Below are 54,311 nucleotides of genomic sequence, written 5' to 3' on the forward strand. Positions count from 1 at the left end.
AGCGAAGCGCTGGGCGTCCAGATCCATGAGCCGCCTGGCTTCGACCATTCGGACTTCGAAGACCTCGCCGCCCTCGTGCAGGCCCTGGACGTGACAGTCGGACCGCCGGCGGCCGCGACCCATCTGGCGGGAGCCTGCGGCGCCCGGGTCTGGATCCTTTGTCCGCATGGCGCCTGGCAGACGCTCGGGTCCGGCGCCTATCCCTGGTTTCCGCGCGCCGAGCTCTTCCAGGCCGCCCCTGGCCCCGACTGGTCGACCGCGCTGGCCCGCCTGGAGGCCGCCATGGGGACGCTGGCGGCAGGCCACGAACAGGTCTAACCCTTTAGCCCGGCCGTCCGCCCGCGGCGGATGCAGGAGCCTCTGCCGGATGAACGCCCAGTCCGACCGCGACGAGCTGCGCAGCGCAGCGAAGATCGATCTGGCCGCCGTCGAGCTCGACTACGAAGGCTTTCGAGCCTTGGCCGCCAACCCCAACCTCTCGCCGCACGAGAAGATCGGCTTTCCCGATACCTACCGCGAAGGCTTCGAGCCGGCGATCCTCGCGGACATCTGCGCCAAACTGCCGGCGCTCACCGAGGCCGAGGGGCTCACCGTCGTGGACATCGGCCCTGGCTGCGCCGCCCTGCCCCGGATGATCGTCGACCTGTGCCGGGACCGACGCCACCGCCTCGTCCTGGTGGACAGTCCCGAGATGCTGGCCCAGCTGCCCGACGTGGACGGCGTGACCGTGAAGCAGCCCGGTCTGTTCCCGAGGAACGCCGCCGAGGTCCGCGCCGCGGCCGCCGCGCCGGTCGACGCGCTGATTTGCTACAGCGTGCTGCACTACATCTACGTGGACTCGAACCTCTTCGACTTCGTCGACGCCACGGTCGGGCTGCTGGCCGCGGGCGGCCGGGCCCTCGTGGGCGACATCCCCAATGTCTCCAAGCGCCGCCGTTTCTTCGCCACCGAGACCGGCCAGGCGTTCCATCGCCGGTTCACGGGCTCGTCCGAACCCTATCGCGTGGACTGGGGCGAGCCGTCCCCGGGAAAGATCGACGACGGGGTCCTCTCCGGCCTGATGCAACGCGCCCAGGGCGCGGGCTGCGACGCCTATCTGCTGCCCCAGCCGCCCGGCCTGCCCATGGCCAACCGGCGCGACGACCTGCTGATCGTGAAACCCTGAGACGTCCGCGATGACCGACAAGCCCCTGATCATCATCGGCAACGGCGAGATCGCGGAAATGGCGCACCAGTACTTCGCCTACGACAGTCCCCACGAGGTGGCGGCGTTCGCCATAGGCGCCGAGTATCTGAAGGAGGCCACCCTCGCCGGCCTGCCGGTCGTGCCGCTGGAAGAGATCGCCGCGTCGCACCCGCCCGACCGCTACGACGCCTTCGTGGCCATAGGCGACGGTCAGCTCAATCGCATCCGCCGGCGCCAGTTCGACGCCATGAAGGCCCTGGGCTACCGGCTGGCCAGCTATGTCAGTTCCAAGGCGTTCGTCTGGCGCAACGTCGAGATCGGCGAGAACTGCTTCATCCTGGAGCACAATGTCCTGCAACCCTTCACGAAGGTCGGCGACAACGTCACGCTGTGGAGCGGCAACCACATCGGCCATCGCACCGTGATCGAGGACGACGTGTTCATCGCCTCGCATGTGGTGGTCTCCGGCTTCTGCCGCATCGGGCGGTCCAGCTTCGTGGGGGTCAACGCCGCCTTCGCGCCCCATGTCGCGGTGGGCGAGGACAACTTCATCGGCATGTCGGCGGTGGTCACGGCCTCGACCGAGCCGGACGGTGTCTACCAGGGCCACCCGGCCGAGCGGCGCTCGGTGTCGGCCAGGCGCTATTGCCGCGTCCGGGACTGACCCGCTTGCAGGTTCAGCCCTATCGGCCCGAGCTGGCGGACGCCTGGAACGCGCTGAACGCCGTGGCGGCCAACGGCCACTTCATGTTCGACCGCGGCTTCATGGACTACCACGCCGACCGCTTCGAGGACGCTTCCCTGGTGGTGGTCCGCGACGGCGCGACGGCCGCCCTCCTGCCGCTCAACCGCCGGGGCGACGAGGCCTGGTCCCACCAGGGCCTGACGTTCGGCGGCCTCGTCTCGCACGGCCTCGGCGTCGCCGAGGTGATGGCCGCTCTGGACGCCTGCGCCGACCATCTGCGCGGCCAGGGGGTGCGCCGCCTGACCTACAAGGCGCTGCCCTGGATCTACGCACGGGAGCCGGCCCAGGCCGACCTCTACTGGCTGTTCCGCCGGGACGCCGCGCTCGTGCGCCGCGACGTGAGCGCCGCCATCGACTACCGCGCGCGGGGCCGGGTCTCCAGCCGCCGCGCCCGCGGCGCGCGCAAGGCCGCCCAGGCGGGCCTGACCTTCGCCCGCTCCGAGGACTGGGGCGGCTACTGGACCCTGCTGGAGGCGGTCCTTGGCGGCCGCCACGGCGCCAAGCCCGTGCACAGCGAGGCCGAGATCCGCCTCCTCGCCGGGCGCTTTCCCGAGAACATCAGCCTGCACACGGCCGTCCTCGATGGCCGCCTGATGGCCGGCGTCGTCATGTTCCGCGGCGCCCAGGTGGCGCATGCCCAATACATAGCCGCCGGCGAGGAAGGCCGGGCCCTGGGCGCGCTCGACGGCCTCTTCGAGCATCTGATCCAGGCGCACGCCGCGACCCACCGCTGGTTCGACTTCGGCATCTCCAACACCGACCAGGGCCGCGTGCTGAACGAGGGGCTCATCCGGCAAAAGGAAGAGTTCGGCGCGGGCGCCGTGGTCCACGACTTCTACGAGATGGCGCTCTAAGCGTCCCGCCAGGCCAGCCCCATTCCGGTCCGGCCGAAGCCGTCGCCGTTGTAGAACAGAAGGTCATAGGGCCCGACGCGGCACGGCGCGCCGAAGCAGGTCATATGCGCTTCCCAGGCCTCGCGCGGCCCCTCCAGAACCGGTCGCCGCGCCGCCCCGGGCTCGGCGCTCGTCTCGACGAGCTCGTAGCCGTCTCTCGTCCGCACCGACAGCATCAACCTCTCGCCGCCGAGGGCGACCGGACGGCCGAACCCGATCTCGCCGGCCTCCAGCGCCGGCGCCAGCAACTCGCGGCCGGGCCCCGTCCAGGACCAGGGACCGTCCGAACGCAACTCCATCAGGCTGTAGACGGGCAGACGCTTGCCGCTGTCGTCCGTTAGGAAGCGCTCTCCGCCGATGTAAAGCAGTCGCCAGCCGTCGCGCCGCCGCTCGATGAACGGCGCCGTCCGGAACAGCCTCTCTCCCGGAAGCGGCGGCAGCAGCGGCTCGTCGCGGCGCTGGAAGCTGGCTCCGCCGTCTTCGGAAAAGGCGATCCCCGCGAAAAGCGTGTAGGGCTCCTCCGCCCCGCCCCGCCGCCATCCGATGTACAGCAGCGCCAGCCGGCCGTCGGCCTCGATGATTTGGGAGGGGTTCACGCCGTCGCAGTCGAAGGCGCCCTGCGGCCCCACATCCAGCACCGGAACGGCCGAGCGGCTGAGCAGTCGAAAGGGCGGCGTCGGGGCGAAATCCGCGCTGAAGATGCGTCCCCTCATCCCCGCGTCGCAGGCGGCGTAGAACACGCGGACACGGTCCGGCAGCACCCAGGGCGTCGGCAGCATGGCGTGGGACCGCGCCAGGGGGCCGCCGTCGGCCTCCAGAACACGGCCAAGCTTACGCCAACCGCCGCCGGGCCGGATGTCAGGCACGCCGCGTGGCCTGAGCGATCCGCTGCCGCCGCCACTCGGCGACGTTGCGGGTCGGGTTCCAGCGGTAGCCCAGGAAGCCCTGCAGCCAGGGGTCCTCCGGCGGTTCGCGGTTCAACATGGCGGGGATGTCCACCTGTTGCGCCAGGATCGGGACCCCGAACACATGGTTCACGGCCCGCCGGACCCGGTTCGAGCGGTTCACGCCCGCCCGATGGAAGGCCATCGAGTTGAAGAAGATCACCGAACCGCGGGGCAGGTCGGGCGTCACCTCCCCCTGCTGGACGATGGCCTGAGACGGAAAGCGCTCGACGAGATGGCTGCCCGGCAGGAACACCGTCCCGCCGGTTTCAGAGTTGAAGTCCTCGAGGCAGACCAGGGCGCTGATGGCCAGGGGCTGGCTGCACACCCAGTGCTGATAGTTCAGGTCGCGGTGCCAGTTGGTCTGGAACTGCTCCCGCGTGGGCCGGTTGATGATCCCGTTCTGCATCAGCAGCACCACATTGTCGCCCAGCACGGCCCGGACCACCGCCAGCACCGTGGGGTGGGTGGCAAGCGCCATGTAGTCGTCGCTGTAGGCCAGCAGGCACCGGACGATGTCGGCGTCGTTCATCGCCGCCAGCGCCGCCTCGCCGCCCACCTCCTCGCATTGTCGGGCGTAGACCTCGTCCATCACCGCCTTGAGGTGGTCCACCGTCTCGCCGTCGAGCAGGGAGGGCAGCGCCCCATAGCCGCGGACCGCGATCTCCTCCCGGAGCTCGGCATGGTCGCCCGAGATCGGCGCCGGTCCGCCGTCCACCACTCCGTAGGTTCCGAAGGTAGGCATGTCGTCGACTCCCCAGCCGGCCAAAGCTCGTACGCCGCCTAGCCGGGCGGCGTCGCGTACAGGTTGAGATCCGCGCCGTCCGCGCCATGGCTGCGCAGTCGGAAGCGATATCCCGGCTCGATCTCGGCGACGATGCGCGCCAGTGTCCAGAGGTCGTCGGGCCGGTGGTAGGCCGCTATGGACAGGAAGGGCCGTCGGTCGGCGATCGTCCGGGCCGAGCCCCGGAGCGCTTCGGCCTCCGCTCCCTCCACGTCGTACTTGATGTATAGCCGCGCGTCGGCGGGCGCGTCCGCGGCGAGATCGTCCACGGTCACCGCGTCCACCTCGATGCCCGCCTCGGCGAAGCTCGACCCGGGATTCCCCGCATTGGCGAAGGTGCGCCTGCCCGCCGCATCCGCCGCCGCGGCGCGGATGGCCCGAACCGCCGGGACGCGGCCGTGGAACGGGGCGAGGTTGGCTTCTAGGCGCGCGAAAGTCTCGGGGTCCGGCTCCAGGCCGATGGCTCCGGCGATCCGAGGTCCATCGGCCTCGAGCATGGGCACGAGCGTATCGCCGTCGAAGGCGCCGGCGTCGATGACGAAGACGCGCGACCAGTCCGCCGGCGGCGCTTCCCGGTCGGCGCGCCATGGGGGCAGGGCCTGGTGCCGCAGCGCCAGGCGGAACTCCACCTGGGCGGCGAGGAGGTCATGGGATTGCCGGTCCAGCAGGCGCGCGGACAGCCAGGCCAGCGACCCTGAGGCCTCGGTCACCGCCTCGGGCCGGTCCAGGAAGTAGAACGGCAGCCCGGCGTTTCCCAGGGCCCACATGACGGCGAACAGCGAAAGCGGCTCGACGCCCAGCTTCGAGAGACGCTCGGCGATGGTGAGATAGCCCACCCGGGGCGAGAATATGGAGACGACGGCCAGCGCATCCGTCATGCCGCCGGCCTCGTCGACCTTCAGCACGGGCACGCCGTCGATCTGCGCGCCGGCCTTGCTCGGGGTGTCGTCCAGGAAGGCCGCCGGCTCCAGGCCCGCGGCGCGCAGCAGGCCCAGCACCATCCGGCCGTTCTGACCCGCGCCGAAGATCAGCAGCCGGCCGCAGTCTGCGAGCCGCGTGCGGGTGCGCACGTCGGACAGCTCGCGATAGGCGGTCCCGTAGAGGTCGATCAGGCGGCGTACGACGTCGTACGAAGGGACGTCCATGAGGATCAGGCGGCTCCGCGACGGGCGTCATCGCACGTCAGGTCGTACATGGTCTCGAAGGCCGCTTCCAGCCTGCGGGCGAACGCCTCGCCGTCACAGCAGTCGCCGCTCTCGAAACCGGGGCGGACACGGCTGCGCAGCCCGTCCAGCCGATCGATGTCCCGAACCAGCGCCAGGGCGCGGGCGACGAAATCCTCAGGCGTGTCCGCCGCCAGCTCCGCCAGGCCCGAGGCCTCGAGAATGCTTCGCGAATAGACCCCCGCCAGGGTCTGTCCGCACAGGGAGAGCACCGGCACACCGTTCGACAGCGCATCCAGGGTCGTCGTCGACCCCGGGGCGGGCCAGCCATCCAGCATGAGGTCCACCCGCTCGAAGCTCCGCAGGTAATCCTCGCCCGCACTCTGGCCTTCGAAGAGGAGCCGATCGCCGGCGACGCCGTGGGCGGCGAACCGCGCCCGGGTCGCGGCCTGCAGCACGGGGTCCACGAAGTAGCGGTACTTCAGGAGTATCCGGGCGTCAGGCGCATTGCGCAGCACCGTGGCCCAGGCGGCCAGGGCGCCGTCGCTGATCTTCGCCGGGTGGTTGAACGATCCCAACGTGACCATGCCGGCCTGCTTCGCGGGCGAGGCGGCGGGCGGGCGCCGGTCCGCCGAACGCTCGAACGGGGTGAACACCGGGCCGATCGGCCAGATCCGCTCCACATAGAGGTCCGACAGGTCGAGATCGGCGGCGCTGTCCGCGTGCAGCACATAGTCCATCTGCGGCAGGCCGGTGGTCTGGACGAAATTGATCCACGCCACCTGCACCGGCGCCGGCCGCCGCGCGAACACGCCGAGCCGGGACCCTGCCGTATGCCCCCAACAGTCCGCCAGCACGTCGACGCCGTCGGCGCGGATGGCGGCGGCGGCGGCCTCGTCGCTCAACTGACCGATCGGCTTCACCTTCACGTGGTCCGGCCAACCCGCCTCGCCTTCGGCCGAGGCCGGATAGAGCGTGACCTCGACGCGGGCGGGATCGTGCGCCCTCAACACGGGCCCCAGGAACTGCCGGACCTGGCTGCCGGCGAAGCTGGGCGCCACATAGCCGATCCGCAGCCGGCGGCCGGCCAGCGGCGTCCCAGGGAATGGCGCCGGCGGCGGCGCGTTCGCCCAACGCCGGGCCCATGCCCGTGACTGCTCCGCGTGCGCCCGCTCGCCGCCATCGATGAACAGATGCGGGAACAACAGGAACTGGTGCAGCGCCGCCGAGGGGAAGTTCTCCACCGCCACCTGCAGGTACTGCACCGCCTCCTCCACGCGCCCCTGGTGTTGCAGCGAGAGGGCGTAGTTGAGCAGGCCGGGCGCATCGATGGCGCCCGAAGCCAGCGCCATGCTCCAGGCCACCGAGGCGCAGGCCACGTGATGCTGGCCGTAGAGCTGCAGTCCGATCTGCTGGGCGTAGGCCGCGTCCGACTTGAGCCTCGCCAGGTCCGCGCCGGCGCTGCGCATCACCGCCAGGGCGTGCAGCGTCCGGGCGTCATTCAGCACGTCGCCGTCGGGCTGGCCGGCCTGCATCAGCGCCGCCGCCAGGCCGTAGCGGGCGTCCCAATCGGCCGGCGCGTCGCCGACGGCCGTGGAGAAGGCGGCCATCGCCGCGGCCGCGTCCCCCGCCTCGAGGGCGGCCCAACCTCCCGCGCCCACGCCGCCTACGCCTTCAGCACGGTGTTCTGGCGGATCACCGCCGCCCCGGAGGCGTCCAGGTCCTTGCGCGTGGCCGTGAGGCTCAAGGGGCCGGTGAGCGTGGCGTTGACGGTGTCCATGCCGACGGCCTTGGCCGAGATCTTGCCGATCAGGTAGCGCAGCGAGATGCGCTCGTGGTCGGCGGCGTCCGGCTGGGTGCCGTGGAGCGTGCAGGCATGCCACATGCCGGCGAAGCCCGTGTCCCCGGTCAGGATGCGCTGACGCACCGTGGCCTTGCCGCAGGCGCCGTTGTCGTAGACCCAGGTGTCGGGCCCCGTGCGCGTCAGGTCGTGCGGGAAGATCGAGCCGCCCAGGCGATGGCTGCCATCCAGCAGGTAGAGCGGCGCGTCGGCCTTCGTCACCGGATGCAGGTAGATGTAGAGCGTCAGGAAATCGGCCTCGCGGTCCTTGAAGTCGATCAGGTCCTGGTGGAAGTCGATCCCGTAGAAATAGGTCACGTCGCGGTATTCCGGCCGGACGTAGGCGCCCAGGTTGTTCACCGGATTGCCGTGGATCCGCCGGCGCAGCCACTCGGGCACGCTCTTGGCCGGGACGCCGCAGACCACCTTCTTGTTGAGGATCTCGTAATCCTCGCCCAGCAGCGCGGTGATGGCCTCGACGATGTGCGGCGCCCGCTCCACGAAACCCAGGCGTTCCTCGAAGCGCTCCAGGAGGTTGCGCCCCGGCATGGGGTTCACGCCCGTGTACTGCGGGTCGGCGTCGAACTCGCCCTCGCTCAGGAAGAGGCTGTCGTCGAACCGCCGCAGGGCGCGGATCTCGGCCAGCAGTTCGGCGGCGGCGGCGGGATCGACCCGGTCCTGGAAGACGTGGGCGCCGTCACGGATGAAGTCGGAGACGACCTGGTCGGAGAGCGTCCAGGCGGGGGCCTTGGGCTGGGCCATGGCGGTCATGAGGGGGCTCCGGATGGGCGCGGTTCCCCGCGCCCTCGCATGTCGCCAGAGTCGCGTTAACCCTAGCTTACCCTGGCCGGGGCAGGATCGGCCCCACGGAGAGTTCCCCTGATCCTCGCCATCCTCCAGGCCCGCCTCAGCTCCACCCGCCTGCCGGGCAAGGTGCTCAAGGACCTCCTCGGCCAGCCGATGATCCTGCGCCAGATCGAGCGCACCCGGCGTTCGGCCCGGGTGGACCGGCTGGTGGTGGCGACCAGCGTCGATCCCAGCGACGACCGCCTGGCCGAGGTGCTGGAGGCCGCCGGGGTGGAGGTCTTCCGCGGTCCGCTGGACGACGTGCTGGCCCGCTACATCGGCGCCCTGGAAACCTGGCCCGCCGAGACCGTGGTGCGGCTGACCGCCGACTGTCCGCTGATCGACCCGCAGGTGCTGGACGCCACCATCGACCTGCTTCGGGATGCTGGCGCCGACTACGCCCACTGCCGCACGCAGGAGGTCGGCTACCCCAAGGGCCAGGACGTCGAGGCCATGACCGCCGCAACCCTGCGCCGGGCCGCGCGTCTCGCCGCCACCCGCGAGGAGCGCGAGCACGTCACCTGGGGAATCTGGAGCCGGCCCGACCGCTACAAGGTGGTCCGCCTCATGCCGCCGCGGGAATGGGGCCACGTGCGCTGGACCGTGGACCGCCCCGACGACTTCGAGTTCGTGACGCAGGTCTACGAGGCGCTCTATCCGGCCAATCCGGCCTTCACCTCGGACGACGTCCGGGCCTTCGTGGCCTCCCGCCCGGACCTCGCGAACTGGGGCGGCGAGCCCCGGGTCTAGGGCGCGTCGGGCAGATTGGCGGGGTCGATCCCCTTCTCCCGCAGGCGATCCTCGATCCTGGCCTTGTTCGCCACCCAGTCCGACTTGAGCATGCCCAGCCCCACCACGTCCTGGAACCGGCCGCCCTTGCAGACGTGCTCGCGGTACTGGGCCTCGGCCACGAAGCCGAAGGACTGGTGCAGCTTCCAGACCGCCTCGTTGTCCTTCAGCACCTCGCACCAGAGCTTGTTGTAGTTCATCGTCTCGAAAACGTGCCTAAGGACGATGTACTCCACCTGGGCGCCGACGCCCTGACCCCGCGTGGCCGCCTCGGCCAGGTAGTAGGCCCAGTCGCAGCGGCGGATGATCGGGTCGATCCGGGCCAGATTCGCGAGGCCCACGGCCTGGCCATCCAGCTCGATGATCCAGTAGCGCCGGTCCTCGGCGGTCAGCGCCGCGGCGAACCAGCGGTCGTGCTCGGCCTGACTGATCTTGTGGTCGGTGTACATGTAGGCCGAGACGTTCGGGGAATTGCGCCATTCCAGCAGACGGGCGCTGTCGGCTGTGGTGACGGTTCTCAGGCTGACGGTCATAGGCTCACCATGTCCCACGCCAGGGGCTCGCCCCGTTTGAGGTCCCGGGCCGCGGGCCGGCCCAGCACCGCGTCCAGTTCGCCCGGCGGCAGACCGTCGCCCGGACGGATCGAACGCACATTGGCCTTGGTCAAAGGCTCGCCCGCCTTGACGTCGGCCGCCACATAGAGCGAGCGGCGGAACTGCACGTTCCCGCGCTCGGACCCCACGAGGTCGTACTGCGCCCGGCCCAGCGCCCGCCAGGCGGCCTTGCAGTCGGCGACCAGGGCCGCGAACTCCGCCGGCTCAAGGCTGAAGGCGGCGTCCGGGCCGCCGTCGGCGCGGGCCAGGGTGAAGTGCTTCTCGATCACCGAGGCGCCCAGGGCCACCGCCGCCACGGAAGCCGCCGTCCCCGGCGTGTGGTCGGAAAGGCCCACGGGGCAGCCGAACCGCTCGGCCATGTCGGCCACCGTGCGGACGTTGGCGTCCTCCAGGGGCGCGGGATAGCTGGAGACGCAGTGCAGCAGCACGACGCCCGGCGCGCCGGCCGACAGCGCCGCGTCCCGGGCGGCCTCGATCTCGACCAGGTTCGCCATGCCGGTGGAGATGATCAGCGGCCTGCCCTCGGCCGCGGCGTATCGGATCAGCGGCAGGTCCACGGCCTCGAACGAGGCGATCTTGTAGGCGGGCGCGTCCAGATCCGCGAGCAGGTCCACCGCCGTCTCGTCGAAGGGGCTGGAGAACAGGATCACCCCCAGCTTCCGCGCCCGTTCGAACAGGGCCGCGTGCCATTCGTAGGGCGTCTGGGCCTCCCGGTAGAGCTCGTGCAGGTGGCGGCCGTCCCACAGCCCGCCCCGGATGCGGAACTCCGGCCGGTCCACGTCCATGGTGATGGTGTCGGCGGTGTAGGTCTGGATCTTGATGGCGTCGCAACCGGTGGCCGCCGCCGCGTCGATCATCTGGAGCGCCCGCTCCAGGCTGCCGTTGTGGTTGCCCGACAGCTCGCAGATCACGAAGGGCTCGTGGCCGGCGCCGACCTTCCGACCCGCGATCTCGACCTCTGGCTCGACCTCTGGCTCGACCTCTGGCGGCTTGGACATGGCGGCATAATACCGCTTGGCGCTGAAAGGGGCGTTAACCAATCGCGTGCGCCCGGAATCGTCACTACATTGAGGCCATGTCCGAACCCCGCTCCGTCCGCTGCCTCATCGTGGGCTCCGGCCCCGCCGGCTACACCGCCGCCATCTACGCCGCCCGCGCCCTGCTCAAGCCCGTGCTGATCCAGGGCATCCAGCCGGGCGGCCAGCTCACCATCACCACCGACGTGGAGAACTACCCGGGCTTCGCCGACGTCATCCAGGGTCCCTGGCTGATGGAGCAGATGCAGGCCCAGGCGACCCACGTCGGGACCGAGATCGTCAGCGACATCGTCGTGAAGGCCGACCTGTCGCAGCGCCCCTTCCGGCTGGAGTGCGACAGCGGCCAGGTCTGGCTCGCCGAGACGCTCATCATCGCCACCGGGGCCCAGGCCAAGTGGCTGGGCCTCGACACGGAGCAGAAGTTCCAGGGCTTCGGCGTCTCGGCCTGCGCCACCTGCGACGGCTTCTTCTACCGCGGCAAGAACGTTGTCGTGGTCGGCGGCGGCAACACGGCGGTCGAAGAGGCCCTGTTCCTCACCAACTTCGCCGCCAAGGTCACGGTCGTGCACCGCCGCGACGAGTTCCGCGCCGAGCGCATCCTGCAGGAGCGCCTGTTCAACCACGAGAAGATCGAGGTGATCTGGGACAGCGCCATCGACGAGGTCCTGGGGACGGCCGACCCGCTCGGCGTCACCGGCGTGCGGCTCAAGAACGTCAAGACGGGCGAGACCCGCGAGGTCGCCTGCGACGGCGTGTTCATCGCCATCGGCCACGCGCCGGCCTCCGAGCTCTTCAAGGGGCAGTTGGAGATGGACGCCTCGGGCTATCTGAAGGTGAAGCCGGGCACGGCCTCGACCGCCATCCAGGGCGTGTACGCCGCGGGCGATGTCACCGACGACGTCTACCGCCAGGCGGTGACCGCCGCCGGCATGGGCTGCATGGCCGCGCTGGAGGCGGTGCGCTTCCTGGCCGAGGAAGACCACAAGCGCGCCCACCATCCGATCGCCCACGACGAGGCCCGGAAGATCGGCGCCTGGTAGGCCTCCGGGTCATTTTCAACAGCCTTGGCCGCAACCCGATCGGCGTTTTGCGGGTTGGGGCCCGCCATGCGGAACAGCGAGCGATACGCCCACCAGGCCGAGACGGTGATGCGTCTCGCGGCCAAGGCCGAGAGCCAGGCCGAAAAGGAGGTGTATCTCAGCATCGCCGAAGGGTGGCGCAAGCTGGCCGCCGTGGCGTTGCGCGCCGAGCGCCACGAGCCCTGGCCCGCCGAACCCAGATCCTGGGACTCCTGACGGCTGACGCGGGCCGCGCTAACCTGCGCGCATGATCCGCCATGCCCGCGCCGACGACCATTCCGCCATCGCCGACCTGGTCGCCCAGGCCTTCGGCCGCGCCGACGAGGCCCGGCTGGTCGAGCGGCTGCGCGCCGACGGCGATGTCCTGTTCGAGCTGGTCGCGGACAATGGCGGCGCCCCGGACGGCCACATCCTCTTCAGTCGCCTGTGGGCCGACCGCTACGAGTTGTTCGCGGCGCTGGCCCCGCTCGCCGTCCGGCCAGACTCGCAGCGCGCGGGGGTGGGCTCGGCCCTGGTCCGCGCCGGCCTCGACAGCGCCCGGGAGTTCGGAGCGCACGGCGTTCTGGTGCTGGGCGATCCGGCCTACTATGCCCGCTTCGGCTTTGCGGCGCAGACGGCGGCCCAGGTTCGGGCGCCCTACGCGGGACGCGCCAGCTTCCAGGCCCTTGCGCTGGAGCCCGGCGCGTTCGACGCGCCGCTGAACGTCGCCTACCCGGACGCCTTCACGGGCTGAGGCGGGGGTGTCGCGGACGCGGCCTTGCCGCTGTCCAGGCTGCGCTCAAGGGCCTCGAGGTTCTGGTTGATCATCCGCACCTCGTCGGCGGTCGGCTTGCGCCGCGGCGCGGAGATCACGCCGCGCACCCGGGTCCTTTCGCCGTCCGCAGCGGTCGGATCGGCGACGGTGTAGGTCCTGACCTCGCCGGCCACCGCCAGGGTGATCTGGCGCTCCGCCGGCCCCCCCTGCGCCTCCGGGGAGAGCAGGCCGCCCTGGGTGCGCGCGTCGACGCCGCCCAGCACCGCCGGCGTCAGATAGGCCTCGCGGCCCGCGTAGCGCCCGGTGAAGGCCGCCGGTTCGCCCCAGGGGCCGGTCCAGCGGTAGAAGATGTGCGCGCCGACCTGGGTCATCTTCACCAGCGTGGGCGCCCAGTACGGGGCCACGTAGGCGGCGTGGTAGTGGGTGGCCGAACCGACCTGCTTGGCCACGTAGCCGCTCAGCGCGCGTTCGGCCACGCGCCGCGCCTGGCGCCAGAGCGCCGGTTCAGGGGCCCAGCGCAGCGAGCCGTCGCAGGTGAAGGTGAACTGGCAGCCCGTCGCCCGGGCCGACCCCTGATAGACGACGCCGCAGACCGACTTCGGATAGGCCGGGTGGCGCACGCGGTTCAAAACCACCTGGGCCACCGCCTCCTGGCCGACGCCCGGCTCGCGGGCGGCCTCGTAGTAGACCGCCTCGGTCAGGCACTGCAGGGCGCGCTCGCGGTCCTCGCCGCTCGCCTGCAGCACGAAAGGCTTCATCGGCCGGATCGGCAGGTCGGCGAAGGGGCGCAGGGCGTTCAGTTCCTCGGCGGTCTGGCCCTCGGTCGTGGCGAAACCCAGGTCGGGGACCTCGGCGATGTCCAGGCTGGCCCAGCCCTCGGGCCGGTTCCACAGGTCGGGCCGGCGCTGGCCGGGGTCATGGCGCGCCGCCAGCGCGCGCATGGCCGGGTCCATGCCGGAGGCCAGCTTCGCCAGGGCGTGATCGGAAAGGTCGCCGGCCGCGATGGCCCGCCCGCGCTCGCCAAGCCCGTCGTTCGGGGCGCACGCCGTCGCCGCCAGGGCCGCGAGGGCCAGCGGGGCCGCGGCCGCCGCCAGCCGGCGGGACCAGATGTCGCGCGCTTGGGTCAGGGATCCCCTCGCAATTCGAGGCGAGGGATATAGGCCCCTGCGGGCGCTCTTTGGACCCCTTGGCGGCGAAAAAATGATGCCCGGGCGATTGGATTTCCGCCCCCTCGCCCGTGGGTTGCGGCGGGGTTGCGCGCGTTCGCCTGCCCCCGCATGGTGACGCCTGGCCCGGGAAGGGCTGCGTTCGCCGAGTTTCAGAGATGACCCCATCGGAGTGGCCGCTTCGCCTGGTTCCCCGGCGCTCGCCGCCGCTGTGGGCGGCGCTGGGCGTCAGCGTCGTGTCCCTGGGGGTGGCCATGGCCCTGCGCGGCCTCCTGCTGGGCTTCCAGCACGCCGGCGGCCTGGGTCCCACCACCCTTCCGGCCCTGATCGTCATCTGCCTCTACGCCGGTCCCCGCTTCGGATGGGCCGCGCTGGTCGCGGCCATCGCCGCGGGCCTCTTCTCGCCGATCGTGCAGCCCCGCGGCGCCGCCGATACGGCCGTGGTGGCCATGTTCGCGCTGTCGGGCGTCATCACCGTCCTCTTCTCCACGACCCTGCGCGAGACCCTGCTGCGGCTCGAAGAGGCCAACGCCGCCCAGCGCAGCGCCCGCCGGGCGCTGGCCGACTCCGAGGCCCGGTTCCACCGGCTGGCCGACAGCGCCCCCATCCTCATGTGGGTGACCCGCGCCGACGGCAAGCGCGAGTTCGCCAACCGGGCCTATGTGGAGTTCCTGGGCGGCGGCTACGAGGAGGCCCTGGACTTCGACTGGCGCGAGGTCCTGCATCCCGAGGACCTGCCGCGCATCCTGAAGGAGCAGGTGGCCGGGGAGTCGTCGCGCCGCCTCTTCACCCTGGAGGCCCGCTACCGGCGCGCCGACGGCGAGTACCGCTGGATCCGGTCGGTCTCCCAGCCGCGCCTGACGCCCGAGGGCGAGTTCGACGGCTTCATCGGCGTCGGCTACGACATCACCGACGCCAAGCGGGCCCAGGCCGACCTGGAACGCATCAACGACCTCCTGGCCGAGCGGGTGGAGGCGGCGCTCGCCGAGCGCGACGAGGCCGAGGCCGCCCTGCGCCGGGCCCAGAAGCTGGAGGCCGTGGGCCAGCTCACCGGCGGCGTGGCCCACGATTTCAACAACCTGCTCACGGTGATCATCGGCGCCCTCGACCTGATGCAGCGCCATCCCGGCGACGCGGCGCGGCGCGACCGGATGATCGAGGCGGCGCTGGGCGCGGCGCGGCGCGGCGAGCGCCTCACCCAGCAGCTCCTGGCGTTCTCGCGACGACAGGCCCTCAAGCCCGAGCCCACGCTCGTGGACGAACTCCTGAAGGACAGCGAGCCCCTGCTGCGCCGCGCCGTGGGCGAGGCCGTGACCCTGACCCTGGCGACCGACGCCGCCGAGGCCGTCGCCGACATCGACCCCAGCCAGTTCGAGGCGGCGGTGATGAACCTGGTGGTCAACGCCCGCGACGCCACCCCCGCCGGCGGCATGATCCGCATCGAGACCGTGCCGGCCCGCCTGGCGGCCGGGCAGGTGGAGGAGCTGGAGGCCGGCGACTACATCTGCGTGGCGGTCCACGACACCGGCTGCGGCATGGACGCCGAAACCGCCGCGCGGGTCTTCGAGCCCTTCTTCACCACCAAGGCGCCGGGGCGCGGCACGGGCCTGGGGCTCTCCCAGGTCTACGGCTTCGCCCGGCAGAGCGGCGGCGGCGTCGCCCTCGACAGCGCGCCCGGCAAGGGGACCAGCCTCAGGATCTACCTCCCGCTGACCACGCGCCGCGATGTTCCGGCCGAGGGCGCGGAGACCCCGGCGGGCGACCGGCGGAGCCCTGCTCTCCACATCCTCCTGGCCGAGGACGACGCCCAGGTGGGCGAGCTCGTCGAGGCGATGCTCCGGGACCTCGGCCACCAGGTCCGTCAGGTCCCTCACGCCGCCGCCGCGCTGGACGTGCTCAAGGGCCGAGAGCGGGTCGACCTGCTGCTCACCGACCTGATCATGCCCGGCGATATCAACGGCGTGGAGCTGGCCCGCGAGGCGGTGCGGCTGCGCCCGGGCCTGCCGGTGATCCTGTCCTCGGGCTACACCGGCGAGGCGCTGAGCGCCGCCGAGGAGACGCCCTGGCCCCTGCTGCGCAAGCCCTACGGCGCCGAGGATCTCGCCCGCGCCATCGCCGAGGCCGCGCCTGACCCAGCGGCAGTGATCTGACGTTTCCGGATGGGTTCGGGCTTGCGCCTCCGCCCCAGGGCGCTATATGTCTTTCAACGGTTTTGCTCCAATTGAGCAAAAGCCGCCGCGCCCGGCGACAGCCTCGGCGCCTTTTTAAAGGCCTCAGTAATGCTCAATTTGAGCATAAGGGAGGGTAGGATGGCCGCCGACGGTTTCCAGTTCGCGTTCACGCCCGAAGTCGAGGCCCAGACCCTTCCGGCCTGGGAGAAGGTGAAGCGGCACGTCACGCCGATGGAATGGCGCGCCCACGCCCCCCTGATCGCCGAGATCAACCGGCTGAAGCGCGAGAAGAACGCGGTCATCCTCGCCCACAACTACATGACGCCCGAGATCTTCCACGGTGTGGGCGACTACGTGGGCGACAGCCTGGGCCTGGCCAAGGAAGCCGCCAAGTCGGACGCCGCCGTCATCGTCCAGGCGGGCGTCCACTTCATGGCCGAGACCTCGAAGATTCTTTCCCCCGGGAAGCGGGTGCTGATCCCCGACCTGGGCGCGGGGTGCAGCCTCGCCAGCTCGATCACCGGCGCCGATGTGCGCCTGATCAAGCAGCGCTATCCGGGCCTGCCGGTCGTCACCTACGTGAACACCACCGCCGACGTGAAGGCCGAGACCGACATCTGCTGCACCAGCGCCAACGCCGTGCAGGTGGTGGAGGAAGCCGCGAGGCTGTGGGGCGTCGACCGGGTGATCCTGATCCCCGACGAGTTCCTGGCCCGCAACGTGGCCCGCCAGACGGACATCGGCATCATCGCCTGGAAGGGCCGCTGCGAGGTGCACGAGCGCTTCACGGCCGAGGACATCCTGGAGATCAAGGCCGCCTATCCCGGCGCCGAGGTCCTGGCCCACCCCGAATGCCCGGCCGAGGTGCTGGAGGTGTCGGACTTCGCCGGCTCGACGGCGGCGATGAACGACTACGTGCTGCGGAGGAAGCCCAGGCGCGTGGTGCTGATCACCGAATGCTCGATGGCCGACAACGTCGCCGCCGACGCGGTGGACACCGAGTTCGTGCGGCCCTGCAACCTGTGCCCGCACATGAAGCGGATCAGCCTGGAGAACATCTACGAGGCCCTGGTCCACGACCGGCACGAGGTGAGCGTCGATCCGGCCGTGGCCGAGCGCGCCCGCCTGGCGGTGCAGCGGATGATCGACCTGCCGCCGCCGGCCGTTCCCGCCCGCTACGATCTCGTGAAAGCCCGGCGCCACGTGGACGTGGAGCTGATCTGATGACCGAGCGCATCCGCCACGACGGGATCGTCGTGGTGGGCGCCGGGCTGGCCGGGCTGACGGCGGCGCTGGCCGCCGCGCCCGCCAGGGTCCTGGTGCTCACCGAGGCGCCCCTGAACGCCGGCTGCTCGTCGGCCTGGGCGCAGGGCGGCATGGCCGCGGCGCTCTCGCCCGACGACGCGCCCGAACTGCACGCCGCCGACACCGTGGCCGCCGGCGCGGGCCTGGTGAACGCCGCCATGGCCCGCCTGCTGGCCGAGGAGGGCCCGGCCGCCGTCCGCGCGCTGGCCGATCTCGGCGCGCCGTTCGACCGCACGGAGAGCGGCGCCTTCGCCCAGAGCCTGGAGGCCGCCCACGGCAAGGCCCGCGTGGCCCGCGTGAAGGGCGACCAGGCCGGCCGCGCGATCATGGAGGCGGTCTCGGTCGCCGTCCTCGCGGCCCCTCACGTCCAGGTGCGCACGGGCGCGAAGCTGACCGGCCTGCTGCAGGAGGAATCCGGCCGCATCCGGGGCGTGCTGGCGCTCATCGACGGCCGCCCCGTCGAGATCACCGCCCGCGCCGTGGTCCTGGCCACCGGCGGGGTTGGCGGCCTCTATGCGATCACCACCACGCCCGCCGAGCTGAAGGGCGAGGGACTGGGCCTGGCGGCGCTGGCCGGCGCCCGGATCGCTGATCCCGAGTTCGTCCAGTTCCACCCGACCGCCATCGACATCGCCAGAGATCCGGCCCCCCTGGCCACCGAGGCGCTCCGGGGCGAAGGCGCGGTGCTGGTGAACGCCGACGGCGAGCGCTTCATGGACCGCTACCACCCGGCCGGCGAGCTCGCCCCGCGCGACGTGGTGGCCCGCGCCATCCATGCCGAGCGCGAGGCGGGCCGGGGCGCCTTCCTCGACGCCCGCGAGGCCGTGGGAAAGCACTTCCCGGACGAATTTCCGACCGTCTTCGCCGCCTGTCTGTCGGGCGGGGTGGACCCGCGCAAGCAACCCATCCCGGTCGCCCCGGCCTGCCACTACCACATGGGTGGGATCGCCACGGACGCGGACGGCGCGACGTCCCTGCCCGGCCTCTTCGCCGCCGGGGAATGCGCCTCCACCGGCGTGCACGGCGCCAACCGGCTGGCGTCCAACTCGCTGCTGGAGGCCGCCGTCTTCGGCGCGCGCGCCGGCCGCGCCGCCGCCACCCAGAACGACGCCAAAGGCCCCTTCACCGCCGTCACGGCCGCCGAGCTGCCGCCCGTCGCGCTCCAGGCCCTGCGCGAAGCCATGAGCCGGGACGCGGGCGTGATCCGCGACGCCGCGGGCCTCACCCGCCTGCTGGACCTGATCGACGCGCTGGAGGCCGCGCATGGCCGCAGCGCCCCGCTGGTCGCGGCCCGGCTGGTCGCCGCCTGCGCGCTCGCCCGCCGGGAGAGCCGGGGCGGCCACTTCCGCGCCGATTTCCCCGGCCGGGCCGAGCCCGTCCGCACGGTCGTCACCCTGCCGGCGCTCGAGCGGCCCGGCCTGAGGTTCGCCGCCGAATGATCGAAGCCGTTCCCGATCTGCTGATCGCCCCCATCGTCCGCGCGGCGCTCGCCGAGGACCTGGGCCGCGCCGGCGACGTGACCGCCCAGGCCTGTATCCCGGCCGACGCCGACCTCGCCTGCACCTTCGGCGCCCGGCGCGCGGGCGTGGTGGCGGGCCTGGCCTGCGCCCGGCTGGCCCTCGCCGAACTGGACCCGCACGCCGTCTTCGAGCCTCGGGTATCGGACGGCGACGTCGTGGCCCCCGGGACGGTGCTGGCCGCCGTGCGCGGCAACGCGCGCGCCGTCCTGACCGCCGAGCGAACCGCCCTGAACCTGCTGGGCCGCCTCTGCGGCGTCGCCACGCTCACCCGCGAGTACGTCGACGCCGTGGCCGGGACCCGGGCCCGCATCACCGACACCCGCAAGACCACGCCGGGCCTGCGCGCGCTCGAGAAGTACGCCGTGCGCTGCGGCGGCGGAGTGAACCACCGCTTCGGCCTCGACGACGCCATCCTCATCAAGGACAACCACGTGGCGGCCTGCGGCTCGGTCGGCGAGGCCGTGCGCCGGGCCAAGGCCTTCGCCGGCCACCTGATGAAGGTGGAGGTCGAGGTGGACAGCCTGGACCAGCTCCATGAGGCCCTGACCGAGCGGCCGGACGTGATCATGCTCGACAACTTCAGCCTGGCGGACCTCGCCGAGGCCGTGCGGATCACGGCGGGCCGGGTGGTCCTGGAGGCCTCGGGCGGCGTCACCCTGGAGACCGTCCGGGCCATCGCCGAAACCGGCGTGGACGTGATCAGCGTCGGCGCGCTGACCCACTCGGCCAAGGTGCTGGACATCGGCCTCGACGCTGTCTGAGCGGGGTCCGGCGGACGCATGGCCGAGGCTTCATTCGTGCGCGGACGGACGCGGCGCTAAGGGCGGGCCATGCTCAAGCTCGCCCCGCTCGCCGCCGCCTGGGCCGCCGCGGCGGCGCGGGACTCCATCGCCTGCGCCATGATGGCCTTCACGCGCGCCAGCACCTCGGGCCGGGCCAGTTCGGGACGGCCGGAGTCGAACGGCGGCGCCGGGGCGTATTCCAGCCCGAGCTGGACGGCCTGGGCGTAGTCCTCGCCGGCCAGCTCGGCCAGCAGGGTGAAGGCGAAGTCGAGGCCCGCCGTGACGCCGCCGCCGGTGATGATGTTGCCGTCGCGCTCGACGCGGGCCTCCGACACGAGGGCGCCGAACGGCTTCAGTTGGTCGCGCCAGGCCCAGTGGCAGGCCGCCCGCTTGCCGGCCAGGAACCCCGCCGCCGCGAGGATCAGCGAGCCGGTGCAGACGCTGGTGACATAGGCCGCCCCCGCGCCCAGGCGGCGGATCTCGCGCATGAAGCCCTCGTCCAGCATGGCCTCCGTCGCCCCGAAGCCGCCAGGTACGAGCAGCACGTGGCAGCTCGGGATGCGCGCCAGGTCCGCGAGGCCGGTGAAGATCAGCCCCTCGGCCTCGATATCCGCGCCGCCGACGGAGGCGGCGATCACCTCGGCGCCCGGGGCGCGGACCAGCACCTGGTGAGGTCCGGTGAAGTCCAGGTGGGTGACGCCCGGATAGAGGGCGATGACGATGGTGAGCTTGGACATGGACGAGGCCTCCGGCGGTTGACGACGCCAGGCTATGCGGCGCAGGGTCTGTCCGAAATGCCATTGATCCCTCGGTTTCCGCCATGATCCGCCGGCTCGCCATCGTCATCTTCCCGGGCTTCCAGATCCTGGACGTCACCGGGCCCATCGCCGCCTTCGAGATCGCCTCGCGCTACCGCCCCGGCGCCTACGAGAGCCGCGTCCTGGCGTCCGGGGGCGGCGAGATCCCGAGCTCGTCCGGGGTGAAGCTGACGGCGGAACCCCTCGACGGGTCGGACGTGGACACCATCATGGTCTCGGGCGGGGACGGCACGCGATCGATGGCGGCGCTCCTGGAGACCGTCGCCTGGCTGCGGGAGCGGTCGGCCGCCGTCCGGCGCGTGACCAGCGTCTGTTCGGGCGCCTTCCTGCTGGCCGAGGCGGGCCTGCTGGACGGCCGGCGCGCCACGACCCACTGGGGCAGCACCGACGCCTTCGCCCGCCGCTATCCGAAGGTGAGGCTGGACGCCGACCGCATCTTCATCCGCGACGGGAACGTGTGGACCTCGGCCGGGATCACCGCGGGAATCGACCTGGCCCTGGCGCTCATCGAGGACGACCTCGGGGCCGAGGTTGCGCGCCGCACCGCCCAGCAGCTCGTCGTCCACCAGCGCCGGCCCGGCGGCCAGTCGCAGTTCTCGGCGCTCATCGACCTGGGCGGACGCTCGGGCCGGTTCGCCGAGCTGATGGACTGGATGCGGGCCAACCTCGCCCGGCCGCTCACCGTCGAGGAACTGGCGGAGCAGGCCTGCATGAGCCCGCGCAACTTCGCCCGCGCCTTCGCGGCCGAGACCGGGACCACCCCGGCCAAGGCGGTCGAACGCCTGCGGCTGGAGGCCGCCCGCACCGAGGTGGAGGCCGGCCGCGCGCCCATCGACCGGGTCGCCGAGACGGTCGGCTTCGGCGATCCCGAGCGGATGCGCCGGGCCTTCCTGCGGGCCTTCGGCCAGCCGCCCCAGGCGTTACGTCGCGCGGCCCGGGCCTAGGGCCTTTCCCGGTCAGATGGAATCATTTGAACGGGACAAACGGCCCTAAATCAGAGCCTTGAGCACGATCTGATCGCAAAACCGGCGGCCGCTTTGCGGATCGCGCTCTACTCGGGCCGTCTCGCCTGGGCCTTGAGGATTTCCAGGCTCTCGTTCTGGCGCTTCAGGAGCTCGACGAGCTCGCGGCAGCGCAGGCCGTCCACCTTCAGCTCGGGCGCGAGTCCCGTGGGGGCCTCAGGGGCGCTCGGCCCCGGCTCAGCTTCCAGGGCAAGCGGCAAGGCGCGCCGCGCCGACGCGTCAGGAGACGGCGGCGTCGGCGGGCTGCGAGATCTTGAGCGCCGCGGCCTCGGCCGGCTTGGCGGCGGGCGAAGCGGGCTTCCCCTCGGCCGCCGGAGCCTGGGCGGCGGGGTCCGAGGCATGGCCCTGAGGCGCGCCGTCGGCCGCCTTGTCCAGCACGGCCGAGGTGAGCCGCAGTTCCGCCGGCTGGATCACCGGCTCGCCGGCCGCCTGCATCACCCCGCGCGGATTGAACCTGTAGAAGACGTGCATGCCCACCTGGGCGACGCGGCGCATCTGCGGGCCCCACGCCGGGGCGACGGCCGTGGTGTGGAAGTGGGTGGCCGAACCGATGTCGGCGATGGCCGCGCCGGCCAGCACCCGGCCCGCGACCTTCCGGGCGCGATCCCAGGCCGCGGCCTCGCGGCGGCCGCGCATCGAGCCGTCGCAGGCGAAGCTGAACTGGCAGCCGCGGCGGCCCGCACCCTGGAACACGACGCCGCAGACGGTCTTCGGGAAGGCCGGGTGCTTCACCCGGTTCATCACCACCTGGGCCACGGCGAACTGACCGCGCGAGCTCTCGCCGCGGGCTTCGTAGTAGACGGCCTGGGTCAGGCAATCGAGCTCGCGCGCGGCGGTCGGCGCCGCGCCGCGGCGCTCCAGGCGTTCGGTGAGCTGGGTGAGTTGGCGCGACTGGCCATAACCCTGGCCGCCTTCGCCCGGAACCTGCGTCAGGCGCAGGACGTTTGCGTCCTGCAGCAGGGCGGAGTCGGAATAGACGCCCTCGGCCGCCTGGGCGATGCGCTCCACGCGGCTGTGGTTGGCCGCATGCTGGGCCATGCCCCCGGCCAGATAGGCTGCGCCCAGGCTCAAGCCGACGCCTGAGCCGATCAAAGCGGCGCTGATCAGCACGCGCCAATCGGCGCGAGCCTGCGTTCCAGATTTCAAAACTTTCCGGTCCCTGACGGCGAGGGCGACTGCTTGCCCCCCGACAATTGTCGCCACGGTCGCCCCTGCACATGCTGGAAGCGCCCGCCGGCAGGCCCAACCCCGGATCCGTTATGGGGGCGGGCGACGGCAAATGGTGAAGGATGTATGAATGAACTCGCCGCCCATGGCAAGTCATTTTTGCATCGCAGCATAGGACTTCCCGCCGCACCCGCGGCTGTTCCGTTCCGATCCATTAACGGCTTTTCGCCGCAAGGCCCGGGCCACTCTGCTAGACTGTCCTCGGAAGACTTTCGAGGCGGCCTATACCAAGACGCTGAAAAGCTGATCTTTCACCGCACCGCGTTTACCTTAAGAGCCAAATCCAAGCTTGAGCGGAACCGGGACGGCGGCCCGGTGTTTTCCGCAATGCACACTTGGGAGGCTCCGCCATGAAGACCACGCTCCTGCTCGCCGCCGCCGGCTCGGCCCTGGCGCTCGCCGCCTGCGGCCACAACACCGAACAGAAGGCCGCCACCGGCGCCGTCGCGGGCGCGGTGGTGGGCGGCCCCGTGGGCGCCGCCGCCGGCGCGGCCGTGGGCGCCGCCGCCAGCAAGATCGAGGAGAAGCGCTAGTCCCGCCCCCAGCACGCCGGCGCTCGCTTTCCGTTCGGACGCTGATACGGTGTAAATCAAAACCTGGGGAGGCTTTGATGATCCGCACCGTACTGGCGCTCGCCGCCGCCTTGATTCTGGTCCCGGTGTCGGCGCACGCCGCGCCGCAGGACCGCTATGCCGACAACGCCGGGGTGAGGCTCCACTACGTCGTGGACGGCCAGGGGCCGCTGGTCGTGCTGCTGCACGGTTTCCCCGACTACTGGGCGACATGGGCGCCGCTGATGGCCGACCTCAACGCGGCCGGCTACCGCACGGCGGCGCTGGACCTGCGCGGCTACAACCTCTCGGACAGACCCGAGGGGGAAGCGGCCTACGCCATGCCCAACCTGATCGCCGACGTGGCCGCCGTGATCGCCGCCGAGGGGCAGAAGGACGCCGTGGTCGTGGGTCACGACTGGGGCGCGGCCATCGCCTGGCAGGTGGCCATGAACCGGCCCGACCTGGTGAACCGCCTGGTCATCATGAGCGTGCCCCACCCCGCCGGCTTCGCCCGCGAGATGGCCATGAACAGGGCCCAGCAGCAGAACAGCCAGTACGCCCGCAACTTCCAGCAGCCGGGCTTCGAGAAGACCCTCACCGCCGAGGGCCTCGCGGCCTGGGTGAAGGATCCCGAGCAGAAGGCCAGCTATATCGAGGCGTTCCGGCGCTCCGACTTCGGGGCCATGCTGAACTACTATCGCGCCAACTATCCGCGCGGGACGGGGGACCAGGCCGCCCCGCCGCCGTCGATGGCCACCGACGCCCGGGTGAAGGCCCCGACCCTCGTGATCCACGGCATGAAGGACACCGCGCTCAACGCCGCGGGCCACGCCGGGACCTGGGACCATGTGGACGCCGACACCACCATCGTGATGCTCCCCAACGCCGGGCACTTCGTGCAGCACGACGCCGGGCCCCAGGTGAACCGCGCGGTGACGGACTGGCTCGGCGCGCACCGCTGACCCGCCATGACCTGCGTCAAGGCGCAGCTTGATCTGGGGGTCTAGCAGCCGAGGCATGTCCCTCCGCAACACCCGCGCCGGCTACGGCTGGGCCGCCATCGCCCTGCATTGGATTTCCGCCGTCGGCGTGATCGCCCTCTACCTGCTGGGCGAACGCCTGGAGGAAGCCCCGGACCGGGCGGCCAAGCTCGCCGCCTTCGCCAACCACGTGTCGGTGGGCATGCTGCTCCTGGCCTTCCTGGCGGCGCGCATCCTCTGGAGCCTGTCGCAGCCTAGGCCCGAGCCGCTCGGGCCACCCGGCCCGCTGCGCCTTCTGGCCGAGGGCATTCAGATCGCCTTCCTGGCCCTGATCGCCGTGCAGATCGTCACCGGCCCGCTGGTGATCTGGGCCAATGCGCGCCCCATCGAGGTGTTCGACTGGTTCGCGCTTCCCAGCCCCTTCCCGGCCAAGGTGGAGTGGCTGCACGAGGCGGCCGAAGCGGTGCACAAGCTCGCCCCCAACCTGCTCTGGCCGCTGCTGGGCCTGCACGTCCTGGGCGCGCTCAAGCACCTTGTCGTGGACCGCGACGAGACGGTCCGCCGGATGCTCTGGCCGAAGGCGAGCTAGTACCTCAGGCAGAGCAGGTCGCGGATCACCCGGGACCGCCCGGTGATCTCGCCGTTGGGCCCCAGGGCCCGCGAAGCGCGCTCGCTGTCATCGAACCAGGCCGCCGGGCCCAGCCCCTGACGGCGGCAGAAGGTGTCCGCCCCGTTCTTGCCGGCGGCGAGGTCCATGCCGCGCACCGTGGGCCTGGCGAAGAACACCGTGCGGGTCCCCTCCACGCCGCGCGAATCCCAGCCGCCGGGCGGACGCGGGCCCCAGCCGTCGCCAGGACCGGGACCAGGGCCGGGGCCGGGACCGCCGAAGCCGGCGGGCTCCAGCGAAGAGATCTGCTCGGCCAGGCCATAGCGGTTCAGGTCGGGAACGTCGCCCCGCACCTCCTGGCAGCGGCCCCGGAAGTCGTCGTGCTCGCAGATCCGCCAGCGGCCCTCGAACTTGGCGCTGCGCGCCCGGTCGTTGAACCGCCAATCGCCCAGGTCCGCCGTCGAGCCGGTGATGGTGACCGAACGGCCCTCGAAGTTCGGCAGTTCGTAGAGCGTGGCCGAGCCGCCGCGGAACGGCTGCGCCTGGGCGGCGCCCGCCAGCGCCAGCATCGCGATCGCACCCGCCAGCCACGTCTGTCTCGTCGTCATGTCAGCCTCCTCAAGCTCGGCCGCATTCGGGCTTGGCCGTGATGAACCACGCCTGAAGCCGAGGCTCAGCCGGCCGTCAGCGTCCCGCCTTGAGATCGGTCAGCGCCAGCATTGCTTCCGGATCGAAGACAATCTTGTCCCGAAGACCCCGGTTATGCCGCGATCCAAGAGTATTATCTTGAGCGTCGAGAGAGGCGGCGCACCCGCGCCCCAGGAGACATTCCCATGATCGAACGCAGGCCGTTCGCGAACCTCGGCGGCGCCGACCACGGCTGGCTCAAGGCCCGCCACCACTTCTCGTTCGCCGACTACTACGACCCGAACAGGATGGGCTGGGGCCCGATCCGGGTGTGGAACGACGACGAGATCGCGCCGAACTCCGGCTTTCCGCCCCATCCGCACGCGGACATGGAGATCATCACCTACGTCCGGCAGGGGGCGATCACCCACCAGGACAGCCTGGGCAACCAGGGCCGCACCGAGGCGGGCGACGTCCAGGTGATGAGCGCGGGCTCGGGCATCCGCCACGCCGAATACAACCTCGAGCCCGAGACCACGAAGATCTTCCAGATCTGGGTTCAGCCCAAGAGCCGCGGCGGCGCGCCGAGCTGGGGCGCCCGGCCATTCCCGAAGGGCGACCGGGCCGGCCGCTTCGTCACCCTGGCCAGCGGCCTTGCGGGCGACGACGACGCGCTGCCCATCCGCACCGACGCGCGGGTGGCGGGCGCGACCCTGAAGGCCGGCGAGACGACGACGTATGAACTGGGATCGGGCCGCCACGCCTATCTGGTGCCGGCGGCGGGGGCCATCGAAGTCAACGGCGTCCGGATCGACGCCCGGGACGGGGCCGCGGTCCGCGACGAGGCCGTCCTGACGGTGACGGCGCTGGAAGACGCCGAGGTCGTGCTGGTGGACGCCGGCTAGAGCCGGGCCGGATACGAACGGGCCCGCGGCGGGGTTCTCGCCGCGGGCCTTTCCGCACGTCCGCTGTTCAAGGGAGAGCTTAGCGGGCGGCGAAGGTCTTCTGGGCCTGGGCGGACTGCGCCTGGCGCAGGACTTCGGCCTTCTGGGTCAGCTCGGCGCGGACGCCGGCGCGGCAGGCCTGCCAATCGGGGACGGCGCGGCGGTCGGCGCAGAACTTGAAGGCGGCCTTTTCGATCCGGCCGTCCAGGACCGCGGCGCCTTGCGGCGTCATCAGGTTCAGGTCGGCCACCTTCACCGTTTCGGCGGCGTGGGCGGCGGTGGAGAGCGCGGCCATCGGCAGGGCGGCCAGGGCGAGCGTGGCGGCGCCGGCGATGCGGCTGGCGAAACTGGTCGTGGACTTGGTCATGGTCGTTTCCCTCGAAGTGTTCGCGGCGGGCGGTGCGTCCGTCGACAGGGAAACGAATACTTTCAGATACACACGAACGCTCGTGAATATCGAGTAATGACGTCGATTTAAGAAAATTACAGAGTATTAATCACCTGAACACTCTGTAATCCACCGCGGATCAGTGCGGCCGCGCGGGCCATGCGCGCCGCGAGGGTGCGGCGCGCGGGCGCAGCCGCCGGTCGAAGGCCTCAGCCCTCGCGGAAATAGGGTTCGACCGGGCCCTGGAGCTTGATGGTCAGGGGATTGCCGCGGCGGTCGCGCGAACTGCCGACGGAAAGGCGCACCCAGCCTTCGCTCACGCAGTATTCCTCGACGTTGGTCTTGTCCTCGCCCTTGAAGCGCACGCCCACGTTCCGCGCCAGCACGTCGGCGTCGTAATAGGGGCTGGCGGGGTCCACGCAGAGGCGGTCCGGCGGGGTTTCGGTGTTGTCGCTCATGGGCGCGAGTTCGCACAGAGCGGGCGGCCTTTCAAGGCGGCGGCGCGCCTTGACCGTATCCGCGGGGCGCCGTCTGCTCGCCGCCGATCTTCGAAGGGGGTGTCCATGATCCGGGTTCTGGCGTTCGTCGCGGCGCTCGCCGTCGCCGCGCCTGCGCAGGCGCAGACCGCGACCGACAGCTTCAAGGCCGTGCTGGCCGACCACTGGGCCTGGTACCTGAAGGCCAATCCGGTGCAGGCCACGATCCTGGGGGTCCGCACCTACGACAAGGAGCTGGGCGACCCCTCGCTCGCGGCCATCGACCGCGAGGCGGCCGAGGCCAAGGGCTTCCTGGCGCGCCTGGACGCCATCCCCACGGACCAGCTCTCCGAAGCCGACCGGCTGAACCACGCCCTGCTGCGCAGGGAACTGGCCAACCAGGTTGAGGGCGACCGCTTCGTCCAGCGGGCCATCCTGTTCTCCAACCGCCGCGGCTGGCACCTGAACTTCGCCCGCCTCCCTGAGCGCGTGCCGCTGTTCACCCTCGCCGACTACGAGAGCTACCTCGCCCGCCTGGCCGCCTATCCCGAGTACAACCGCAAGGCTATCGAGACGACCCGGACCCTGGTGAAGGCCAAGGCCACCCACCCGTGCGCCGCCATGGTCGGCTTCGAGCGCGGCATCGCCGCCCAGGTCGTCGACGACCCTACGAAGTCGGACCTCTACGCGCCGTTCCTGAAGCCTCGCCCGGCCAACATCACCGAGGCCCAGTGGAAGGACCTGTCGGACCGCGCGCGCCAGCTCGTGTCGACGGCGGTGGTCCCCGCCTACCGCGACTTCCTGGCGTTCTACACGTCCGAGTACCAGCCGGCCTGCCGCAAGACCTTCGGCGCCTACGACATGCCCCAGGGGCGGGAGTGGTACGCCTATCGCGTCCGCCTGATGACCACGACCGACAGGACGCCGGAGGAAATCCACCAGCTCGGCCTCTCGGAAGTCGCCCGCATCCGCGCCGAGATGGACGCCGTGGTGAAGCGCTCGGGCTTCCAGGGCGACCGGGCGGCCTATGTCGAGCACCTGCGCACCGACCCGCGCTACTATCCCAAGACCCCGGACGAGCTGATCGCCGTGGCCTCGGTGCTGGCCAAGCGCATCGACGGGGAGATGCCCAAGCTGTTCGGCCGCCTGCCGCGCACGCCCTATACGGTGAAGCCCGTGCCGGCCGCCACCGCCCCCGGCACCACCACGGCCTACTACACCCAAGGCTCCTACGAAGGCGCCCAGCCCGGCGTCTACTGGGTGAACACCTCCAAGCTCGACCAGCGGCCCCTCTTCGAGATGCCGGCGCTCACCGTCCACGAGGCGGTGCCTGGCCACCACCAGCAGCTCTCGATCCAGTCCGAGCTCGACCTGCCCGAGTTCCGCAAGCACGCGGTCAACTTCACCGTCTTCACCGAGGGCTGGGGCCTCTATTCCGAGCGCCTGGGCATCGACATGGGCCTCTACGACACGCCCGAGAAGGACTTCGGCCGCCTGTCCTACGAGATGTGGCGGGCCTGCCGGCTGGTGGTCGACACCGGCCTACATTCCAAGGGCTGGACCCGTGACCAGGCCATCCAGTTCATGCTCGACAACACCGCGCTGAGCCGCGGCAACATCGAGGCCGAGGTCAACCGCTACATGGTCGATACGGCCCAGGCGCTGGCCTACAAGTTCGGCGAGCTGAAGATCCGCGAACTGCGCGCCAGGGCCGAGACGGAGCTGGGCCCGGCCTTCGATCTGCGCGCCTTCCACGACACGGTGCTCGAGAACGGCGAGGTCCCGCTGGACGTCCTCGAACCCCACGTCGACGCCTGGATCGCGGCGCGGAAGGGGTAGGTCACGCCTCGGGCCGGATTGCCAAGCGGCGGTCCGGCCTGTTCAAAAGGCCCATGAAGCTCATCCTCGCCGCGCTCGCGGCCGCGCTGGTCGCCGGCGCCGCCGTGGCCGAACAGCTCCCCCCGAAGCGGGTCTTCGAAAGCCCCGACCTGAACGGCCCCCGCGCCCGGGGCGTGAAGCTCGCGCCCGACGGCAGGTCGGTCACCTACATCAAGGTCCGGGCCGACGACCTGACCGTCACGGACCTGTGGATCGCCGACGTGGCCGGCGGCGAGCCGCGGATGCTGATCGACGGCAAGATGCTGGCGCCCGAGACCCGCGAGCTCTCCGAGGCCGAGAAGGCGCGCCGCGAACGGGCCGGCGTCGCGACCCGGGGCGTCGTTGACTACGCTTGGGACGACCAGGGCAAGGTGATCCTCGCGCCCATCGAGGGCGACCTGTGGCTGTATGAGCTGGACAAGGGTCAGGCCCGCCAGCTCACCCGCACGCCGGGGGACGAGATCGACGCCAAGGTCTCGCCGAAGGGGCGGTATGTCTCGTACGTCCGCGACGACAACCTCTATGTGACGCCGGTGGCCGGCGGCCCCGAGCGGGCGCTGACCGAGGGCGGTTCGGAGCTGTCGAGCTGGGGCGCGGCCGAGTTCATCGCCCAGGAGGAGATGGACCGCCACACCGGCTACTGGTGGAGCCCGGACGAGGCGCGCATCGCCGTCGCCCACGTGGACCAGTCCGGCGTCGACGTGGTGGAGCGGCCCGAGGTCGGGGCCACGGGCGCCAAGGTCGTGCCCCAGCGCTACCCCCGGGTCGGGCGGCCCAACGCGGTGGTCACCCTGTACGTCCAGGACGTGGCCACCGGCGCGCGGACCCAGGTCGACCTGGGCGCGGACCCGGACATCTACCTGGCCCGGGTGGACTGGTCGAAGGACGGCCGCACTCTCTACGTCCAGCGCCAGAGCCGCGACCAGCGCCGCCTGGACCTGATCGCGGTCGATCCGGCCACCGGCCGGGGCCGGACGATCCTCACCGAGACCAGCCCGCACTGGGTCGAGCTGACCGACGACTTCAAGCCGCTGAAGGACGGGACCTTCCTGTGGTCGTCCGAGCGCTCGGGCTTCCGCCACCTCTACCTGTACGCAGCCGACGGCAGGCTGATCCGCCAGGTCACCAGGGGCGCCTGGCCGGTGGACGCGCTGGAAGGCGTGGACGAGGCGCGGGGGCTGGCCATCTTCGCCGCCACGAAGGAGGCGCCCATCGAGCGGCGGCTCTATTCGGTGTCGTACCGCCAGCCCGCCGAGCCCCGCGTGCTGACGCCCGACATCGGCTGGTGGACCGCCGAGGTCGCCAAGACCGGCGGCGCCTTCGTCGGCACGTTCGAGAACCCGCGCACGCCGCCCCGGACCGCGCTCTATCGCGCCGACGGCTCACGGGTGCGCTGGATCGAGGAGAACCGGCTGGCCGAGGGCCATCCGTTCTGGCCCTACGTCGAGCGGCTGCGCGTCCCCGTCTACGGGACCATCGAGGCCGAGGGCGGCGAGACGCTCTGGTACTCGCTCCGCACCCCGCCGGGCTTCGATCCGGCCAGGAAATATCCCGTCATCGTCCAGGTCTACGGCGGCCCCGGCAGCGCGCGCGTGACCCGCGGCTGGCAGAACCCGGAGGACCAGATCCTGCTGGACGCCGGCTATATCCTCTTCCGGCTCGACAACCGGGGCACGCCGCACCGCTCGGTAGCCTTCAAGACGGCCATCGACCGCAGGCTCGGCCAACTGGAGGTGGACGACCAGCTCGCCGGCGTCCGCTACCTTAAGACCCTGCCCTACGTGGACGCGGACCGCATCGGCGTCACCGGCTGGTCCTACGGCGGCTACATGACCCTGCTGCTGCTGACGGCGCCCGACAGCCCGTTCAAGGCAGGGGTCGCGGGCGCCCCGGTCACCGACTGGACGCTCTACGACACCCACTACACCGAGCGGTTCATGGGGACGCCGAAGGACAACGCCCAGGGCTACGAGGCCTCGGAGGTCGTCCGGCGCCTGCCGCGCCTGAAGGACGGGTCCCTGCTGCTGATCCACGGCATGGCCGACGACAACGTCACCTTCGACCATTCCACGCGGGTGATGTTCGACCTGCAGGCGCGGGGGACCGCCTTCGAGACCATGGTCTATCCGGGCCTGCGCCACCGCGGCGGCTGGACGCCCACGAACCGCCTGCACCGGGCGATGCAGACGCTGGACTTCTTCGACCGCAAGCTGAAGTAGCCCATGGTTGCCGGCGCTTCATGATGAGCGCCGGTTGACCCTGCCCGTCAGCGGTCCGGCAAGGTGCCCGAAGGCAGACTGTCCTGCGGGGGGCGGGTTTTCGAAAGGACCCGCATGAGATGACGGACCAGATGCTGCGGCTGTTCGGGGAGCTCTACGCCTACGCCGGAGAGCACCCCTTCATCGCCGCGATCATGGCCGGCGGCGTCGCCGGCCTGATCCTCGGACGATAGCTACTCAGGCCTCTTGAACTTCATCGCGAACTGGTCGGTCTTGCCGCGGATGGCGGGGTCGAAGACGTTCGCCGTGTGCGGGTCGGTGTCGTTGCGCAGCAGCGGGGTCTCGCTCACGAACTGGAAGCCCGCGGCCTCGACCTCCTGGCGCACGACCTGGGGCTCGATGCGGTGGACCTTCATCGCCGCCTCCAGGCCCGCGCCCGGCGCGGCCACATGGTCGACGATCACGTAGAAGCCGCCCGGCTTCAGCGACTTGAAGACCTCGGCGTTGACCTTGGCGGCGGTGTCCTTCGGGAACGGGGTCAGGTGCAGGTCGTGATAGTTCTGGACGGTGAGGACGAGGTCCAGGCCGTCGGGCAGGTCGAGCGCCCCCAGGCCTCCGGAGAGGCCCGTCACGTTCCCGTAGTCGGCCGGCACGGTCTTCAGGCTCTCGCCGTACTTGGCGTCGAACTTCACGAACTCGTCCGGCTGGTAGGCCCAGACGTGGCCGGCCGGCCCCACCGCCGCCGACAGGATGCGGGTGAAGTAGCCGCCGCCCATGATGAGGTCGACGACCTTCTCGCCCGGCTGAACTTCGGCGAAGGCCAGCAGCTCGGCGGGCTTCCGCGCGGCGTCGCGCCCGACGTCGGCGGCCGGTCGGGCCTTGTCGGCCAGGGCGGCGGTCAGGTGCGCCGGAACGGCCTGGGCGGCGGCCGGGCCGGCGGCGGCCAGCATCAGCGCCGAGAGCGCCGGGATCAGGAACTTGCGGGCCATCTGGGCCTCCCCTTCGAGTCTGTGGCGGGGACCGTATCACCGGTCTTCCAGGCTCCGGAAGCTGAACCCGATGTCGGTGGGCGAGTTCAAGCACGGTTCAGGTGAAGCGGCGCAATCCTGCGATCGACGGGGCGGGCCTGAGACGAGACAGGAGTATTCATGAGGACGTTTCTCTACGCCGCCGTGGCGCTTGCCACCGTCGCGGCTCCCATCGCCGGCCAGGCTCAGCCGTACGAGCGGCGCGAGGACCGGCGCGAACTGCGGCAGGACCAGCGCGAGCTGCGCGAGGATCGCCGCGAAGCCCGCCGCGACGGCGTCATCACGCCCCGCGAGCAGCGCGAGCTCGCCCGCGACCGGGCCGAGGTGCGCCAGAGCCAGCGCGAGCTCCGCTACGACCGCCGCCGGGCCGAGACCTGGCGCGGCCGGCCCGAGTGGAAAGCCTACCGCGGCGTCCGCAACGGCTACTGGTACGCGCCCGGCTACGGCTATCGCCCGTACATGCGCGGCTACGCCTGGCGCCGCGGCGCCTACGTGCCTCGCGCCTACCGGAGCTTCTATGTGCAGGACCCCTACTACTATGGCCTGCGCCCCGCGCCGCGCGGCTACCGGTGGATCTACGCCGACGGCAACTTCGTGCTGATGGCGCTCTCCACGGGCCTCATCGCCCAGGTCATCGCCAACGGCTGGTAGGATGCGAAGGGCGCGGAGGAGCCCCGGCTCCTCCGCGCGCGCCCTCATGCCGGCTCGGTTTCCGGCTGGTGCTTCGCGAAGACCGCGAGCTGGTCGGCCAGCGCCTTGCGGAAGGCCGGCCGCGCCTCGCCCCGGGCCATGTAGGGTCCCAGCACCGGATCGCCCGTCACCATATCGGTATGGCGCAGGTTCCGCAGAACGCTGACCATCATCAGGTCGCCGATCGTGAAACGGTCCTCCAGCCACTCGCGCCCATCGAGGCGCCGGGCCAGGGACGCGAGCTTCATGCGCGTGAACGCCTCCTGGCCCGGACGCCGGGCCTTGGCCCAGGCCTCCTCCGGATGGAAGATGTCGAGCAGCACCAGGTTCTGCACGTGCGGCTCCACCGAGTTGAGCGCCGCGATGACCCATTGCGCCGTCCTGGCCTTGCCGGCCGGGTCGCGCGGAGCCAGCGCCTCGGAGCGCTCCGCCAGGTGCAGCAGGATGGCGCCGCTCTCGAACAGGGTGAGCCCGTCCTCCTCGATCGCCGGAACCTGGCCCCAGGGCTGGACCGCCCGGTAGGGCGGGGCGTCGTTCTCGCCCAGGTCCAGCAGCCGTTCGCGGTAGGGAATGCCCGCCTCCTCCAGCGCCCAGCGGACGCGCAGGTCCCGGACCAGGCCCTGCGCGAAGGGCGGAACCCATTTGAACGCGTAGAGCGTGATCATCGGCCGTCTCCTTCGGTCTTGGCCTCGACATAGGCCTGTTGCTTGTCCAGCAGGCCGCTCCAGCCGGCGATGTGGCTGTCGCGCCGCTCGACGTCGGTGAACGGGGTCTGGTGGAAGGTCTGGATCGTGCCGCCGTGGGCCTCGGCGAAGGTGATGGTCACCGTGGTCTCGACGCCCTTGGCGGGGCCCTCGTCCCAGGTGAAGGTGAAGACGATCCGCTTGTCGCGGTCGATCTCGCGATAGACGCCCTCGTGCCAGTTCTCGCCGTACCGGTCCGAGGTGAATCCGGCGCGCCACTTCCCGCCCTCGCGGAAGTCGTGGCTGAAGTGGATGCAGCGGCAGTGCTTCGGCGCCCACCAGTTGGCCCGGTGCACCGCGTCCTCCCACATCCGGAAGACCAGCGGGATCGGCGCGTCGAAGTGGCGGACGATCAGCAGTTCGTCGTCGCGCAACGGCATGCCCGGATCGCGCACGCCCGTCCGGGGCTCAGCTCTTGCGTCCATCGGGATTCCCTTTCGTGAGCGACGCCAGGTAGGCGTCCATCTTGTCGAAGCTGCCCTCCCAGAACCGGCGGTAGTGGGCGAGCCAGCCGTCGAGATCCTTCAGCGGCCCGGCCTCCAGCCGGCAGGGCCGCCACTGGGCTTCCCGGCCGCGCGAGATCAGGCCCGCCGCCTCCAGCACCTTCAGGTGCCGGGACACCGCCGGCAGGCTGATGTCGAACGGCGCGGCGAGCTCGTTCACGGTGGCCTCGCCCTGCGCTAGCCGCGCCAGGATCGCCCGTCGCGTCGGATCCGCTAACGCCGAGAGCGTGGCGCTCAGGTGATCGGCCTGCGCCTGCATCATTCCCCCCGTCCGTGGCTCACGGCCCGCCGGCCCAGCCGCTTCAGCCACGGCCCGGCGTGGAACACGCTCATGAGCAGGTACATCGTCGCCATGCCGCCCGCGGTCCACGGGGCGGCCCCGCCGCAGAGCATCGCCGCCGGTCCGGCGTCCGCCGCCGCGAGCAGCGCCATGGCGGCGAAGACCGGCGTGGCGGCCATCGCCACCCGTTCGGCGAGGAACGACGGGCTCACGCCTTGGCCTCGGCGCTCGCCGCGCGGAACGCCGCCTCGCCGGCGTCGGACACCCGCACCCATTCCGGATCGGGGGCGGCGTCCGGCTCGTAGCTGTCGTGCCAGTTCCACCACTTGTAGGTCGGCGTCTGGGGATAGCCCGGGGGCGAGTCCTCCCAGACCTCCTGGCGGCCCAGGGGCGAGAGGTCGAGGTAGCTCCAGACGCTCCCCATCGCCTCGTCGCCGCGGTTGTTGATGAAATAGGTGCGGAAGATCCGCTCGCCGTCGCGGAAGAACACGTTGTGGCCGTGCCACTCGTCGACGCCGAAGTCCCTGTCGAAGTCGTCGGTGATCGTGTGCCAGGGCATGCGCCAGCCCATGCGCGCCTTGAGCCCGGCGATGTCGGCCTGCGGCGCGCGCGAGACGAAGCAGAGGGTGGTGTCGCGGGCGTTCAGGTGGGCGAGGTGCGAGACCTGGTCGGCGCCCAGCGAGCAGCCCCGGCAGGCCCGGTCGGGCCAGCCGTGGACCCCGGGCTCGAAGAAGGCCCGGTAGACGATCAGTTGGCGGCGCCCCTCGAACAGGTCGAGCAGGCTGGCCCGGCCGGTCTCGGTCTCGAAGGCGTAGTCCTTCTCCACCGCCATCCAGGGCATCCGCCGGCGGTCGGCGGCCAGGGCGTCGCGGGCGCGGGTGAGCGCCTTCTCCTTGACCAGCAGCGCCTTGCGCGCGGCTTCCCAGGCGTCGGGCGACACGATCGGCGGGGTCTGCATGGCGGCTGTCCTTCCTTGTCGCGGCGGATTAACTTAACCACTGTGTTAATTAGCTTGTTTGTTAAATAGCAGGCGCGGACGTCCGTCAACCCCCGTTCGCCTGTCGGGGCAGCGAAGTCCGGCGCTTCGATGACGTCTCCATCGCGGCTCGGCCGACGGCCGGCCGATGGGGCGGCGCGCGACTATCCCTCGGGCTGAGGCGCCGGCGGCTTGCCCGACAGCTTGTCGGCGAGCCTGAAGACGAACGGGTTCAGCACGATCGAGATCAGGGCGCCCGCGAGGATCAGGTCGTGCGTCTCGCGGCTCATGATGTCGAGCTTCAGGCCCACGCCGGCCAGGATGAACGAGAACTCGCCGATCTGGGCGAGGCTGGCGGCGATCAGCAGGCTGGGCGCGCGTTCCAGCTTGAAGGCGGTTGTGATGGCCAGCGCCGCGGCCGACTTGCCGACGACGATGATCGCCACCACGGCGGCGACCGAGACCGGCTGCTCCAGCAGCACCCGCCAGTCGAACAGCATCCCCACCGAGACGAAGAACAGCACGGCGAAGGCGTCGCGCAGCGGCAGCGAGCGCTCGGCGGCGTTGTGGCCCAGCGGCGTGCCGTTCAGCACCACCCCGGCGACGAAGGCGCCGAGCGCGAACGAGGCGCCGAACACCGCATAGGCCAGGTAGGCGATGCCCAGCGCGATGGCGAGCACGCCCAGGGTGAACAGCTCGCGCGAGCGGGTGTGGGCGATCCGCACCAGCAGCCAGGGCAGGACGCGCCCGCCCACCAGCAGCATGAAGGCGATGAAGACGCCGACGCTGAGCACCGTTCCGCCGACCTTCAGGGCCACCGCCCCCATATCAGCGCCGGGCTGGGCGCCGCCTCCCGCCGCCCCGGCCAGCAGCGGGATCAGCACCAGGGCCAGCACCATCACCAGGTCCTCGACGATCAGCCAGCCGACGGCGATGCGGCCCGCCTCGCCCTTCACGGCCTTGCGCTCCTCCAGCGCCCGCAGCAGCACCACGGTCGAGGCCACCGACAATGAGAAGCCCATCAGCGCCGCCTCGGCGTCGGAAAGGCCCATCAGCCGGCCCACGCCCCAGCCCAGGGCCGTGGCCGCCCCGATCTGCACCAGGGCCCCCGGCACGGCGACCTTGCGCACCTTCAGCAGGTCGGCCATCGAGAAGTGCAGGCCCACCCCGAACATCAGCAGGATGACGCCGATCTCGGCGAGCTGGGCCGCCAGGCTGGAATCGGCGGTGTAGCCGGGGGTGAACGGCCCCACGACGACGCCCGCCAGCAGATAGCCCACCAGGGGCGACAGCTTGAACCGCAGGGCCAGCATGCCCAGCACGAAGGCGAGCACGAAGCCCGCGACCAGGGTGAGGATCAGGCTGTCGTCGTGCGGCATCGGGTCTCCTGGCCTGGTCCGCCTTCCGAGGTGGCCGCCGGCGGACGTCAGGTCAAGGCTGGAACCGTTTCACGATCGAAACCAGCCGCCCAGCACGCACGAGGCCCGGCCGTCACGGATCGTGACCGTCGCGGGCCGCGCGGAGCCGGGGCGGTAGGCGGTCGTCCCGCCCGGCGTCGTCACGACCAGCACGGCCGGGGCGTTGAACTGGCAGATCCGGTAGACCGCACCGTTCCGGCGGAAGCCGGCGCAGCTCGCGTGGCCGTGCTGACGGGCGAAGGTCGCATCGCCGTAGCTGAACGTCATGGGCGGCCGGGGCCGGACGGCCGCCGTCCAGGGCGGAGGACCTTGCAGGACGGGACACGCCGGGCCGGCGATCCCGTCCCAGGCCGCCTTCTCCGCCCGGGCCACGGACCAGGTCTCGTGGATGGTGAGGGCCGGGACCGCTCCGGCGATCACGATAACGCCGAGGATGCCGACCGCGTGCAGCAGCCCCGCCGCCCGGTCCCGCCGGGGTCCGCGCCGGACCTTCCACACCGCATCCATGCCGCACGCTCCCGCATCCCGATCAGGCAGATTACATATGTAATCTTCACATCCGGCAAGCCCCGACGTGACGGCGCCTCGAAAGGTCTGCTAGCCCTTGCGTCTGACCTGTCGGGGGAGTTCCAGATGATGTTGCGCACCGCCCTTCTCGCCGCCGCCGCCGCGCTCTGCGCCGCGCCCGCCCTCGCCCAGAATGGGGCCCAAAGCGGACCGGCGCCCACCAAGGCCCAGCGCGCCGTGCACGAGAGCGTCATCATGATGGACACCCACTTCGACACCCCGGCGCTCTTCGGCCGGCAGGGCTGGGACATCGCCGACCGCCACGACGTGCGCACCGACGGCAGCCAGGTGGACTATCCGCGCATGGTCGACGGCGGCGTCGATGGCGGGGTGTTCGTGGTCTACACGCCCCAGGGCCCGCGCACGCCCGAGGGCCACGCCCAGGCCCGCGACCGGGCGCTGGTCCGCATCACCGAGATCCACGAGATGGCGGCCAGGCACGCCGACAAGTTCCAGATCGTCACCACGGCCGACGAGGCCCGGGCGCTCGCCAACACGCCCAAGCGCTTCGTCTTCATCAGCCTGGAGAACAGCTATCCGTTCGGCCGCGACCTGACGCTGATGGAGACCTTCTACAAGCTGGGCGCGCGGATGATGAGCCCGGTGCACACCTCGAACAACGAGCTGGCCGACAGCGCCACGGCGCCGGCCGAGCACGGCGGCCTCTCGCCGCTCGGCCGTCAGTGGGTGGCCGAGGCCAACCGCCTGGGCGTGCTGATCGACGCCTCCCACGCCTCGGACGCGGCCACCGAGCAGATGATCGAGCTCTCGACGGCGCCGATCATCCTCTCCCACACCGGCGCGCGCGCCGTCTTCGACCATCCGCGCAACATCCCCGACGACCTGATCCGCAAGCTGGCGGCCAAGGGCGGGGTCATCCAGCTCAACGCGCTGTCGGGCTACATGATCAAGGTCCCGCCGAACCCCGAACGGACGGCGGCCCTGGCCGAGGTGCGCCAGCGCTTCGGCGGCGAACCGAAGACCCAGGCGCAGGCCGAGGCCCTGACCAGGGCCGTGGCGGAGGTCGACGCGAAGTATCCCATCCCCCGCGCCACCTTCGACGACTTCATGGCCCACCTGCTGCACGCCATAGAGGTGGCGGGGATCGACCACGTGGGGATCAGCGGCGACTTCGACGGCGGCGGCGGCCTCGTCGGCTTCGACCAGGTGACCGACTATCCCAAGATCACCGCCGCCCTGCTGGCCAAGGGCTATTCGAAGGAGGACGTGGCCAAGGTCTGGGGCGGCAACGCGCTCCGCGTCTTCGCCGCCGCCGACGCGGCCAAGGCGAAGTAGGCCAGGGCGCGGCTAGGCCAGGGCGCGGCTAGGCCGGGGCGCGCTGGCGGCTGAAGCGGTCGGGCGTCAGGGCCCGGGGGGTGAACCGCAGCTCCCGGATCGCGCCCCTGAACCAGTCCACGCGGTTCATCCGCACGCCAATGGACGTCCGCCCGGGCCCCTGCGGCCGGAAGGCGATCTCGCCCTGCGCCTGCAACGCGCCGTCCACGTAGCTGGCGTAGCGCCGCCCGTCGCAGACCTGGGCCACGTGGGCCCAGGCGCCCAGCGGATGCAGCTTCGCCGGATCGGCCAGGGTGCGCCCGTAGCCCGGCCCCTTCACGAAGGCGTCGAGATACCAGCCGGCGTCCGTCACCCGGATCTCGAACAGCATCCGCGTCCCGCCCGAGACGCCGGCGTCGCCCGCGTCCTGGGCCAGGTGCAGCCAACGCTGGGCGAAGGCTCCGCCGTCCGGCCGGAACACCGCCTCGATGGTGAAGGCGCCGGCGCCCGCCAGCGGGTGTTCGCCGACCAGCAGGGCGTCGTCCACACCGTCGAAGGCCACGGCTCCGGCCATCGACACGGGCGCGCCCAGGGCCAGTGCGGGCCGTCCGCCGATCCGGTCGAGGCGCTCGAAGGTCCACAGCCGCGCGCCGGCCGCCGCGGCCGCTGGCCCCGCCGCAAGCGCCGCCGCGGCGCCGGCCAGGACTTCGCGGCGTCTCACGCGGGCTCCCGCGAGGAGACGTGGTTGAGCGCGATGACCCAGCGCCCGCCCACCTTGCGCATCAGCCGGGTGTTGATCCCGTCCTGCGGCGCCTGCGGCCGGTCGAGCCGGTAGCGGCTGACGAGCTGGGCGGCGTCGGGGGCCAGCATCTCCACCTGGATGTCGAAGAAATGCAGGGTCCCGCGCTTCTCGGGCGCGCCGCCGTAGTCGCGGACGTAGTGGTCCAGCGTTCCCCGCCAGCCGTCCTGGAAGCGGCCCTTGGAGACGAACACCACGCCCGGGTTGAGGAAGCCCGCCATGTAGCCTTCGAAGTCGCCCCGGTTCCAGGCGGCCTCCATGTCGGCGATCACCTTGCGGATGGCGGCGGCTTCGGCGGCCTCGTCCATGGGCGCACAGGCGGCGGCCGCGGCGGGACCGGCCGCGCCGCCCGCCCCGCCGGCGGCGACGAGCGCCAGCATGGCGCGGCGAAGGGGATCGGGCGTGGTCATGCGAGGTCTCTCCGGGAGCCCCGAACCTAGAGCGCGATCCGCAGAAGTGGATACCGGTTTTGCGATCAGATCGCGTCAAGGCCTTGATTTGGAGCCTTTCCCGTCAGCCAGCCCCGCCAGCGACTCTCCCGCCGTTCCACGGGCCGCAGCCGGGCGCAAGCCCGCCCGACCTTGGCCGTGACTGACGGCGATTCAGAAGCGCTCGCCGACCATCTCCTCGCTCCTGGCCCACAGCGCCTGCGCGGGCTCGGGATCGACGGCGTAGGCGCGGACGCCACCGAGGCGGTCGGCGCCTAGAGGTCAGCCGAACAGGCTGAAAAGGAAGTCCACCGCGCGGGTGATCACCGGGGCGATCGCGGCGATCACCAGGAACGGCGCCACCAGGATCGCGCAGTCCATGAGCGGCTGCGACGGCGGCGAATGGCGCAGGTCGGTCATCTCTGTCGTCCTCCCACGGGGAGCCTCTGACGGGCTCGCCTCGATGGACGTAACCGTGCCGCCGCGCGGTGGTTGCCGCAAGTGTGAAAATGGACGGGCGTGTCACCGCCTCGTGACGCACCCGCCCTTGGCGGACTGGGCCCTCAGTCCGCCGCCAGCCACTCGGCGATGTAGGCGTGGGTCCGGCGCGCGGCGCGAACGATACGTACGTCGCCTCGGCCGCCGGGCCGCCTCCGCAGGGGCCGCCGCCAGGCTCCGCTGGGCGATTCCCGAGGCGATCCTGGAGCGATCCCCGATCGACCGCGCAGCGGTCAGTCAGCCAGGATCAAACCACGGAAGACACGGACGGCTCGGCGCTTTCCGTGTCCTTCCGTGTATTCCGTGGTTCCCGATCCCGTCCCTAGAACGCGATCCGCAAGAGTGGACGCCGGTTCTGCGATCAGATCGCGCTCCAGGAACCGGTGGCCGAACATGGAAGGCCGCCTCCGGCGGGGCCTGAAGCCCCATGTGGGGAGGAGGCCCCCGTCCGACAGCGCCAGTCGGGACGTCTTGGCGGCGAACCCGCTACTCCGCCGCCGGCTTGGAGCGGTAGTCCAGCGGCGGCGGCCGGTCGCCGACCATCGCCTCGTACTTGAAGTCCGGCCCGCGCTTCTGGTCGAGCTCGGCCTTGGCCTTGTCGATGAGCGCCGGTTCGCGGAACAGCGCCGCCCCGGTCAGCGCGAGCGTCTTGGCCGCCACCACGCCGCCCTTGGTGGCCATGGACGTGCCGCCCGCCGCCGTCGCCTGCCACGAGTGGGCCGGCGTGCCCGGCACCCAGACCGCCGCGCGCATGCCGACGGTCGGCGTCACCCAGCTCACGTCGGACACGTCCGTCGAGCCGCCGCCGTCGTCGCCGATCCGCATCGGCTGGACCTCGGCCGCGCTCTCCAGCCTGGCGTTGCTGGGCGGAAGCTGCTTGGCCATGGCCTCGGCGAAGGCGCGCTCCTCGGCGTTCCAGACCACGCCGCCCACGTCGCGGAGGTTCTCGTCCATCACATGGGCCAGCGTCTCGTTGGGCAGCATGTTGTAGACGCCGCCGGTCTGCTCGAACGTCACCTTGGTCTCGGTGGCGATGGCGGCGCCCTCGGCGGCCTTCTTCACGCGTTCCATCACGTCGCGGACGACCTGCGGGTCGCGGTGGCGGACGTAGTAGTAGACCTCGGCCTTCTCGGGCACGACATTGGGCGCCTGGCCGCCGTCGGTGATCACGTAGTGGATGCGCGTCCCGTCGGGGATATGCTCGCGCAGCATGTTCACCGCGTCGTCCATCAGCTCGACGCCGTCCAGCGCCGAGCGGCCGCGCCAGGGCGCCGCCGAGGCGTGGGCCGCGGCGCCCGTGAACCGGAACTTGCCGCTGATGTTGGCCAGGCTCACGCCCTGGCTCGCGTCGTTGGCGTCGCCCGCGTGCCAGTGCAGGGTCGCGTCCACGTCTTTGAACAGGCCGCCGCGCACGAGGTAGACCTTGCCCGAGCCGCCCTCCTCGGCCGGGCTGCCGTAGACCCGCACCTCGCCCTTCACGCCGCCCGCCTTCATCCATTGGCTGAGCGCGATGGCCGCCTCCACCGAGGCCGCGCCGAACACGTGGTGGCCGCAGGCGTGGCCGGCGATCCCCGGGACCGGCTTGCGTTCCGGGCTCGCCGCCTGGGCCAGGCCCGGCAGGGCGTCGTACTCGGCCAGGATGCCGATCACCGGGCCGTCGCCGGTCTTGAAGCTGCCCACGAAGGCGGTCGGCATGCCGGCCACGCCGGCCTCGACCTTGAAGCCAGCCTTCTTCAGCTCGGCCTGCAGCAGGGCCGAGCTCTTGTGCTCCTGGTAGCCGACCTCGGCCCATTCCCAGATCTGGTGGGCGATCTCGCCGAGGCGCGGCCCGGCCTTGTCCACGCTGGCCTTGATCGAGGCCCGATCCTGGGCCGACAGCGGCTCGGCCCGCGCCGTCCCCGCCAACGCCATCATCGCCGCAGCCGCCAGAAGAACCCGCTTCATCGATACGCCCCCAAAAGCTGAACTGAGGCGGGAGTCCTAGCAGGCTGGCGGCGGGTGGAAAGCCCCGTGTCGGGAGGAGCGTCGCGGGCTCCGGTTTCCGATCATCAGTGGCGAGGGCGCAGGCGCCGAAGCTGGAACAGCCCAGGGCTTCGGCGCCCGTCACCCACGGCCGCTCTAGCCCGGCTTCTTGTCCGGCGCCTTTCCCGGGGTCTGGGGCGCCGGCGGGGCCATCGACTGGCCGCCCGGCTTGGGCTTCGCGGGCATCGCCTGGCACACGCAGTTGCAGGCCGGATAGACGCCCGGATTGGGGAGCTGGCCCGCGCCGCAGTTGGCGCTGAGGATGGTGCAGTTCTGCCGCGAGTGGTTCGGGGCGGCGGTGCAGGTCCCGGCCGGCTGGGCCGCGGCCACGGACGCGGCGGCGGCCAAGGCGCCGGCCAGGCTGGTGGCCAGGACGGCGGACTGGATCGTTCGGATCAGGCGCATGGTCTCTCTATCCGCTGTTGGACGGGCAGCGCCGCGCGCGGACAGGATCGCCCGCGGACAGCCCACTGCCGTTGGACAAGAGCGCTCGCGCCGAACGCACGCCGCGCGAGCCGAGAACAACCCAGGATAGGCGCCTTTTGGGATGCAAGGGAAGCGGGATTTCCCCTTAGGTTCTCGCCTGGGTTGCGTTCTAGGCCGGCTCGTAGTTGAGGATGGGCGCCAGCCAGCGCTCGGCCGTGCGCATGTCCCACCCCTTGCGGCGGGCGTAGTCCTCGACCTGGTCGCGCTCGATGCGGCCGACCCCGAAATAGTGCGCCTCCGGATGGGCGAAGTAGAGGCCCGAGACGGCCGCCGGCGGGGTCATGGCCAGGCTCTCGGTGAGCTCCAGCCCCGTCGCCCTGGTGGCGTCCAACAGCTTGAACAGGGTGGTCTTCTCGGTGTGGTCGGGCTGGGCCGGATAGCCGGGCGCCGGGCGGATGCCGCGGTACTGCTCGGCGATCAGGGCGTCGATGTCGAACGGCTCGTCGGGCGCGTAGCCCCAGAGCTCGGTGCGCACCTTGCGGTGCATGGCTTCCGCGAAGGCCTCCGCCAGCCGGTCGGCCAGCGCCGTCGACAGGATCGCGGAGTAGTCGTCGCCCTTGGCCTTGAACTCGGCCGCCAGCTCCAGCTCGCCGTGGCCGGCGGTCACGGCGAAGCCGCCCACCCAGTCCGGCTTGGTCCCCACGGGCGCCACGAAGTCGGCCAGGGCGACGTTGGCGCCGTCGCCGGACTTGATCATCTGCTGGCGCAGGGTGTGCAGCCGGGCGAGCTCCGTCTCGCGGCTTTCGTCCGCATAGAGAACAATGTCGTCGCCGTCGGCGTTGGCGGGCCAGAAGCCGACCACCCCGCGCGCCTCCAGGAGGCCCTCCTGGATGATCCGGTCCAGCATCCGCTGGGCGTCCGCGAAGAGGTCGGTGGCGGCCTTGCCCACCACCTCGTCGCTGAGGATGTCGGGGAAGCGGCCCACCAGCTCCCAGCTCGCGAAGAACGGGGTCCAGTCGATGTGCCGGCGCAGGTCGTTCAGGTCGTAGGGCGCGAAGATCCGGGTCCCCAGGAACGACGGCTTCGGCGGGTCGTAGGCCGTCCAGTCCGGCGTGAAGGCGTTGTCGCGCGCCTCGGCCAGGGTGGCGCGGGCGCGGTTCCCCTGGCCTCTCGCGAACTGCTCGCGCACCTTCTCGTACTCGGCGGCGGTGGCCGCGATGGTCCTCTCGCGCTCGGTGGGCGAGAGCAGGTTCGAGACCACGCCCACCGCCCGGCTGGCGTCCAGCACATAGGTGGTCGAGCCTGAGGGATAGCGGGGCGCGATCTTCACCGCCGTGTGGGTCTTCGACGTCGTCGCCCCGCCGATCAGCAGGGGAATCTTGAAGCCCCGCCGCTCCATCTCGCTGGCCACGAAGGCCATCTCGTCCAGGCTGGGCGTGATCAGGCCCGAAAGCCCCACGACGTCGGCCTTGTGCGCCTCGGCGGCGTCCAGGATCTTGTCGGCCGGGACCATGACGCCCAGGTCGACGACCTCGTAGTTGTTGCACTGCAGGACCACGCCCACGATGTTCTTGCCGATGTCGTGGACGTCGCCCTTGACGGTGGCCATGACGATCCGGCCGTTCGACTGGCGCGGCTGGCCGTCCTTCTCGGCCTCCATGAACGGCATGAGGTAGGCCACCGCCTGCTTCATCACCCGGGCCGACTTCACCACCTGGGGCAGGAACATCTTCCCCGCCCCGAACAGGTCGCCGACGACGTTCATCCCGTCCATCAGCGGGCCTTCGATGACGTGCAGCGGCCGCTCGGCCTTCAGTCGGGCTTCCTCGGTGTCGGCCTCGATCCAGTCGCTGATCCCGTGGACCAGGGCGTGGGTCAGGCGCGCCTCCACGGACTGCTCGCGCCAGGACAGGTCCGGCCCCTTGGCCTCTCCCTTGCCGCCCTTGTACTTGGGCGCGAGGTCCACCAGCACCTCGGTGGGCGAACGCCCATCGGCGCGCTTGCGGTTGAGGATCACGTCCTCGACCGCCTCGCGCAGCTCGGGCTCGATGTCGTCATAGACCGGCAGGTCGCCGGCGTTGACGATGCCCATGTCCATGCCCGCGGCGATGGCGTGGTACAGGAACACCGAGTGGATGGCCCGGCGCACCGGCTCGTTGCCGCGGAACGAGAAGCTGACGTTGGAGACGCCGCCCGAGATGCGCGCATGCGGGCACTCGGCCTTGATCCGGCGCGTGGCCTCGATGAAGTCCACCGCGTAGTTGTCGTGTTCCTCGATCCCCGTCGCCACGGCGAAGATGTTCGGGTCGAAGATGATGTCCTCGGGCGGGAAGCCCACCTGCTCCGTCAGGATGCCATAGGCGCGCTTGCAGATCTCGACCTTGCGGTCGGCGGTGTCCGCCTGGCCGACCTCGTCGAAGGCCATGACCACCACCGCCGCGCCGTAGCGCAGGCAGGCCCTGGCCTGCTCGATGAACTTCGCCTCGCCCTCCTTGAGCGAGATGGAGTTCACGATGGCCTTGCCCTGGACGCACTGGAGGCCCGCCTCGATCACCTCCCACTTGGAGCTGTCGATCATCACCGGCACGCGGGCGATGTCGGGCTCGGCCGCCACGAGGTTCAGGAAGGTCCGCATGGCCGCGACCGAGTCCAGCAGGCCCTCGTCCATGTTGACGTCGATGACCTGGGCGCCCGCCTCGACCTGCTGGCGCGCCACCGACAGCGCCTCGGGGTAATGGCCCTCGGCGATCAGCTTGCGGAACTTGGCCGAGCCGGTGACGTTGGTCCGCTCGCCGACGTTGACGAAGATTGGGCGCATTGAAACTCGGATCTGCTCAGGCGAGCTCGAAGGGCTCTAGGCCGGCCAGGCGCATGGCCGTGGGACGCTCGGGGATCGGGCGCGGCTTCAGCCCCCGCACCTCGTCGGCGACGTGGCGGATGTGGTCGGGCGTCGTGCCGCAGCAGCCGCCCAGGATGTTGACCAGGCCGTGCTCGGCCCACTCGTGCAGCATGTGGCCGGTCTCATCCGGCGTCTCGTCGTACTCGCCCATGGCGTTGGGCAGGCCGGCGTTGGGATAGGCGCTGACCAGGGTGTCGGCGATGCGCGCCAGCTCGGCGATGTGGGGCCGCATCAGCTCGGCGCCCAGGGCGCAGTTCAGGCCGACCGCGAAGGGCTTGGCGTGGCGCACCGAGTTCCAGAACGCCTCCACCGTCTGGCCCGACAGGGTCCGGCCCGAGCGGTCGGTGATGGTGCCGCTGATCCAGATCGGCAGGGGCTCGTAGCCCTCGTCCTCCAGGTCGAGGATGGCCTTGATCGCCGCCTTGCAGTTCAGGGTGTCGGTGATCGTCTCGATCAGGAACATGTCCACGCCGCCGTCGTGCAGGGCGCGCACCTGCTCGGCGTAGGCCTCGTAGACCTGCGCGAAGGTGACCTTCCGGGCGCCCGGGTCGTTCACGTCCGAACTCATGGACAGCATCACCGGCAGCGGCCCGATGGAGCCGGCCACGAAGCGGGGCTTGTCCGGCTGCTTCGCCGTCCAGCGGTCGGCGGCGGCGCGGGCCAGCCTGGCGCCCTCGACGTTGATGTCGCGGACGGCGGCCTGCAGGCCGTATTCCGCCTGAGCGATGGCGGTCGCCGAGAAGGTGTTGGTCTCCGAGATGTCGGCGCCGGCCTCGAAGTAGGCGTCGTGCAGCTCGGCGATGATGTCGGGCCGGGTCAGGCACAGGACGTCGTTGTTCCCGCGCAGCTCGCCGGGCGCGTCCTTGAACCGCTCGCCCCGGTAGTCGGCCTCGGACAGCCCGCGCTTCTGGATCATCACGCCCCAGGCCCCGTCGAGGATGAGGATGCGTTCCTTCGCCGCCGCCTTCAGCGCCGCGATGCGTTCCTGCCTGGTCATGCCGCGGCCTCCTGGGACCCGGGTCCCTGCTCGCGCACGCCCAGCACCCGGCAGATCGCATAGGTCAGGTCGGCGCGGTTCAGCGTGTAGAAGTGGAAGTCGCCGAAGCCCTCTTCGGCCAGCCGGGCGCACATCTCGCTGGCCACCGAGGCGGCGATCAGCCGGCGGGTCTCCGGGTCCTTGTCCAGGCCCTCGAAGAGCGCGCCCAGCCAGGCGGGCAGCTCGATGCCGATGGGCCCGGCCATCTTCTTCAGGCCCGCGTAGTTCGTGACCGGCATGATCCCCGGCGAGATGGGGATGCTCACGCCCGCCTTCCGGACCCGGTCCATGAACCGCAGGAAGCCGTCGATGTCGAAGAAGAACTGGGTGATCGCCCGGGTCGCGCCCGCGTCGACCTTGGCCTTCAGCACGTCGATGTCGTGGTCGATCGACGGGCTCTCCGGGTGGACGTGCGGGTAGAGGCCGACGCTGACCTCGAACGGCGCGATGGCCCGGATGCCGGCGGTCAGCTCGGTGGCGTTGCGATAGCCGTCCGGCCGCGGCGTATAGGCCCCGCCGATCTGGCCGGGCGGGTCGCCGCGCAGGGCCACGATATGGCGGATGCCGCCGGCCCAGTAGTCGCGGATCACCTCGTCCACCTCCTCGCGGGAGGCTTCCACGCAGGTCAGGTGGGCGGCGGGCCTCAGCGTCGTCTCGCGCAGCATGCGCAGGACGGTGCGGTGGGTGCGGTCGCGCGTCGAGCCGCCGGCGCCGTAGGTCACCGAGACGAACGACGGGTTCAGGGGCTCCAGGCGGCGGATCGCCTCCCACAACTTTTCCTCGGCCTCGGGCGTCTTGGGCGGCGAGAACTCGAACGAGACGTCGGGACGCGGCGTCCCGCCCACGCCCGCGCGGGCGACGGGCCCCAGCGCCGTCGAGATCGGGGCGGTGTCTGCGGGGGTCATGCGGCGCTCCTCTGCCGGGCGGCGGCCCGCTCGGCGGTCCAGATCTTGACGGTCAGGCCCTCCCCGCGCCCCGCGTCGGGTTCCGGCGGCAGGGCGTGGGCGGCGACGGCTTCCAGGCCGGCCTCGGCCAGCCAGCGCTCCATCTCCGCGTCCGAGAAGCCCAGGCGGCGGTGCTGGTGCTGCTCGCGCAGGAACTCCAGGTGGTGCGGAGCGAAGTCGACGATGATCAGCCGCCCGCCCTGGGCGGTGATGCGGGCCGCCTCCTTCACCGCCGCGGCCGGGTCGCCCAGGTAGTGCAGCACCTGGTGGACCACCACCAGGTCGGCGAAGCCATCCGGCAGGCGGGTGCCGAAGATGTCGCCGTGGCGCAGTTCGCAGCGCTCCAGCCCGGCCTCGGCCACATGGCTGCGGGCGATGTTCAGCATCTGCTGCGACAGGTCGAGCCCCAGCGCCTGCTCGGCCCTGGGGCCCAGAAGCGTCAGCATGCGGCCGGTGCCGCTCCCCAAGTCCACCAGCCGCCGGAACGGCCCCGCTCCCGCCGCCTCCAGGACGGCGGCCTCGACCGCGGCCTCGGGCACATAGAGCGAGCGGATCTCGTCCCACCGCGCGGCGTTGCGGGCGAAATAGGCGTCGGCCTCGGACGCGCGCTCGGCCTGGACGGCGATCAGCCGCTCGGCGTCGCGGGCGAGCACGGGATCGGCGGGATCGATGCGGCGCAGGACCTCGGCCGCCAGTTCGCCCGCGTGGCCGCTCTCGACCAGCCGATAGAAGACCCAGGCGCCGTCCGGGAACCGTTCGACCAGCCCCGCCTCAGCCAGCAGCTTCAGGTGGCGCGAGACGCGCGGCTGGCTCTGATCCAGCACGCGGCACAGCTCCAGCACCGCCAGCTCCTCGCGGGCCAGCAGGGCCAGGATGCGCAGGCGGGTCGGCTCGCCCGCCGCGCGCAACACATCCACAGCCTGGTCCGCCGAGAACTTCATGAGAGCACATAAAGATATCTTTATGTCTTTATGTCAAGCAGGCGCAGGGCTCATCACCGGCTCGCCCGCCAGGAACAGTCGCACGTTCTCCACCGCCTGGGCCACCATGCGCGGGATGGAGTCCACCGTACTGCCGGCCGAGTGCGGCGTGAGCACGGTGTTGGGCGCGTCGGCCCAGCGTTCCGGCGGCGTCGGCTCCTGCGCGAACACGTCCAGGGCCGCGCGGCCCAGCCGTCCGTCCTTCAGCGCCGCGATGAGGGCGTCCTCGTCCACCACCGAGCCCCGGGCCACGTTGACGATCAGGCCGCGCGGGCCCACCGCCTCGATCACCTCGCGCGAGATCAGGCCCCGGTTCGAGGCGTCCGCCCGGCAGGCCACCACCAGGATGTCGCTGTCCTGGGCCAGCTTCAGGAGGCTCTCGGCGCGCGGCCAGGCTGCGTCCTTCGGACGGGGTCCCCACCAGGCCGCCTCCAGGCCGAACGCCTCGGCGCGCCTGGCCACCGCCTCGCCGATGGCCCCCAGGCCCACCACGCCCAGCTTCCGCCCCTTGAGGCCGGGGCGCGGACGCATCCGGTCGTCGTCTCGCCAGCCGCCCTCGCGCACGATCCGGTCGCCAAGGACGATGTTGCGCCAGGACGCCAGCAGCAGGCCCATGGCGTGGTCGGCCACGTCGTCGGCGTTCAGGCCCTTGGCGTGGGTCACCTCGATCCCGCGCGCCCGGCACCAGGCCACGTCCACGCCGTCGTAGCCCACGCTGACGCAGGCGATGAGGCCCAGGTTCGGCAGGCGCTCCAGGAAGTCGGGCGTCAGCGGAATCTCGCCCGCGTGCACGATCGCGCGCACCGCCGGCCGCTCGCCGTCGGCCAGCTCCCAGCGCCGGGCGGTGCGGAACCCGGCCGCCGCCAGCGGCCCCTCCACCGGGGCCAGCATCGGGTGCGACAGCATCACCAGGGACGCAGGCATCGAAGACTCCTCGTGCACGGCGCTCCTGATGCCAGACCGGGCTCCGGGCGCCTAGCCGAGCGGGAGCCGCGCCAGTATCGGCTCGGCGAGCGGGCGCCGGGCCAGCGCATCGGCCAGCCGGTCCAGGGCCGCGGCGGCGCCCGGGGCGAAGGGTTCTAGCGCGCGAACTTCTGGAACTTGATGCGGTGGGGGATCAGGCTGTCGGCGCCCAGGCGGCGCTTCTTGTCCTCTTCATAGGCTTCGAAGTTGCCCTCGAACCATTCCACGTGGCTGTCGCCCTCGAAGGCCAGGATGTGGGTGGCCAGGCGGTCCAGGAAGAAGCGGTCGTGGCTGATGACCACCGCGCAGCCGGGGAAGTCCTCCAGGGCGCTTTCGAGGGCGCCCAGGGTCTCCACGTCCAGGTCGTTGGTCGGTTCGTCGAGCAGGATCACGTTGCCGCCCGAGGCGAGCGTCTTGGCCAGGTGCACGCGGTTGCGCTCGCCGCCCGAGAGCAGGCCGACCTTCTTCTGCTGGTCGCCGCCCTTGAAGTTGAAGCTGCCGACATAGGCGCGGCTGGGAATCTCGCGGGTTCCCACCTTCATGACGTCGAGGCCGCCCGAGATCTCCTCCCAGACGTTCTTGTTGGGGTCGAGGCTGTCGCGGCTCTGGTCGACGTAGGCCAGCTTCACCGTCTCGCCCAGGCGGATCGAGCCCTTGTCGGGGGTGTCCTGCCCGGTGATCAGCTTGAACAGCGTCGACTTGCCGGCCCCGTTGGGCCCGATCACGCCCACGATGCCGCCCGGCGGCAGCTTGAACGTCAGGTCCTTGAACAGCAGCTTGTCGCCATAGGCCTTCTCGAGGTTCTCGACCTCGATGACCACATTGCCCAGGCGCGGGCCCGGCGGGATCTGGATCTGGGCGAAGGTCTGCTTCTGGCGCTCGGCCTGGTTGACCAGTTCGTCGAAGGCGGCGAGGCGGGCCTTGGACTTGCTACGGCGGGCCGAGGGCGAGGAGCGCACCCACTCCAGCTCGCGCTCGATGGTGCGCTTCCTGCCGGCTTCCTCGCGCTCCTCCTGCGCGGTCCGCTTGGCCTTCTGCTCGAGCCACGAGGAGTAGTTGCCCTCGTAGGGGATGCCCTTGCCGCGATCGAGCTCCAGCGTCCACTTGGTCACCTGGTCCAGGAAGTAGCGGTCGTGGGTGACGAGGATCACGCAGCCGGGGAAGGCCTCCAGGTGGTGCTGCAGCCAGGCCACGCTCTCGGCGTCGAGGTGGTTGGTGGGCTCGTCCAGCAGCAGCATGTCCGGCTTGCTGAGCAGCAGGCGGGCGAGCGCGACGCGGCGGCGCTCGCCGCCCGACAGCTTGTCCACCGGCCAGTCGTTGGGCGGGCAGCGCAGGGCGTCCATCGCCATCTCGATGCGGCTGTCGATGTCCCACAGGTCGCCGGCGTCGAGCTGCTCCTGGAGCTTGGTCATCTCCTCCATGAGCTCGTCGGAGTAGTCCTCGCCCATCAGGGTGGCGACTTCGTTGTAGCGGTCGAAGATCTTCTTCTCTTCGCACCAAGAGATCACGTTGCCCCAGACGTCCAGCTTGTCGTCGAGCTGAGGCTCCTGCTCCAGGTAGCCCATCTTGGTGCCCTCGGCGGCGCGCGCCTCGCCCGAGAACTCCTTGTCGATGCCGGCCATGATCTTCAGCAGGGTCGACTTGCCCGAGCCGTTGACGCCGACGACGCCGATCTTGGCGTCGGAGTAGAAGCTCAGCCAGATGTTCTCGAAGAGCTTCTTGGGGCTGCCGGGATAGGCCTTGGTCAGGCCCTGCATCTGAAAGATGTACTGCTGCGCCATGGGGCGTTCGCCGCTCGCTTCTGGAATGTCCGGAAAGTCGGGCGTGCAGATAGCCGCCGCGGGCGTGTGGCGCAACGTCGGCGGGCGCTTTCGGTCCGTCGGCCTCAGTCCGTCTGGGCGATGGTCTCGCTCCCGCGCCGCGATGCGGCGGCCGGGATGCCCGGCCTGCGCCACCCGCTCGACGAAGGCCTCGCCCTCGTCCCGGACCTCGACCCTGCAGGGAAGGTCGTCGCCATCGGCGGGGAACTCCCCATACTGCGCCGGCGTTCCATCGTTTTCGTCGGTGGGGTCGTCGGGGGGACGAAGCTGATGCGCGCCCAGGTACATGGCTTATCCCACGAAGAAGCCGCGACATCCTTCCGGGGCGTCGCGCCGGTCGCCGGTTCGGCGTCTCAAGGCTGTATGGCGTCGGGACGGCGGCTGGACGGCTCCGGTCCGGGGCTGAGAAAGAGCATGAGCGCATGGCGGCCGTGACCCAGCCCGACGTCCCCCAGTTTGGCCTGGAGCAACTCGTCGCCTCGCTGAGCGGCCACGCCATCTACCGGCTGGAGCCCGACGGCCGGGTGGCCGGCTGGAACCCGGGGGCCGAGCGCCTGCTGGGCTATGTCGCGGCCGAGATCGAGGGCCAGCCGTTCGGCCGCTTCTTCACCGTCGAGGAGCGCCGCGCCGGCGCGCCCGAGCGGCTGATGGCCGAGGCCGCCGAGGCCGGCAAGGCCGACACCTCGGGCTGGCGGGTGCGCAAGGACGGCTCGCGCTTCTGGTCCGAAGGGGCGCTCCACGCCATCCGCGGCGAGGACGGGAGGCTCGTGGGCTTCGCCAAGATCGCGCGCGACGCCACGCGCCAGCGCGCCGTCCAGCAGCAGGCGATGGAAAGCGAGCGCCGCTTCCGCCTGCTGGTCGAGAGCGTCACCGACTACGCCATCTGCATGCTGGACGTGAACGGCGCCGTGACCCACTGGAACCCCGGCGCCGAACGCATCAAGGGCTACGGCGCCGAGGAGATCGTCGGCCAGCACTTCAGCCGCTTCTACACGCCCGAGGACCGCAAGGCCGGCCTGCCCGCCCGGGCGCTGGAAACCGCCCGCCGCGAGGGCCGCTTCGAGGCCGAGGGCTGGCGCGTGCGCAAGGACGGCGCGCGCTTCTGGGCGCTGGTGGTGATCGATCCGATCATCGACGACGACGGCGCCCTGATCGGCTTCGCCAAGATCACCCGCGACATCAGCCAGCGGAAGGCCGCCGAGGACGCGCTCGCCGAGAGCGAGCGGCAGTTCCGCCTGCTGGTGGCCGGCGTCGTGGACTACGCCCTCTACATGCTGGATCCCAACGGCATCGTCTCGAGCTGGAATTCGGGGGCCCAGCACATCAAGGGCTACCAGGCGGACGAGATCGTCGGACAGCACTTCAGCCGCTTCTACACCGAGGCCGACCGGGCCGCGGGCGTCCCCGCCCGCGCCCTCCAGACCGCCGCCGAGCAGGGCCGCTATGAGGCCGAGGGCTGGCGCATGCGCAAGGACGGCACGCTGTTCTGGGCCAGCGTCGTCATCGACGCCATCCGCGACGAGACCGGCCGCCTCATAGGCTTCGCCAAGATCACCCGCGACGTCACCGAGAAGCGCGCCGCCCAGATCGAGCTGCAGCGCGCCCACGACCAGCTCGCCCAGGCCCAGAAGATGGAGGCGCTTGGCAAGCTCACCGGCGGCGTGGCCCATGACTTCAACAACCTCCTGATGGTGGTGAGCGGCCAGGCCCAGCTCCTGCGCCGCCGGCTGGCCGAGGATCCGCAGGCGCTGCGCGCCCTGGACGCCATCGAGACCTCCGCCCGCCGGGGCGAGGACCTCACGCGCCACCTGCTCTCCTTCTCGCGCCGCCAGCGGCTGCAGCCGGTGGCGGTGGGCCTCAGCGACCGGGCCCCCGACCTGAAGGCGTTGATCGCCGCCAGCCTGCCGCCCGGCGTCCAGCTCGTCGTCGACCTGCCGCCCGCGGCCTGGCCGGTGAAGGTGGACCAGAGCGAGCTCGAGCTCGCGCTCCTCAATCTGGCGGTCAACGCCCGCGACGCCATGCCCTCGGGCGGCGTCCTCGCCATCACGGCCGAGAACGCCCGGCTCACGCCCGAGACCGCCGAGGGCCTGAAGGGCGACTTCGTGGCCATCACCGTCAGCGACACCGGCCAGGGCATACCGCCCGACATCCTGCCGCGGATCTTCGATCCGTTCTTCACCACCAAGGAGGTCAGCAAGGGCACGGGCCTGGGGCTCTCGCAGGTCTACGGCTTCGCCCAGCAGTCGGGCGGCCGGGTGACGGTGAAGAGCGAGCTTGGGCGGGGGACCAGCTTCACCCTCTTCCTGCCCCGCAGCACCACCGCGCCGAAGGCCTCGCCGGAGGAGCCGGCCGAGCATCCGGCGCCGAGCGCCCGGGTGCTGCTGGTGGAGGACAATCCCGAGGTGGCGGACGTGGCCGCCGGCATGCTGGTGCAGCTCGGCCACACCGTACGGGTCGTGAACGGCGCCGCCGCCGCCCTGGACATGCTGCACGCGAGCGCGCTGCACGAGACCGAGACGCCGGACCTGGTGTTCAGCGATATCGTCATGGCCGGCGAGATGGACGGCCTGGGGCTGGCCCGCCGCGTCCGCGAGGAGTCCCCCGCGCTCCCCGTGCTGCTGGCCACCGGCTACAGCCAGGCCGCTGAACAGCTCGGCG

55 protein-coding genes (2 of these 55 cut by a window edge) are annotated in these 54,311 nt (G+C 71.2%); 22 read left to right on the forward strand and 33 right to left on the reverse strand.

What is annotated here, in order from left to right:
* The 4 genes in view from ACK4TT_RS11520 to ACK4TT_RS11535 are tightly spaced (at most 49 nt apart) and all read left to right on the forward strand, a layout consistent with a single transcriptional unit that may run on beyond the window.
* Positions 1–318, forward strand: partial view of a tetratricopeptide repeat protein gene (locus tag ACK4TT_RS11520; RefSeq protein WP_409636858.1) — the 3' portion only. The gene continues 1,233 nt to the left of window position 1, outside the view; 318 of the gene's 1,551 nt are visible here — the last part of the coding sequence; its start codon lies off the left edge, out of view; its stop codon occupies positions 316–318.
* Positions 319–367: 49 nt separating this feature from the next.
* Entirely contained in the window at positions 368–1,165 is a 798-nt protein-coding gene (locus ACK4TT_RS11525; RefSeq protein WP_409636855.1) for a hypothetical protein, read from the forward strand.
* A gap of 10 nt (positions 1,166–1,175) precedes the next feature.
* Positions 1,176–1,850, forward strand: a complete 675-nt coding sequence (locus ACK4TT_RS11530; RefSeq protein WP_410213017.1) for an acetyltransferase — start codon at positions 1,176–1,178, stop codon at positions 1,848–1,850.
* A 5-nt stretch (positions 1,851–1,855) separates the two neighbouring features.
* Entirely contained in the window at positions 1,856–2,785 is a 930-nt protein-coding gene (locus ACK4TT_RS11535) for a GNAT family N-acetyltransferase (protein ID WP_409636849.1), read from the forward strand.
* Here ACK4TT_RS11535 and ACK4TT_RS11540 read toward each other — a convergent pair.
* The 5 genes from ACK4TT_RS11540 to ACK4TT_RS11560 are packed head-to-tail and all read right to left on the reverse strand — an operon-like array spanning position 2,782 to position 8,326.
* Positions 2,782–3,690 carry a hypothetical protein gene (locus tag ACK4TT_RS11540; protein ID WP_410213018.1) on the reverse strand — a complete coding sequence of 303 codons (909 nt, stop codon included), beginning with the start codon at positions 3,688–3,690 and terminating at the stop codon, positions 2,782–2,784. The genes ACK4TT_RS11535 and ACK4TT_RS11540 overlap by 4 nt on opposite strands.
* A complete protein-coding gene (locus ACK4TT_RS11545; RefSeq protein ID WP_410213019.1) occupies positions 3,683–4,513 on the reverse strand; it encodes a phytanoyl-CoA dioxygenase family protein in 831 nt (276 codons plus the stop codon). The genes ACK4TT_RS11540 and ACK4TT_RS11545 overlap by 8 nt, the downstream gene beginning before the upstream one ends.
* Positions 4,514–4,551: 38 nt before the next feature.
* Positions 4,552–5,697, reverse strand: a complete 1,146-nt coding sequence (locus ACK4TT_RS11550) for an FkbM family methyltransferase (RefSeq protein ID WP_409636840.1) — start codon at positions 5,695–5,697, stop codon at positions 4,552–4,554.
* 5 nt (positions 5,698–5,702) lie between these two features.
* Positions 5,703–7,376: a tetratricopeptide repeat protein gene (locus ACK4TT_RS11555; RefSeq protein ID WP_410213020.1), complete on the reverse strand. Its 1,674-nt coding sequence runs from the start codon at positions 7,374–7,376 to the stop codon at positions 5,703–5,705.
* A gap of 5 nt (positions 7,377–7,381) precedes the next feature.
* Positions 7,382–8,326, reverse strand: a complete 945-nt coding sequence (locus ACK4TT_RS11560) for a hypothetical protein (protein WP_409636834.1) — start codon at positions 8,324–8,326, stop codon at positions 7,382–7,384.
* A gap of 108 nt (positions 8,327–8,434) precedes the next feature.
* Between ACK4TT_RS11560 and ACK4TT_RS11565 the strand changes: the two genes are divergently transcribed.
* Positions 8,435–9,151 carry a cytidylyltransferase domain-containing protein gene (locus ACK4TT_RS11565; RefSeq protein ID WP_410213033.1) on the forward strand — a complete coding sequence of 239 codons (717 nt, stop codon included), beginning with the start codon at positions 8,435–8,437 and terminating at the stop codon, positions 9,149–9,151.
* Here the strand turns inward: ACK4TT_RS11565 and pseH are convergent.
* Positions 9,148–9,723, reverse strand: a complete 576-nt coding sequence (pseH, locus tag ACK4TT_RS11570; protein ID WP_409636831.1) for a UDP-4-amino-4,6-dideoxy-N-acetyl-beta-L-altrosamine N-acetyltransferase — start codon at positions 9,721–9,723, stop codon at positions 9,148–9,150. The two genes, ACK4TT_RS11565 and pseH, sit on opposite strands and share 4 nt — an antisense overlap.
* Positions 9,720–10,802: a pseudaminic acid synthase gene (pseI, locus tag ACK4TT_RS11575; RefSeq protein WP_410213021.1), complete on the reverse strand. Its 1,083-nt coding sequence runs from the start codon at positions 10,800–10,802 to the stop codon at positions 9,720–9,722. Before pseI ends, pseH begins: the two co-directional genes overlap by 4 nt.
* A 77-nt stretch (positions 10,803–10,879) precedes the next feature.
* On the opposite strand from pseI, the gene trxB reads away from it, so the two are divergent.
* From trxB to ACK4TT_RS11590, 3 genes are all read left to right on the forward strand, one after another.
* The gene (trxB, locus tag ACK4TT_RS11580; protein WP_409636825.1) at positions 10,880–11,881 is read left to right on the forward strand and encodes a thioredoxin-disulfide reductase; all 1,002 of its coding nucleotides are present in this window, start codon (positions 10,880–10,882) and stop codon (positions 11,879–11,881) included.
* A 66-nt stretch (positions 11,882–11,947) separates the two neighbouring features.
* Positions 11,948–12,136 carry a hypothetical protein gene (locus ACK4TT_RS11585; protein WP_409636822.1) on the forward strand — a complete coding sequence of 63 codons (189 nt, stop codon included), beginning with the start codon at positions 11,948–11,950 and terminating at the stop codon, positions 12,134–12,136.
* Positions 12,137–12,167: 31 nt separating this feature from the next.
* Positions 12,168–12,653 carry a GNAT family N-acetyltransferase gene (locus tag ACK4TT_RS11590; protein WP_409636819.1) on the forward strand — a complete coding sequence of 162 codons (486 nt, stop codon included), beginning with the start codon at positions 12,168–12,170 and terminating at the stop codon, positions 12,651–12,653.
* On the opposite strand, the gene ACK4TT_RS11595 is transcribed toward ACK4TT_RS11590, so the two are convergent.
* Positions 12,629–13,615: a cell wall hydrolase gene (locus tag ACK4TT_RS11595; RefSeq protein ID WP_410213022.1), complete on the reverse strand. Its 987-nt coding sequence runs from the start codon at positions 13,613–13,615 to the stop codon at positions 12,629–12,631. The two genes, ACK4TT_RS11590 and ACK4TT_RS11595, sit on opposite strands and share 25 nt — an antisense overlap.
* A gap of 383 nt (positions 13,616–13,998) precedes the next feature.
* Between ACK4TT_RS11595 and ACK4TT_RS11600 the strand changes: the two genes are divergently transcribed.
* The 4 genes from ACK4TT_RS11600 (at position 13,999) to nadC (ending at position 19,597) form a co-directional block, all read left to right on the forward strand.
* A complete protein-coding gene (locus ACK4TT_RS11600) occupies positions 13,999–15,990 on the forward strand; it encodes an ATP-binding protein (protein ID WP_409636813.1) in 1,992 nt (663 codons plus the stop codon).
* Positions 15,991–16,119: 129 nt separating this feature from the next.
* A complete protein-coding gene (gene nadA, locus ACK4TT_RS11605) occupies positions 16,120–17,235 on the forward strand; it encodes a quinolinate synthase NadA (RefSeq protein WP_409636810.1) in 1,116 nt (371 codons plus the stop codon).
* Entirely contained in the window at positions 17,235–18,755 is a 1,521-nt protein-coding gene (locus tag ACK4TT_RS11610) for an L-aspartate oxidase (protein ID WP_410213023.1), read from the forward strand. Before nadA ends, ACK4TT_RS11610 begins: the two co-directional genes overlap by 1 nt.
* Positions 18,752–19,597 (forward strand): carboxylating nicotinate-nucleotide diphosphorylase, encoded by an 846-nt coding sequence (gene nadC, locus ACK4TT_RS11615; RefSeq protein ID WP_409636804.1) that lies wholly within the window; start codon positions 18,752–18,754, stop codon positions 19,595–19,597. Before ACK4TT_RS11610 ends, nadC begins: the two co-directional genes overlap by 4 nt.
* A gap of 56 nt (positions 19,598–19,653) precedes the next feature.
* On the opposite strand, the gene ACK4TT_RS11620 is transcribed toward nadC, so the two are convergent.
* The gene (locus ACK4TT_RS11620) at positions 19,654–20,355 is read right to left on the reverse strand and encodes a DJ-1/PfpI family protein (RefSeq protein WP_409636801.1); all 702 of its coding nucleotides are present in this window, start codon (positions 20,353–20,355) and stop codon (positions 19,654–19,656) included.
* 83 nt (positions 20,356–20,438) lie between these two features.
* On the opposite strand from ACK4TT_RS11620, the gene ACK4TT_RS11625 reads away from it, so the two are divergent.
* Positions 20,439–21,380 (forward strand): GlxA family transcriptional regulator, encoded by a 942-nt coding sequence (locus ACK4TT_RS11625; RefSeq protein ID WP_409636798.1) that lies wholly within the window; start codon positions 20,439–20,441, stop codon positions 21,378–21,380.
* A gap of 107 nt (positions 21,381–21,487) precedes the next feature.
* Here ACK4TT_RS11625 and ACK4TT_RS11630 read toward each other — a convergent pair whose 3' ends face one another.
* On the reverse strand, positions 21,488–21,658 hold the full coding sequence (locus tag ACK4TT_RS11630) for a hypothetical protein (RefSeq protein ID WP_409636795.1): 171 nt from the start codon (positions 21,656–21,658) through the stop codon (positions 21,488–21,490).
* A gap of 19 nt (positions 21,659–21,677) precedes the next feature.
* Positions 21,678–22,529: a cell wall hydrolase gene (locus ACK4TT_RS11635; RefSeq protein WP_410213024.1), complete on the reverse strand. Its 852-nt coding sequence runs from the start codon at positions 22,527–22,529 to the stop codon at positions 21,678–21,680.
* A 506-nt stretch (positions 22,530–23,035) separates the two neighbouring features.
* Here ACK4TT_RS11635 and ACK4TT_RS11640 point away from each other — a divergent pair.
* From ACK4TT_RS11640 to ACK4TT_RS11650, 3 genes are all read left to right on the forward strand, one after another.
* Positions 23,036–23,218 (forward strand): hypothetical protein, encoded by a 183-nt coding sequence (locus ACK4TT_RS11640; protein ID WP_409636789.1) that lies wholly within the window; start codon positions 23,036–23,038, stop codon positions 23,216–23,218.
* Positions 23,219–23,295: 77 nt separating this feature from the next.
* Positions 23,296–24,201, forward strand: coding sequence for an alpha/beta fold hydrolase (locus ACK4TT_RS11645; RefSeq protein ID WP_409636786.1), 906 nt, complete (start codon positions 23,296–23,298; stop codon positions 24,199–24,201).
* Between the two features lie 55 nt (positions 24,202–24,256).
* Positions 24,257–24,808, forward strand: a complete 552-nt coding sequence (locus tag ACK4TT_RS11650) for a cytochrome b (RefSeq protein ID WP_409636783.1) — start codon at positions 24,257–24,259, stop codon at positions 24,806–24,808.
* On the opposite strand, the gene ACK4TT_RS11655 is transcribed toward ACK4TT_RS11650, so the two are convergent.
* On the reverse strand, positions 24,805–25,434 hold the full coding sequence (locus ACK4TT_RS11655) for a beta/gamma crystallin-related protein (protein WP_409636780.1): 630 nt from the start codon (positions 25,432–25,434) through the stop codon (positions 24,805–24,807). The two genes, ACK4TT_RS11650 and ACK4TT_RS11655, sit on opposite strands and share 4 nt — an antisense overlap.
* A 225-nt stretch (positions 25,435–25,659) precedes the next feature.
* Between ACK4TT_RS11655 and ACK4TT_RS11660 the strand changes: the two genes are divergently transcribed.
* Complete coding sequence (locus ACK4TT_RS11660; RefSeq protein WP_409636777.1) at positions 25,660–26,358, forward strand: pirin family protein; 699 nt, start codon at positions 25,660–25,662, stop codon at positions 26,356–26,358.
* A 79-nt stretch (positions 26,359–26,437) separates the two neighbouring features.
* On the opposite strand, the gene ACK4TT_RS11665 is transcribed toward ACK4TT_RS11660, so the two are convergent.
* Positions 26,438–26,764, reverse strand: a complete 327-nt coding sequence (locus ACK4TT_RS11665; protein WP_409636774.1) for a UrcA family protein — start codon at positions 26,762–26,764, stop codon at positions 26,438–26,440.
* Between the two features lie 230 nt (positions 26,765–26,994).
* A complete protein-coding gene (locus tag ACK4TT_RS11670) occupies positions 26,995–27,243 on the reverse strand; it encodes a DUF3297 family protein (protein WP_409636771.1) in 249 nt (82 codons plus the stop codon).
* Positions 27,244–27,348: 105 nt separating this feature from the next.
* Here ACK4TT_RS11670 and ACK4TT_RS11675 point away from each other — a divergent pair, with 105 nt between their 5' ends.
* Both ACK4TT_RS11675 and ACK4TT_RS11680 read left to right on the forward strand, forming a co-directional pair.
* Positions 27,349–29,100 carry a DUF885 domain-containing protein gene (locus tag ACK4TT_RS11675; protein WP_410213025.1) on the forward strand — a complete coding sequence of 584 codons (1,752 nt, stop codon included), beginning with the start codon at positions 27,349–27,351 and terminating at the stop codon, positions 29,098–29,100.
* A 53-nt stretch (positions 29,101–29,153) separates the two neighbouring features.
* Positions 29,154–31,358, forward strand: a complete 2,205-nt coding sequence (locus ACK4TT_RS11680) for a DPP IV N-terminal domain-containing protein (protein WP_410213026.1) — start codon at positions 29,154–29,156, stop codon at positions 31,356–31,358.
* Between the two features lie 233 nt (positions 31,359–31,591).
* Here ACK4TT_RS11680 and ACK4TT_RS11685 read toward each other — a convergent pair whose 3' ends face one another.
* Positions 31,592–32,347, reverse strand: a complete 756-nt coding sequence (locus ACK4TT_RS11685) for a class I SAM-dependent methyltransferase (protein ID WP_409636762.1) — start codon at positions 32,345–32,347, stop codon at positions 31,592–31,594.
* 159 nt (positions 32,348–32,506) lie between these two features.
* Between ACK4TT_RS11685 and ACK4TT_RS11690 the strand changes: the two genes are divergently transcribed.
* On the forward strand, positions 32,507–33,037 hold the full coding sequence (locus ACK4TT_RS11690) for an RcnB family protein (protein ID WP_409636760.1): 531 nt from the start codon (positions 32,507–32,509) through the stop codon (positions 33,035–33,037).
* Between the two features lie 44 nt (positions 33,038–33,081).
* Here ACK4TT_RS11690 and ACK4TT_RS11695 read toward each other — a convergent pair whose 3' ends face one another.
* The 7 genes from ACK4TT_RS11695 to ACK4TT_RS11725 all read right to left on the reverse strand — a co-directional run bounded on the left by ACK4TT_RS11695 (position 33,082) and on the right by ACK4TT_RS11725 (position 37,503).
* Positions 33,082–33,741, reverse strand: coding sequence for a glutathione S-transferase family protein (locus tag ACK4TT_RS11695; protein ID WP_409636757.1), 660 nt, complete (start codon positions 33,739–33,741; stop codon positions 33,082–33,084).
* Positions 33,738–34,244, reverse strand: a complete 507-nt coding sequence (locus ACK4TT_RS11700) for an SRPBCC family protein (RefSeq protein ID WP_409636754.1) — start codon at positions 34,242–34,244, stop codon at positions 33,738–33,740. The genes ACK4TT_RS11695 and ACK4TT_RS11700 overlap by 4 nt, the downstream gene beginning before the upstream one ends.
* Positions 34,228–34,581, reverse strand: a complete 354-nt coding sequence (locus tag ACK4TT_RS11705) for an ArsR/SmtB family transcription factor (RefSeq protein ID WP_409637028.1) — start codon at positions 34,579–34,581, stop codon at positions 34,228–34,230. Before ACK4TT_RS11705 ends, ACK4TT_RS11700 begins: the two co-directional genes overlap by 17 nt.
* Positions 34,581–34,814, reverse strand: a complete 234-nt coding sequence (locus tag ACK4TT_RS11710) for a hypothetical protein (RefSeq protein ID WP_409636751.1) — start codon at positions 34,812–34,814, stop codon at positions 34,581–34,583. Before ACK4TT_RS11710 ends, ACK4TT_RS11705 begins: the two co-directional genes overlap by 1 nt.
* Positions 34,811–35,560, reverse strand: a complete 750-nt coding sequence (locus ACK4TT_RS11715; RefSeq protein WP_409636748.1) for a DUF899 domain-containing protein — start codon at positions 35,558–35,560, stop codon at positions 34,811–34,813. Before ACK4TT_RS11715 ends, ACK4TT_RS11710 begins: the two co-directional genes overlap by 4 nt.
* 182 nt (positions 35,561–35,742) lie before the next feature.
* Entirely contained in the window at positions 35,743–36,957 is a 1,215-nt protein-coding gene (locus ACK4TT_RS11720) for a cation:proton antiporter (protein WP_410213027.1), read from the reverse strand.
* A 69-nt stretch (positions 36,958–37,026) separates the two neighbouring features.
* The gene (locus ACK4TT_RS11725) at positions 37,027–37,503 is read right to left on the reverse strand and encodes a hypothetical protein (protein WP_409636742.1); all 477 of its coding nucleotides are present in this window, start codon (positions 37,501–37,503) and stop codon (positions 37,027–37,029) included.
* A gap of 126 nt (positions 37,504–37,629) precedes the next feature.
* On the opposite strand from ACK4TT_RS11725, the gene ACK4TT_RS11730 reads away from it, so the two are divergent.
* Positions 37,630–38,859 carry a dipeptidase gene (locus tag ACK4TT_RS11730; RefSeq protein ID WP_410213028.1) on the forward strand — a complete coding sequence of 410 codons (1,230 nt, stop codon included), beginning with the start codon at positions 37,630–37,632 and terminating at the stop codon, positions 38,857–38,859.
* A 28-nt stretch (positions 38,860–38,887) separates the two neighbouring features.
* On the opposite strand, the gene ACK4TT_RS11735 is transcribed toward ACK4TT_RS11730, so the two are convergent.
* The 11 genes from ACK4TT_RS11735 to ettA form a co-directional block, all read right to left on the reverse strand.
* On the reverse strand, positions 38,888–39,559 hold the full coding sequence (locus ACK4TT_RS11735) for a LamG domain-containing protein (protein WP_409636736.1): 672 nt from the start codon (positions 39,557–39,559) through the stop codon (positions 38,888–38,890).
* Complete coding sequence (locus ACK4TT_RS11740) at positions 39,556–40,047, reverse strand: nuclear transport factor 2 family protein (protein WP_409636733.1); 492 nt, start codon at positions 40,045–40,047, stop codon at positions 39,556–39,558. Before ACK4TT_RS11740 ends, ACK4TT_RS11735 begins: the two co-directional genes overlap by 4 nt.
* A gap of 300 nt (positions 40,048–40,347) precedes the next feature.
* Positions 40,348–40,485, reverse strand: coding sequence for a hypothetical protein (locus tag ACK4TT_RS11745; RefSeq protein ID WP_409636730.1), 138 nt, complete (start codon positions 40,483–40,485; stop codon positions 40,348–40,350).
* A gap of 564 nt (positions 40,486–41,049) precedes the next feature.
* Positions 41,050–42,507 carry an amidohydrolase gene (locus ACK4TT_RS11750; protein WP_409636727.1) on the reverse strand — a complete coding sequence of 486 codons (1,458 nt, stop codon included), beginning with the start codon at positions 42,505–42,507 and terminating at the stop codon, positions 41,050–41,052.
* Positions 42,508–42,681: 174 nt separating this feature from the next.
* Positions 42,682–42,990 (reverse strand): hypothetical protein, encoded by a 309-nt coding sequence (locus ACK4TT_RS11755; RefSeq protein ID WP_410213029.1) that lies wholly within the window; start codon positions 42,988–42,990, stop codon positions 42,682–42,684.
* A 190-nt stretch (positions 42,991–43,180) separates the two neighbouring features.
* Positions 43,181–45,841, reverse strand: coding sequence for a methionine synthase (gene metH / locus ACK4TT_RS11760; RefSeq protein WP_409637025.1), 2,661 nt, complete (start codon positions 45,839–45,841; stop codon positions 43,181–43,183).
* A gap of 4 nt (positions 45,842–45,845) precedes the next feature.
* On the reverse strand, positions 45,846–46,907 hold the full coding sequence (locus tag ACK4TT_RS11765) for a homocysteine S-methyltransferase family protein (RefSeq protein ID WP_409636721.1): 1,062 nt from the start codon (positions 46,905–46,907) through the stop codon (positions 45,846–45,848).
* Positions 46,904–47,851 carry a methylenetetrahydrofolate reductase [NAD(P)H] gene (metF, locus tag ACK4TT_RS11770; protein ID WP_409636718.1) on the reverse strand — a complete coding sequence of 316 codons (948 nt, stop codon included), beginning with the start codon at positions 47,849–47,851 and terminating at the stop codon, positions 46,904–46,906. Before metF ends, ACK4TT_RS11765 begins: the two co-directional genes overlap by 4 nt.
* The gene (locus ACK4TT_RS11775; protein ID WP_409636715.1) at positions 47,848–48,831 is read right to left on the reverse strand and encodes an ArsR/SmtB family transcription factor; all 984 of its coding nucleotides are present in this window, start codon (positions 48,829–48,831) and stop codon (positions 47,848–47,850) included. Before ACK4TT_RS11775 ends, metF begins: the two co-directional genes overlap by 4 nt.
* Positions 48,832–48,864: 33 nt before the next feature.
* Positions 48,865–49,794, reverse strand: coding sequence for a 2-hydroxyacid dehydrogenase (locus ACK4TT_RS11780; RefSeq protein ID WP_410213030.1), 930 nt, complete (start codon positions 49,792–49,794; stop codon positions 48,865–48,867).
* 155 nt (positions 49,795–49,949) lie between these two features.
* Complete coding sequence (gene ettA, locus ACK4TT_RS11785) at positions 49,950–51,614, reverse strand: energy-dependent translational throttle protein EttA (RefSeq protein WP_409637022.1); 1,665 nt, start codon at positions 51,612–51,614, stop codon at positions 49,950–49,952.
* A 461-nt stretch (positions 51,615–52,075) separates the two neighbouring features.
* Between ettA and ACK4TT_RS11790 the strand changes: the two genes are divergently transcribed.
* Positions 52,076–54,311, forward strand: the 5' portion of a protein-coding gene (locus tag ACK4TT_RS11790) for a PAS domain S-box protein (protein ID WP_410213031.1). Its footprint extends 155 nt past the window's final position; the window shows 2,236 of its 2,391 coding nt (coding positions 1–2,236); its start codon is at positions 52,076–52,078; the stop codon falls past the right edge of the window.

Origin of the sequence: Phenylobacterium sp. (assembly GCF_046463815.1) — a bacterium.
Lineage (GTDB): Bacteria > Pseudomonadota > Alphaproteobacteria > Caulobacterales > Caulobacteraceae > Phenylobacterium.

Coding starts and splice junctions, on each gene's coding strand:
- ACK4TT_RS11525 (WP_409636855.1), top strand. CDS start 368: ATGAACGCCCAGTCCGACCGCGACGAGCTGCGCAGCGCAGCGAAGATC.
- ACK4TT_RS11530 (WP_410213017.1), top strand. CDS start 1,176: ATGACCGACAAGCCCCTGATCATCATCGGCAACGGCGAGATCGCGGAA.
- ACK4TT_RS11545 (WP_410213019.1), bottom strand. CDS start 4,513: ATGCCTACCTTCGGAACCTACGGAGTGGTGGACGGCGGACCGGCGCCG.
- ACK4TT_RS11550 (WP_409636840.1), bottom strand. CDS start 5,697: ATGGACGTCCCTTCGTACGACGTCGTACGCCGCCTGATCGACCTCTAC.
- ACK4TT_RS11560 (WP_409636834.1), bottom strand. CDS start 8,326: ATGACCGCCATGGCCCAGCCCAAGGCCCCCGCCTGGACGCTCTCCGAC.
- pseH (WP_409636831.1), bottom strand. CDS start 9,723: ATGACCGTCAGCCTGAGAACCGTCACCACAGCCGACAGCGCCCGTCTG.
- pseI (WP_410213021.1), bottom strand. CDS start 10,802: ATGTCCAAGCCGCCAGAGGTCGAGCCAGAGGTCGAGCCAGAGGTCGAG.
- trxB (WP_409636825.1), top strand. CDS start 10,880: ATGTCCGAACCCCGCTCCGTCCGCTGCCTCATCGTGGGCTCCGGCCCC.
- ACK4TT_RS11585 (WP_409636822.1), top strand. CDS start 11,948: ATGCGGAACAGCGAGCGATACGCCCACCAGGCCGAGACGGTGATGCGT.
- ACK4TT_RS11590 (WP_409636819.1), top strand. CDS start 12,168: ATGATCCGCCATGCCCGCGCCGACGACCATTCCGCCATCGCCGACCTG.
- ACK4TT_RS11595 (WP_410213022.1), bottom strand. CDS start 13,615: ATGCGCGCGCTGGCGGCGCGCCATGACCCCGGCCAGCGCCGGCCCGAC.
- ACK4TT_RS11600 (WP_409636813.1), top strand. CDS start 13,999: ATGACCCCATCGGAGTGGCCGCTTCGCCTGGTTCCCCGGCGCTCGCCG.
- nadA (WP_409636810.1), top strand. CDS start 16,120: ATGCTCAATTTGAGCATAAGGGAGGGTAGGATGGCCGCCGACGGTTTC.
- ACK4TT_RS11610 (WP_410213023.1), top strand. CDS start 17,235: ATGACCGAGCGCATCCGCCACGACGGGATCGTCGTGGTGGGCGCCGGG.
- nadC (WP_409636804.1), top strand. CDS start 18,752: ATGATCGAAGCCGTTCCCGATCTGCTGATCGCCCCCATCGTCCGCGCG.
- ACK4TT_RS11620 (WP_409636801.1), bottom strand. CDS start 20,355: ATGTCCAAGCTCACCATCGTCATCGCCCTCTATCCGGGCGTCACCCAC.
- ACK4TT_RS11625 (WP_409636798.1), top strand. CDS start 20,439: ATGATCCGCCGGCTCGCCATCGTCATCTTCCCGGGCTTCCAGATCCTG.
- ACK4TT_RS11640 (WP_409636789.1), top strand. CDS start 23,036: ATGAAGACCACGCTCCTGCTCGCCGCCGCCGGCTCGGCCCTGGCGCTC.
- ACK4TT_RS11645 (WP_409636786.1), top strand. CDS start 23,296: ATGATCCGCACCGTACTGGCGCTCGCCGCCGCCTTGATTCTGGTCCCG.
- ACK4TT_RS11650 (WP_409636783.1), top strand. CDS start 24,257: ATGTCCCTCCGCAACACCCGCGCCGGCTACGGCTGGGCCGCCATCGCC.
- ACK4TT_RS11655 (WP_409636780.1), bottom strand. CDS start 25,434: ATGACGACGAGACAGACGTGGCTGGCGGGTGCGATCGCGATGCTGGCG.
- ACK4TT_RS11660 (WP_409636777.1), top strand. CDS start 25,660: ATGATCGAACGCAGGCCGTTCGCGAACCTCGGCGGCGCCGACCACGGC.
- ACK4TT_RS11665 (WP_409636774.1), bottom strand. CDS start 26,764: ATGACCAAGTCCACGACCAGTTTCGCCAGCCGCATCGCCGGCGCCGCC.
- ACK4TT_RS11670 (WP_409636771.1), bottom strand. CDS start 27,243: ATGAGCGACAACACCGAAACCCCGCCGGACCGCCTCTGCGTGGACCCC.
- ACK4TT_RS11675 (WP_410213025.1), top strand. CDS start 27,349: ATGATCCGGGTTCTGGCGTTCGTCGCGGCGCTCGCCGTCGCCGCGCCT.
- ACK4TT_RS11680 (WP_410213026.1), top strand. CDS start 29,154: ATGAAGCTCATCCTCGCCGCGCTCGCGGCCGCGCTGGTCGCCGGCGCC.
- ACK4TT_RS11685 (WP_409636762.1), bottom strand. CDS start 32,347: ATGGCCCGCAAGTTCCTGATCCCGGCGCTCTCGGCGCTGATGCTGGCC.
- ACK4TT_RS11690 (WP_409636760.1), top strand. CDS start 32,507: ATGAGGACGTTTCTCTACGCCGCCGTGGCGCTTGCCACCGTCGCGGCT.
- ACK4TT_RS11695 (WP_409636757.1), bottom strand. CDS start 33,741: ATGATCACGCTCTACGCGTTCAAATGGGTTCCGCCCTTCGCGCAGGGC.
- ACK4TT_RS11700 (WP_409636754.1), bottom strand. CDS start 34,244: ATGGACGCAAGAGCTGAGCCCCGGACGGGCGTGCGCGATCCGGGCATG.
- ACK4TT_RS11705 (WP_409637028.1), bottom strand. CDS start 34,581: ATGCAGGCGCAGGCCGATCACCTGAGCGCCACGCTCTCGGCGTTAGCG.
- ACK4TT_RS11715 (WP_409636748.1), bottom strand. CDS start 35,560: ATGCAGACCCCGCCGATCGTGTCGCCCGACGCCTGGGAAGCCGCGCGC.
- ACK4TT_RS11720 (WP_410213027.1), bottom strand. CDS start 36,957: ATGCCGCACGACGACAGCCTGATCCTCACCCTGGTCGCGGGCTTCGTG.
- ACK4TT_RS11725 (WP_409636742.1), bottom strand. CDS start 37,503: ATGGATGCGGTGTGGAAGGTCCGGCGCGGACCCCGGCGGGACCGGGCG.
- ACK4TT_RS11730 (WP_410213028.1), top strand. CDS start 37,630: ATGATGTTGCGCACCGCCCTTCTCGCCGCCGCCGCCGCGCTCTGCGCC.
- ACK4TT_RS11740 (WP_409636733.1), bottom strand. CDS start 40,047: ATGACCACGCCCGATCCCCTTCGCCGCGCCATGCTGGCGCTCGTCGCC.
- ACK4TT_RS11745 (WP_409636730.1), bottom strand. CDS start 40,485: ATGACCGACCTGCGCCATTCGCCGCCGTCGCAGCCGCTCATGGACTGC.
- ACK4TT_RS11750 (WP_409636727.1), bottom strand. CDS start 42,507: ATGAAGCGGGTTCTTCTGGCGGCTGCGGCGATGATGGCGTTGGCGGGG.
- ACK4TT_RS11755 (WP_410213029.1), bottom strand. CDS start 42,990: ATGCGCCTGATCCGAACGATCCAGTCCGCCGTCCTGGCCACCAGCCTG.
- ACK4TT_RS11765 (WP_409636721.1), bottom strand. CDS start 46,907: ATGACCAGGCAGGAACGCATCGCGGCGCTGAAGGCGGCGGCGAAGGAA.
- metF (WP_409636718.1), bottom strand. CDS start 47,851: ATGACCCCCGCAGACACCGCCCCGATCTCGACGGCGCTGGGGCCCGTC.
- ACK4TT_RS11775 (WP_409636715.1), bottom strand. CDS start 48,831: ATGAAGTTCTCGGCGGACCAGGCTGTGGATGTGTTGCGCGCGGCGGGC.
- ACK4TT_RS11780 (WP_410213030.1), bottom strand. CDS start 49,794: ATGCCTGCGTCCCTGGTGATGCTGTCGCACCCGATGCTGGCCCCGGTG.
- ettA (WP_409637022.1), bottom strand. CDS start 51,614: ATGGCGCAGCAGTACATCTTTCAGATGCAGGGCCTGACCAAGGCCTAT.